Source organism: Paenibacillus sp. JT22N1 (assembly GCF_059692155.1).
The window spans coordinates 576,715-625,351 of sequence record NZ_JCAUAW010000002.1 but is presented as its reverse complement, the minus strand read 5'-3'; the positions used below and the strand labels follow the sequence as shown (position 1 = coordinate 625,351).

Annotated in this window: 51 protein-coding genes (1 of these 51 cut by a window edge); 42 read left to right on the top strand and 9 right to left on the bottom strand. The window is 43.5% G+C overall.

Translation table 11 applies throughout. The features are described from left to right. The first annotated feature begins 42 nt into the window (after positions 1–42). The 10 genes from AC58UU_RS06250 (at position 43) to AC58UU_RS06205 (ending at position 7,005) form a co-directional block, all read left to right on the top strand. Complete coding sequence (locus AC58UU_RS06250; protein ID WP_497313970.1) at positions 43–225, top strand: hypothetical protein; 183 nt, start codon at positions 43–45, stop codon at positions 223–225. Between the two features lie 53 nt (positions 226–278). Continuing rightward, positions 279–710 carry a hypothetical protein gene (locus AC58UU_RS06245; RefSeq protein WP_497313968.1) on the top strand — a complete coding sequence of 144 codons (432 nt, stop codon included), beginning with the start codon at positions 279–281 and terminating at the stop codon, positions 708–710. Between the two features lie 309 nt (positions 711–1,019). Then, positions 1,020–2,519 carry an ABC transporter substrate-binding protein/permease gene (locus AC58UU_RS06240; protein ID WP_497313966.1) on the top strand — a complete coding sequence of 500 codons (1,500 nt, stop codon included), beginning with the start codon at positions 1,020–1,022 and terminating at the stop codon, positions 2,517–2,519. After that, the gene (locus tag AC58UU_RS06235; RefSeq protein WP_497313964.1) at positions 2,512–3,234 is read left to right on the top strand and encodes an amino acid ABC transporter ATP-binding protein; all 723 of its coding nucleotides are present in this window, start codon (positions 2,512–2,514) and stop codon (positions 3,232–3,234) included. Before AC58UU_RS06240 ends, AC58UU_RS06235 begins: the two co-directional genes overlap by 8 nt. Before the next feature lie 463 nt (positions 3,235–3,697). Further along, the gene (locus AC58UU_RS06230; RefSeq protein ID WP_497313962.1) at positions 3,698–3,883 is read left to right on the top strand and encodes a hypothetical protein; all 186 of its coding nucleotides are present in this window, start codon (positions 3,698–3,700) and stop codon (positions 3,881–3,883) included. Positions 3,884–4,023: 140 nt separating this feature from the next. Then, positions 4,024–4,371 (top strand): class I SAM-dependent methyltransferase, encoded by a 348-nt coding sequence (locus AC58UU_RS06225; RefSeq protein ID WP_497313960.1) that lies wholly within the window; start codon positions 4,024–4,026, stop codon positions 4,369–4,371. Between the two features lie 160 nt (positions 4,372–4,531). Next, a complete protein-coding gene (locus AC58UU_RS06220) occupies positions 4,532–4,768 on the top strand; it encodes a hypothetical protein (RefSeq protein WP_497313958.1) in 237 nt (78 codons plus the stop codon). A 311-nt stretch (positions 4,769–5,079) separates the two neighbouring features. After that, on the top strand, positions 5,080–5,505 hold the full coding sequence (locus AC58UU_RS06215) for a MarR family winged helix-turn-helix transcriptional regulator (RefSeq protein WP_497313956.1): 426 nt from the start codon (positions 5,080–5,082) through the stop codon (positions 5,503–5,505). Between the two features lie 157 nt (positions 5,506–5,662). Next, a complete protein-coding gene (locus tag AC58UU_RS06210; protein ID WP_497313954.1) occupies positions 5,663–6,004 on the top strand; it encodes a DoxX family protein in 342 nt (113 codons plus the stop codon). Positions 6,005–6,447: 443 nt separating this feature from the next. Further along, entirely contained in the window at positions 6,448–7,005 is a 558-nt protein-coding gene (locus AC58UU_RS06205) for a histidine phosphatase family protein (RefSeq protein WP_497313952.1), read from the top strand. Positions 7,006–7,129: 124 nt separating this feature from the next. Here AC58UU_RS06205 and AC58UU_RS06200 read toward each other — a convergent pair whose 3' ends face one another. Then, positions 7,130–7,339, bottom strand: a complete 210-nt coding sequence (locus tag AC58UU_RS06200) for an alpha/beta-type small acid-soluble spore protein (protein WP_057307795.1) — start codon at positions 7,337–7,339, stop codon at positions 7,130–7,132. Positions 7,340–8,070: 731 nt separating this feature from the next. Between AC58UU_RS06200 and AC58UU_RS06195 the strand changes: the two genes are divergently transcribed. From AC58UU_RS06195 to AC58UU_RS06155, 9 genes are all read left to right on the top strand, one after another. After that, a complete protein-coding gene (locus tag AC58UU_RS06195; RefSeq protein WP_056623138.1) occupies positions 8,071–8,256 on the top strand; it encodes a hypothetical protein in 186 nt (61 codons plus the stop codon). 310 nt (positions 8,257–8,566) lie between these two features. Next, positions 8,567–8,992, top strand: a complete 426-nt coding sequence (locus AC58UU_RS06190) for a hypothetical protein (RefSeq protein WP_497313949.1) — start codon at positions 8,567–8,569, stop codon at positions 8,990–8,992. 265 nt (positions 8,993–9,257) lie between these two features. Then, entirely contained in the window at positions 9,258–9,737 is a 480-nt protein-coding gene (locus tag AC58UU_RS06185) for a hypothetical protein (protein WP_497313948.1), read from the top strand. Between the two features lie 666 nt (positions 9,738–10,403). Beyond that, entirely contained in the window at positions 10,404–11,669 is a 1,266-nt protein-coding gene (locus AC58UU_RS06180) for a hypothetical protein (protein ID WP_497313946.1), read from the top strand. Between the two features lie 47 nt (positions 11,670–11,716). After that, on the top strand, positions 11,717–12,463 hold the full coding sequence (locus tag AC58UU_RS06175) for a hypothetical protein (RefSeq protein WP_497313944.1): 747 nt from the start codon (positions 11,717–11,719) through the stop codon (positions 12,461–12,463). Positions 12,464–12,640: 177 nt separating this feature from the next. Then, complete coding sequence (locus AC58UU_RS06170; protein WP_497313943.1) at positions 12,641–12,919, top strand: hypothetical protein; 279 nt, start codon at positions 12,641–12,643, stop codon at positions 12,917–12,919. A gap of 266 nt (positions 12,920–13,185) precedes the next feature. Then, on the top strand, positions 13,186–13,482 hold the full coding sequence (locus AC58UU_RS06165) for a site-specific integrase (RefSeq protein ID WP_497313941.1): 297 nt from the start codon (positions 13,186–13,188) through the stop codon (positions 13,480–13,482). A 1-nt stretch (position 13,483) separates the two neighbouring features. Beyond that, entirely contained in the window at positions 13,484–14,029 is a 546-nt protein-coding gene (locus AC58UU_RS06160; protein ID WP_497313939.1) for a tyrosine-type recombinase/integrase, read from the top strand. A 170-nt stretch (positions 14,030–14,199) separates the two neighbouring features. Further along, complete coding sequence (locus tag AC58UU_RS06155) at positions 14,200–14,364, top strand: hypothetical protein (RefSeq protein ID WP_497313938.1); 165 nt, start codon at positions 14,200–14,202, stop codon at positions 14,362–14,364. A gap of 111 nt (positions 14,365–14,475) precedes the next feature. On the opposite strand, the gene AC58UU_RS06150 is transcribed toward AC58UU_RS06155, so the two are convergent. After that, positions 14,476–14,877 carry a DUF3888 domain-containing protein gene (locus AC58UU_RS06150; protein ID WP_497313936.1) on the bottom strand — a complete coding sequence of 134 codons (402 nt, stop codon included), beginning with the start codon at positions 14,875–14,877 and terminating at the stop codon, positions 14,476–14,478. 296 nt (positions 14,878–15,173) lie between these two features. Between AC58UU_RS06150 and AC58UU_RS06145 the strand changes: the two genes are divergently transcribed. Both AC58UU_RS06145 and AC58UU_RS06140 read left to right on the top strand, forming a co-directional pair. Beyond that, a complete protein-coding gene (locus AC58UU_RS06145) occupies positions 15,174–15,389 on the top strand; it encodes a hypothetical protein (RefSeq protein ID WP_497313935.1) in 216 nt (71 codons plus the stop codon). Positions 15,390–15,448: 59 nt separating this feature from the next. After that, positions 15,449–16,963, top strand: coding sequence for a PhoX family protein (locus AC58UU_RS06140; RefSeq protein WP_497313933.1), 1,515 nt, complete (start codon positions 15,449–15,451; stop codon positions 16,961–16,963). A gap of 463 nt (positions 16,964–17,426) precedes the next feature. Here the strand turns inward: AC58UU_RS06140 and AC58UU_RS06135 are convergent, their stop codons facing one another. After that, positions 17,427–18,782, bottom strand: coding sequence for a catalase (locus tag AC58UU_RS06135; protein WP_497313931.1), 1,356 nt, complete (start codon positions 18,780–18,782; stop codon positions 17,427–17,429). Positions 18,783–19,352: 570 nt separating this feature from the next. Continuing rightward, a complete protein-coding gene (locus tag AC58UU_RS06130) occupies positions 19,353–19,565 on the bottom strand; it encodes a hypothetical protein (protein ID WP_497313929.1) in 213 nt (70 codons plus the stop codon). 328 nt (positions 19,566–19,893) lie between these two features. Here AC58UU_RS06130 and AC58UU_RS06125 point away from each other — a divergent pair, with 328 nt between their 5' ends. Further along, positions 19,894–20,649, top strand: coding sequence for a YheC/YheD family protein (locus AC58UU_RS06125; protein ID WP_497313927.1), 756 nt, complete (start codon positions 19,894–19,896; stop codon positions 20,647–20,649). A 952-nt stretch (positions 20,650–21,601) separates the two neighbouring features. On the opposite strand, the gene AC58UU_RS06120 is transcribed toward AC58UU_RS06125, so the two are convergent. Further along, positions 21,602–22,087, bottom strand: coding sequence for a hypothetical protein (locus AC58UU_RS06120; protein WP_497313925.1), 486 nt, complete (start codon positions 22,085–22,087; stop codon positions 21,602–21,604). Positions 22,088–22,288: 201 nt separating this feature from the next. On the opposite strand from AC58UU_RS06120, the gene AC58UU_RS06115 reads away from it, so the two are divergent. Further along, on the top strand, positions 22,289–23,038 hold the full coding sequence (locus AC58UU_RS06115) for a C40 family peptidase (RefSeq protein ID WP_497313923.1): 750 nt from the start codon (positions 22,289–22,291) through the stop codon (positions 23,036–23,038). A 250-nt stretch (positions 23,039–23,288) separates the two neighbouring features. Here AC58UU_RS06115 and AC58UU_RS06110 read toward each other — a convergent pair whose 3' ends face one another. Continuing rightward, positions 23,289–23,744 (bottom strand): NAD(P)-binding domain-containing protein, encoded by a 456-nt coding sequence (locus AC58UU_RS06110; RefSeq protein ID WP_497313921.1) that lies wholly within the window; start codon positions 23,742–23,744, stop codon positions 23,289–23,291. 73 nt (positions 23,745–23,817) lie between these two features. Here AC58UU_RS06110 and AC58UU_RS06105 point away from each other — a divergent pair, with 73 nt between their 5' ends. The 3 genes from AC58UU_RS06105 to AC58UU_RS06095 all read left to right on the top strand — a co-directional run bounded on the left by AC58UU_RS06105 (position 23,818) and on the right by AC58UU_RS06095 (position 26,400). Then, positions 23,818–24,576, top strand: coding sequence for a glycoside hydrolase family 75 protein (locus AC58UU_RS06105; RefSeq protein WP_497313919.1), 759 nt, complete (start codon positions 23,818–23,820; stop codon positions 24,574–24,576). A 182-nt stretch (positions 24,577–24,758) separates the two neighbouring features. Next, positions 24,759–25,739: a CgeB family protein gene (locus AC58UU_RS06100; protein ID WP_497313918.1), complete on the top strand. Its 981-nt coding sequence runs from the start codon at positions 24,759–24,761 to the stop codon at positions 25,737–25,739. 25 nt (positions 25,740–25,764) lie between these two features. After that, positions 25,765–26,400, top strand: a complete 636-nt coding sequence (locus tag AC58UU_RS06095) for a polysaccharide deacetylase family protein (protein WP_497313916.1) — start codon at positions 25,765–25,767, stop codon at positions 26,398–26,400. A 15-nt stretch (positions 26,401–26,415) separates the two neighbouring features. Here the strand turns inward: AC58UU_RS06095 and AC58UU_RS06090 are convergent, their stop codons facing one another. After that, positions 26,416–27,018 carry a polysaccharide deacetylase family protein gene (locus tag AC58UU_RS06090; protein ID WP_497314018.1) on the bottom strand — a complete coding sequence of 201 codons (603 nt, stop codon included), beginning with the start codon at positions 27,016–27,018 and terminating at the stop codon, positions 26,416–26,418. A 105-nt stretch (positions 27,019–27,123) separates the two neighbouring features. Here AC58UU_RS06090 and AC58UU_RS06085 point away from each other — a divergent pair, with 105 nt between their 5' ends. From AC58UU_RS06085 to AC58UU_RS06060, 6 genes are all read left to right on the top strand, one after another. Beyond that, on the top strand, positions 27,124–28,104 hold the full coding sequence (locus AC58UU_RS06085; RefSeq protein ID WP_497313914.1) for a CgeB family protein: 981 nt from the start codon (positions 27,124–27,126) through the stop codon (positions 28,102–28,104). Positions 28,105–28,151: 47 nt separating this feature from the next. Continuing rightward, positions 28,152–28,718, top strand: coding sequence for a polysaccharide deacetylase family protein (locus AC58UU_RS06080; RefSeq protein WP_497313913.1), 567 nt, complete (start codon positions 28,152–28,154; stop codon positions 28,716–28,718). A gap of 411 nt (positions 28,719–29,129) precedes the next feature. Further along, the gene (locus AC58UU_RS06075; protein ID WP_497313911.1) at positions 29,130–29,609 is read left to right on the top strand and encodes a DUF2975 domain-containing protein; all 480 of its coding nucleotides are present in this window, start codon (positions 29,130–29,132) and stop codon (positions 29,607–29,609) included. A 10-nt stretch (positions 29,610–29,619) separates the two neighbouring features. Beyond that, complete coding sequence (locus tag AC58UU_RS06070) at positions 29,620–29,841, top strand: helix-turn-helix domain-containing protein (RefSeq protein WP_307547737.1); 222 nt, start codon at positions 29,620–29,622, stop codon at positions 29,839–29,841. 70 nt (positions 29,842–29,911) lie between these two features. Then, a complete protein-coding gene (locus AC58UU_RS06065) occupies positions 29,912–31,159 on the top strand; it encodes a DUF4153 domain-containing protein (protein WP_497313909.1) in 1,248 nt (415 codons plus the stop codon). Between the two features lie 264 nt (positions 31,160–31,423). Beyond that, a complete protein-coding gene (locus AC58UU_RS06060) occupies positions 31,424–33,163 on the top strand; it encodes an ABC transporter ATP-binding protein (protein ID WP_497313907.1) in 1,740 nt (579 codons plus the stop codon). A gap of 141 nt (positions 33,164–33,304) precedes the next feature. On the opposite strand, the gene AC58UU_RS06055 is transcribed toward AC58UU_RS06060, so the two are convergent. Further along, positions 33,305–34,108 (bottom strand): sugar phosphate isomerase/epimerase family protein, encoded by an 804-nt coding sequence (locus AC58UU_RS06055; protein WP_497313905.1) that lies wholly within the window; start codon positions 34,106–34,108, stop codon positions 33,305–33,307. A gap of 102 nt (positions 34,109–34,210) precedes the next feature. Beyond that, entirely contained in the window at positions 34,211–36,457 is a 2,247-nt protein-coding gene (locus AC58UU_RS06050) for a helix-turn-helix domain-containing protein (RefSeq protein ID WP_497313903.1), read from the bottom strand. A gap of 244 nt (positions 36,458–36,701) precedes the next feature. On the opposite strand from AC58UU_RS06050, the gene AC58UU_RS06045 reads away from it, so the two are divergent. From AC58UU_RS06045 to AC58UU_RS06000, 10 genes are all read left to right on the top strand, one after another. After that, the gene (locus AC58UU_RS06045) at positions 36,702–37,631 is read left to right on the top strand and encodes an ABC transporter permease (RefSeq protein WP_497314016.1); all 930 of its coding nucleotides are present in this window, start codon (positions 36,702–36,704) and stop codon (positions 37,629–37,631) included. 12 nt (positions 37,632–37,643) lie between these two features. Next, positions 37,644–38,528: a carbohydrate ABC transporter permease gene (locus tag AC58UU_RS06040; protein ID WP_497313901.1), complete on the top strand. Its 885-nt coding sequence runs from the start codon at positions 37,644–37,646 to the stop codon at positions 38,526–38,528. 103 nt (positions 38,529–38,631) lie between these two features. Further along, positions 38,632–40,260: a type 2 periplasmic-binding domain-containing protein gene (locus AC58UU_RS06035; protein ID WP_497313899.1), complete on the top strand. Its 1,629-nt coding sequence runs from the start codon at positions 38,632–38,634 to the stop codon at positions 40,258–40,260. A gap of 79 nt (positions 40,261–40,339) precedes the next feature. After that, positions 40,340–41,338, top strand: a complete 999-nt coding sequence (locus AC58UU_RS06030; protein WP_497313897.1) for a ComEC/Rec2 family competence protein — start codon at positions 40,340–40,342, stop codon at positions 41,336–41,338. After that, positions 41,338–43,170 (top strand): right-handed parallel beta-helix repeat-containing protein, encoded by a 1,833-nt coding sequence (locus AC58UU_RS06025; RefSeq protein WP_497313895.1) that lies wholly within the window; start codon positions 41,338–41,340, stop codon positions 43,168–43,170. Before AC58UU_RS06030 ends, AC58UU_RS06025 begins: the two co-directional genes overlap by 1 nt. A gap of 216 nt (positions 43,171–43,386) precedes the next feature. Beyond that, a complete protein-coding gene (locus tag AC58UU_RS06020; RefSeq protein WP_497313893.1) occupies positions 43,387–44,793 on the top strand; it encodes an MATE family efflux transporter in 1,407 nt (468 codons plus the stop codon). A gap of 284 nt (positions 44,794–45,077) precedes the next feature. After that, entirely contained in the window at positions 45,078–45,587 is a 510-nt protein-coding gene (locus tag AC58UU_RS06015) for a GyrI-like domain-containing protein (RefSeq protein ID WP_497313891.1), read from the top strand. A gap of 204 nt (positions 45,588–45,791) precedes the next feature. After that, positions 45,792–46,742 (top strand): ABC transporter permease, encoded by a 951-nt coding sequence (locus AC58UU_RS06010; protein WP_497313889.1) that lies wholly within the window; start codon positions 45,792–45,794, stop codon positions 46,740–46,742. Positions 46,743–46,759: 17 nt separating this feature from the next. Then, entirely contained in the window at positions 46,760–47,635 is an 876-nt protein-coding gene (locus tag AC58UU_RS06005; protein WP_497313887.1) for a carbohydrate ABC transporter permease, read from the top strand. 39 nt (positions 47,636–47,674) lie between these two features. After that, on the top strand, positions 47,675–48,637 hold the 5' portion of the coding sequence (locus tag AC58UU_RS06000; protein ID WP_497313885.1) for an extracellular solute-binding protein. The gene runs 672 nt beyond the window's last position; only the first 963 of its 1,635 coding nucleotides appear in the window; the start codon lies at positions 47,675–47,677; the stop codon falls past the right edge of the window.

Sequence of the window (48,637 nt, the reverse complement as noted above, 5' to 3'; positions counted from 1 at the left end):
CCATAGTTGATCGACCTTCCTCACCCAGCCGTAGTAGAAGTATTGACGGATTTTATCCATTTTCATCCTCTGTGGTGCAGCGCTGGTCTTGCGCTGCATGAACGGCTAACGAGCAGATTAGTTGAAGATGAAGTGCAGGGAACCGTACCACAAATGACGCAAATTTTCTGGTTAGGGGACGGGCGAATTGTTGTACAAAGCATGGATATTCTGGTGGATCCATGAAAATTATACGAGGCGTACAGAGCAATTCACCCCAGGAGGGTTATTCTTAGCTGGTGATCTCCCCAAAGAAAGCCTTATATTCTAAGTTAGTACCTGGCGTGCCTCGCCCTGCAGTGATAGTAAAGGTTGGCATTAATAAGCAGCATTTGAATGCAGAAGGTGCCGAAACTTTTGATATAGACTTCCATATGGCCCCAAAGCTAGAGGGGGGCCAGTTTGTTGATGTAATTGGTCAAATCGAGACGAAACCCGAAGAACTAAAGGAAGTTGTGAAGGATTTTTGGGAAGAGCACGAAGCAGAGGGACTTGAACCGGAGCAATGTGCGGATCAAATCATGAATGAAATGTTAGGGTCCCCTTGGCTGTTAAAGAATCAAGAAGTGATTCTATTCGGTTATCTTGCTGAGTTGTACGGTCGACATAAAGATGCAAATGACTCCTTTTATAAGTATCTTAAGGGCTTAGAGACCGCTGCTAGCAAGTAAAACGGGTACACGATTTACGAGTAAGACATTAACATTCCCTAGCAGCAAAGACCGTCCATTATTACTGGACGGTCTTTTTTAACCATTCAGAATTTATAAGATTCACTCTTATTCATTTCTGAATGGTCTTCGATAAAAACGACATCCTCTGTCCTAGAGGACGACGAAGTCGTTTTTACTGCGAACCGCGCCGCAGCCCAAATCAGGAAATTTTTCTCCCTTGAGGCACTAGTTGCTTTGGGGTATATTAGTACAGGTGCATATTTATGCACGATCCGACACCCAGATCAAACATAGAAAGAGGACATCATGAACAACCACTTTATGAGCACAACGGCACATTTTAAATCGTTCAAAAAGGCATACGCAACGCTCGCCTTCATCGCGATTCTAACGGTACTTGTCTTCGGTAGCTCCTTTTCTGGTCCGACGGCCTATGCTGCGTCCGGCGGGGATGCCGGCAAGACGATTAAGATGGGAACTAGTCCTGACTATCCGCCCTACGAGAACGTTGACGCGACGGGGAGCGGCGGCATCGTCGGACTCGATGTCGACATCGCGAAGTATATTGCGGATAAGCTTGGCTATAAGCTGACGATTGCTGGTTCGGACTTCGACGGCTTGATCGCCGCGTTGCAAACCCATCGGGTCGATTTCGTCATGTCGGGCATGTCGGTGACGGACGAACGGAAGAAAAGCGTCGATTTCTCTGACAGCTATTACATGGCTCGGAATACGATCGTCTCCATGAAAGATAAAAACTACGGCACGCTGGACGAGCTCAAAAACAAGCGAATCGGCGTACAGCTTGGTTCGACGCAGGAGCAAGTCGTTGCGGACATGAAGGACGCCCAAATCGTAAAGCTGAACAAAATTCCCGATCTGATCCAAGCGCTCGAAGCGAACCGGATCGATGCGGCGATCGTCGAAGACGCCGTCGCGGCGGGGTACGCCGGTTCGAACGCGGATTTGAAGTTCGCGATGATCCCCGCGGCCGGCAACGGGGAAGGTTATGCCGCCGCGTTCCCCCAAGGATCTCCACTAACCGCGGAATTTAACGGCGTCTTGAAGCAGATGAAAGACGACGGCACGTTGCAGACGATGATCGACAAATGGTTCGGGACCAAAACCGAGACGGCTAAGCCGAAGAGCGGTTTGGATTTCGGAAAGCTACGCCCCTACTACGGATATATCCTTCGCGGAGTGTACATCACTTTGCTGTTCACGATCGTATCCGCTCTGTTCGGATTCGTCTGGGGCGGCATCCTGTCATTGTTCAAGCTCTCGAAAATCGCGCCGCTTAGATGGTTTTCGACCGTGTACACGTCCGTATTCCGGGGGACGCCGCTGCTGCTGCAGCTGTTTTTGATTTATTACGCCACGCCGCAATTGTTCCATTACAACATTCCATCGCTGCTGGCGGCGGGTCTAGCTTTCGGATTGAACTCGGCGGCCTACTTGTCGGAGACGATTCGCGGGGGGATTCTGGCCGTCGACAAAGGCCAGCGCGAAGCGGCATTGGCGCTCGGCATTCCTTACGGGACGATGATGGGCAGCATCATCCTGCCGCAAGCGGTCAAGAACATCCTGCCGGCTCTCGTGAACGAATGCGTAGCTCTCGTCAAGGAATCGTCCCTCGTCTCGGTTATCGGGGTCGCGGATTTGATGAGACGGTCCAACGTCGTGCAAGCGAACACGTTCCTGGCGTTCGAGCCGTTGCTCGTCGTCGGGGCTATCTACTACGTGCTCGTGCTTGTTCTGACATCGTTTGCCCGGTTACTCGAAAGGAGGATGCGCCGCAGTGATTAACGTCGAAAATTTAACTAAAAGTTACGGCAAGCTCGAGGTGCTAAAAGACATCTCGACGACCGTGGAGCGCGGCGAAGTGGTAGCTTTGATCGGCCCATCGGGTTCCGGTAAGTCGACTCTTCTCCGTTGTCTCAACCTTCTGGAGATGCCGACGGGCGGGCGGATCCTCGTGGATGGAGCCGATTTGACCGACCGTAAAACCGACATCACCCGCGTCCGCCAACGGATCGGCATGGTGTTTCAGCATTTTCATCTCTTCCCGCACATGACGGTCATGGATAACCTGACTTTCGCCCCGATGCGCGTCAAAGGATTGTCCAAAGACGAGGCGCGCGCCAAAGGTCAGCAACTGCTCGACCGAGTCGGGCTTTCCGACAAGGCGAACGAGTTCCCTTCCAAGCTGTCCGGCGGACAGAAACAGCGCGTGGCGATCGCGCGCAGTCTCGCCATGGATCCGGAGATCATGCTGTTCGATGAACCGACTTCCGCGCTCGATCCGGAGATGGTGAAGGAAGTGTTGGCCGTCATCCGCGATCTTGCCTCTTCGGGCATGACGATGATGATCGTCACCCATGAGATGAATTTCGCCCGCGAAGCGGCGAATACGATTTACTTCCTTGAAGGCGGACGGCTGCTCGAACGCTCCGAGCCGGAGCGGTTTTTCACGAAGCCGCAAACCGAACGCGCGGCGCGGTTTCTGGAGAAAGTGCTGTAGCACAATAGGATATTTAGGCCGTGGTTCTGCTTAGGAGCGGAATCGCGGCCTTTTCGCGTTGATTTGCAGGGATCGTTTACGAAGATTTGTCGCAGTTGAAGCTCACTTTGAGCAATTTGTTACATTTCATGCAGGTAGTTTGTTTCAAAAGCACCGGATGGAAGGTCTCAAAGAGGTAGCCATATGTATCCTTGGGTGACAGTTCTAATAACTTTTCCAAGGAAAATAGACTTTCTTGTTGAATACTATACATCTGGAGTTCTTCCTTCCTTGTTTGGTAGCGGTACTTAACAATTCGAGATTTGAGGAGGCACTCCTATTTTCAACCATTCAGAATTTATAAGTTTCATGCTTATCCATTTCTGAATGGTCTCCGATAAAAACGACATTCTCTGTCCTTAGAGGACGACGAAGTCGTTTTTACTTGGTGTTCAGGCTTTTAAGGCAGATTGGAGAGGTAATAATGGGAAATACGGATAAGTTTGAAATGATCGCTAATATTTATGACACTTCAGAAAGAATTCAAATTGCAAAGGTATCATCTGATGCCATTCGTGAATATTTAGTTGACGCTAATAGTAAGAATGCTATTGATTTTGGGTGTACAACTGGTCTTGTCGGAATGCACTTGTTAAGCGATTTTAATTAAATGCTTTTTCTGGATACATCACAAAACATGATTAAACAAATAAAGCAATAAATTTCTGATTTTAATATTCAGAATGCCGTTACATTATGCATTGATTTTGAAAAAGAAGGTCTATCGGATTTACATGCTGACTATATTATTTGGCTCAGGTTCTACTCCATATTAATGATGTTGAATTAGTGTTATCAAGATTATTCGATGTTCTAAATGAAGGAGGACATTTGCTAATCGTAGATTTTAATAAAAATGAAAAAATAGTTTCAGATATCGTTCATAATGGATTTAATCAAGCAAAGCTAACTGACATTATGACTAAAATAGGATACAGGCATATTCAATCCAAAACTTTTTATAATGGAAGTAAAATATTCATGGGTCATGATGCATCTATGTTTAGCTCTCATGAAAATTCAATTACCTTTGGAGGGGAGCATATTATTCAAATGATTAAAGAGAACTGGAAGGATTGGAAAAAATACCTTTGGTGAAGGTAAGTTCAAGAAGTCAACAACTTCACGTAACATCGTATTCACGCTTCGATTCTTGGGACTGGTTTCAGCCAGTAGACAATTATTGAACTAATGGCGAACGATAGTTCAATCCACCATAAATGAGACTACAGGTACTTCTTAGAAAAGGAAAGATTGTATGAACAAAAAAAGCGTTGTTGCCGGAATCCTTTTGTCCTTGGCCGTACCGATGATCATGTATTTTGCGATGGTTGGCATTCCAAACGTGCTGAGTCCTCCGGAAGATTTCCAATATCACGATTCTTACTTCGTAGTGATACATATTGATCCATATGTGTTTCCCGTTCTGGCTGTGATTACTTTCACGGTTTATGCTGTAATTTTAGCCGTCGTGCGATACGTTAAGCGAAAGTGACGAAACATTAATGACGAAGCTGCCGGCACGATCGGCAGCTTCGTTACGCTAACGGGCAGGATAGTTATAACTCAAATTGCATGGTAAAATGTGGATTAAGGAGGGGTTTTATGGGTTCGCGGTTGATGCATTTAATAACCCTGCGGCAGTAGTCCACAGTCCAGTAATGCCGCTGGTTTTATCATTATTTTCCCAGTTCCAGCAGGCATTACTGAAATGTGAGTGAGCCGTCCCATTTGACAAACATGAGTTTTTAAGATATTTTATATGCTATAGCATGTATTGGTCTTACAGAGAGGAGAGCATATATTATGGAGTTAAATAATCTCACTGGTTTTCTTGTTCATCGAACAGATGTAAAAATGACTAATTTTTTCACGAAAATACTTAAACAATATGAAGTAACTCCTGAACAATGGGGGATTATCAATGTACTTGATGCGGAAAGAGCAAAGAGCCAGAAAGAGCTTGCTGAAGCCATTGATAGAGATCAAACCACTGTTGTGAGGATGATCTATTCACTTGAAAAAAAAGAAATAGTAAGAAGAATACAGAATGATTTTGATAAACGATCCCACAACTTGTTCCTTAGCGACAAAGGAATGAGTCTCAAAACAAAACTTTTGCCAATTGTAACGGCTGCTCACGATCATGTTACCAAAAATTTAAGTAAAGATGAACTTCAACAGTTACATGAGCTACTTAGCAAACTGTATTCAAGCGTAAAAGAAGAGTAGTGCCTAGGCATCTTGAAGTGCGTGTTGCAATTCGAGATGCAGACACAACGAATTGAAGAGACCCAACTCAAATATCCATGTACTCGTATGAGTCCACCATTTATATGCTATAGCATATAAATATCAAAATTAAAACTTGAAAGAGCGTGATTACGGTATGTTAGTTATTATTTTCCAAGTTATATTGGGCATTTTCTTCATGATAACAGGAACGAGAATAATCTCTGGTAAAATGGCAAATGAATTTAGTCGATTTGGTCTTCCGTCCATATTTAATTTCTTAACAGGGTTTATTGAAATAATATGCTCCATTGGAATGATAGTAGGGATATGGTATCCTATCGTAGCTTTGTTATCCGGATTACTTCTAGGAGCGACAATGCTGGTTGCAGTCTTTACTCTGCTTGTGATCGCACGTGATCCATTTAAAAAAGCGATCCCAGCAATATTACTGTGTCTGCTGTCTTTTATGATTGCCCTTTATCATTTAGATCTCTGAAATTGAAACGGGAGCTTGTACGGGAAACTATTGCTCAAACAGAACGAGACGAGGCTGCCAGTACAAACGGCAGCCTGTATCGATGAGAATTTTTGATAATCCAACAGATGACAATAAAGCAATTAGTAAATACGTTGATCAATATGTAAGCAGGTTGACTATATAAATTCTAATTTCAAAAAAACACCTCCAATAAAAGCCGGTGTGTTTTTTGATTTCGAAAAGTGCGCGCGGGAATGAGATAAAGTTCTTGTCACGACCAATTGACAAGAACTTTATCCCATTCCCGATTTTGACAAGAACATTATCTCATTCCCGACGGAGGTATTCTGAAAGTAAAATGAAAATCGCATAGTCCGTCATTAAGTTAACGGGCAGTTTAATGCAGGATTCCAATATTAATCGTCAAATATTAAAGCGTAGAGAGGCAGGTAAGTGTAGAAATGGATACAAATATTTATTTTGTTCGTCATGCGCATTCAGTCTATACACCTGATGAATTGGGTAGACCTCTTTCGGAACGAGGTATTCAAGACGCAGATAAAGTAACGAATTTACTTAAGACTGAGAATATTGAGGTTGTGTTGTCCAGTCCATATAAGCGTGCGTTCCAGACGGTTGAAGGAACGGCTGAACATATTGATGAGCCAATCAAGGTTGTTGAAGATTTTAAGGAAAGGGAGTTATCTTTAAAACCTGTTGACGATTTTGAAATTGCGATTACAAAGGTATGGGAAGATTTCGCTTTTGCATGGGAGGGTGTAGAATCAAATATACAGGCACAAATACGTGGGGTTAATGCCCTCAATCAAGTTTTAAAAGAATACACGGGTAAAAACATAGTCATTGGTACACATGGTAACCTCATGGTATTAACGATGAACCACTTTGATGCTGCGTTTGATTTTCGTTTCTGGAGACAGTTGGATATGCCTGATATTTATAAACTTAGTTTCAACGGCTTAAATCTTAAGGAAGTGACTAGGGTTTGGAAAAGATAACCCGAAGTTTTTACTTTAGTTTATTCCGCTAACGGGAAACGTTTGTTCAATGATAGCAATGTAAGGTTTGCTAGTTTGAACGAAAGGTGATCGTAGTCTTTTTTATTAGGCTTACATTATAGATTTAACGTTTAAATCCATTTAACTGCTGCTCAGCAATTTGTACAAGACGCTTTGTAATTGTTCCTCCGATAGAGCCTGCATCCCTTGTAAGGAGATTTCCATTGTAGCCATTTGGCTGAAGAGGGATGCCCAATTCTTGAGCTACTTCATACTTTAGTTGGTTAATTGCCGCTTTAGCCTGTGGTACGAGTAAAGTGCTGTTATTTGCCATGGGATAAAATCACTCCTTTTCTCAATGTGCTTTATTTTGTGGAGATTAAGGGAGGATTATGCAAGAATAATCTCATTTGAAAAGCTTTAGTTCCCAGTAAGAAATTATTGTTTAATTTCGCCGACCAACTAAGTGATTGGCACAATGTGTCTGCTTATATTACTTCTTAAGTGAGTACAATATATATGTTTCAAATTACTCAAAGGGGTGTGCTAAAGTTATGACTAATCAAAAGAAAAGCGTGAAATCCGAAAAGCAAAAAAACCAAAAACCAAATCAAAAGGGTAAAATTGATGAGGCAAATATTAATTAAGGTGGTTAGTTAACAAAATGGTTCACATATAAAGCCCTAAAAAAGCCTGAGGAAACTTTCCCACAGAACAGGCTAAATTTTTTAGCTTATTTCATCAAGATAGAAAGGAGGTAATCTCAATGTCCGATAAAACTAAAACTAAGATAACCAAATCTCAGCGTACCGTAGATAAGGAACTGCAATCTCGAACTCGAAAATCGCCTGACCAGTCTGCACAAAATAATACACACGATCAACCAGGTGATGCTTAAAAACATTTCAGCGAACCACTAAATTAACAGTAGCTGAATCTGTTGGTGTTGATTACACAATTGCATGAGGCGAAAACGAACCAATGAGGCTCTATGTGGAATAAGGGTGAAAAATAGCATCATAATTTAGTAGGGAGATCAACTTTCGAATTTGGAGGATAAATACAATGACATCCAGTAGAGGACATCAAGGAGCTCATGGCACAGGACAAATTGTTAAGCAACTGAACAATCAAGCCCAAGCCGCGGAGCAAATTCAAGGAAGTAATAAGGTCGATCAAGAAATTATTGCAGCCGCAAACGAACATAGTTCAGAACTGGATGAAATCATTGATACGGATGTCAGTTCCTAAGTTGAGCTTCGGCATGGAACGATCTAAAGTAATACGAGTTAGAGACCTGCGGCATGCTTCATGCTGCGGGTTTTTTCTTGTTCGGCGGCACAAACATAATAGTTGTTTACAGTAAGTAAAAAGTGCGTAACAGCGAACACCAGTTGAGGGGCTTGCCTCGCGGCAATTCCTTTTTTTCTTCATTCAACGAAAGGGCAGGATAGCGGAACATCAGGATATATCGAATTTCAAAAACCAAAATTACCCATAAAATGGTATAGTAGTAATCCAATCTAAATATGCTGAATTAATCCAGGTTAGGAGTGAAGAAATGAATTTCAACAGAAAGCTAATGATTTTAGTGAGGATTTGTTTATTCATGTTCACTTTTCTTCTTATAAGTGCATGTCGTCATACCGAGAAATATGAAACCATTGAAGTTTTTACAATAGAAACACTTGATGATAATCAAAATGATAAAGGAATCTTTGAACGAACGGGTTACAAAATAGTGAATGCAATAACCACTATTGAGGAGGGGAAAACCCATATGAAATCAGATATTAAATCTATTGAGGATTTTTATGATATGGAAGGTAATTATTTGCAAACAGAAATAATCCATTCCTATTCAAACAAATCTAAGCTGTTGCTTACTGAAGAAGGAAGTACACTTAAAGAAACAACTCAAGAACCATCCACAATCCTTATAACCCCTGATAATGCAAAGAATTTAAAATTAAACAATATGACCTAGGAAGAAAAAGCACAGGTGAAAGAACATTTGTTAGCTTTCATGGAAAAGCTGTAAGAAACGAATCTTTTATGGAATTCAGCCATTGTCGGTTGTGTCAAAGGTATGGCTAAATTCCCCTGTCATTACGCTAACGGGTAACGATAGTGAAGGAGCTTGCTCGCGGCAGCTCTTTTTTTGTCCATTCAAGTAATAACGGCAGAATAACGCAAAAAACGGAGCAACATCTTCCTGATTTTTACGTATGGAATAATGGGAGGTGCTGGTTATGTTTAAGAAATATATCGTAGTCTTGATTTTATTAGGCACCTGTTTATTACTTGCTGGATGTAACCCAAGCAAAAATGAAGTGGTTCAGAGTGCTATGTTGTATGATTTTAAAGAGCCATTCAGTTTTCCTTTTGAAGTCAATGAAGTTTACACTGAGGTGGAAATTGACAATCCTAATTACCTTCATCAATTTATTTTCCATTACAAAAACAAGCAATCTACACAGGAAGTAAGGTATATCTTAAGCAAAGTCATCGAAAAACAAGAAAAAATACCAAAAGGTTTGCAAGAATATAAACTTGATAATGGAAAGGCAGTCTATTACGAAGATTCATTAACCAGTCAATCACTTTGGTGGGAGCGTGAGGATAAATTTTTAGCTCGCTTTGTCTACTACATTAATGGCAACAAAGAGAACCTTGGTAATTACAAACTAAATGTATCTGAACTAATAAAATTAGCTATTCAGGTTCAATGATTAAGCTAACGCAGAACTATAGCTCCATGACAACAGGGTACCGAATTTATCGGTAGTCTGTTCAACTAAAGGGTAGTATAACGCGATCTCAGTAAGATCTGTCAGTCTATATTTTTCAACTAATCCGAAGCGCTTACTGTCGGTTTATAAACCGTATTAATAGCCAATATACGTTTGTTACATATGGAAAACCATATTACCTCCACTACAGGGGGTATTTTTAATGCGACAAATCAAAGGTAGTGGATATTTTCGAAACAAAGACAACCATTAAAACGTCTAAGCAGTATAATTGGAATAATAAGGAATCAAATTCGTTCTTTCTTAAGTACACAGTAGAAAAAGGATGTGTTCTGGGTGTCACGGATCTGGTTAATTTTAGTCCTCATATCGAGTATATCTGGAATACTGTTTGTCACAGGATGCAAAAATACTCCGAGCACAGCACCATCAGCAACTTATACACTTAATGGAATGACCACTCCTACCGTCTCCTCATCTGAGGTAATGAATCCATCAACGCCTGCTAGCATATCTAATACTTCTGAACCTCCCGTTAAAAATGAACAAAAGTTATCTTCGTTAGCTTCAAAAAACCTTGAAATAACATTGGCTAGCACAAAGGAATGATTTCGTATTGATCACGACGAAACATTTGGATTTTATGTGATGCAAACATTACCTACACCACGAGGTGATGCTGTTTTACATGTTGTCATAAGGATGGATCAGAGTACAGCGAATGACGCATGGTTTCGCAAAGACCTTGTACTTATTAAACCAGAAACGAAAGAAGTTCAAATCTACACCTTAATGAATGGATATACAACTGATTCATATTCTACAGATTCTATAACCCAAGTTCTCGGCTTTATTGATCAAGAACATATCATTTATGCCGCGATTCATGGAGATCAGGATACACAACCAACCTACAATATTGAAAAAATGAATGTATATAGCGGGGAAAAGGAAGTGCTTTTTAATAATCAGCCGGACAATGTGTCTCCTGACTTTTATATGCCGGGCTGGTTAAACGATAAAAAAGAAAAGCTTGTCATAAACAGCTTCAAGGAAGGAACTACATGGGTGTTCGATCTATTAAATCATAAGGTAACTAAACTAGAAGAGAAGTTTAATAATACTTGGCCTCAATTTGCAGTACTCCCATCACCGGACGGCAATTTATTCTGGTATCACGGAAAACTATACAACCTTCAAGGGCAATTGATCTATGCCCCGAATTCGTTGGGTAGAATTGAGCTTGGTTTATACTGGAGTCCCGATAGTCGCTATACAGTTCGTCATTTTGCAAACGATGATAAACCAGAAGATTTTTTATCTGGTGGAGAGAACGACATTTTAACACCGCAAAGCCTAACCATAAATGATCGGACCGGGAAAATAGTTCAGCAGCTTGAAACAAATGACCCTAAAGTTCATCTCGAGCTAGTAGGCTGGATTCCTGAACAACAAGCCGCAGTTATTCAATATTATGAAATTGATCGAAGCCGGCCAGAGGATGATCAAAAAACGAAGGTTAACTATAAATTAATGAACCTTGTAACGGGAGTTCAGAAGACACTGATGCCTACTAAGCTGGAGGATCTAACATCATCAACCAGAGCCAGAGTAAGAACTTATCCTTGCTGCACCGCTCCAGAAATTCCTTTTTTTGTGGATACTAACACTAGTACTTTTTGGCGTTCAGAAGATCGGTCGATCTATCTCGGGCAGTTCACTAGCGGAGAACATGTATGGAATGTGGTAGATCATCGCCGTGCTATTACGAAAATTTATTTTTTCTCGCCATTAACGAAAAAGATAAGAACCCTAGAAGATAAACAATCTATATCGGACATCAAATTATTTTTAAAAAGTTGGGCATTTGATACTGGGAATTTAACTTATCAAAAATTGGAAATGAAGTAAATCGAAAATAGTTCGAATGCGTCCAGCCGCTAAAGGAGACTATCGGAATGAAAAACGTTATCCCACTGGGGTTATTATTGCTCGTCCTTATGCTCATAGGATGTGGGGACAGGGGAAATGGTGCATATACGTCTGTATCGTCCCTTCCCCCAATGCCTGCAGCATCTGAGTCTCCTCCCAGCTCAACGCCAGTATCGTCACCGCTAGCTACAGAGGCAAACTTAGCGAAAGAAGATGACTCAATCAGAGCAATAGGTACGCATTCGGATGGGAGACTACTCGTCAAACCTGCGAACAAAGCGAGCGTTGCCCCTTTGGGGGCACCTAGCTGTTATGGGGTGGAGACTGATCTACGTTGGTTAGGAGACTATGAGGTGGTATGGGAATCCAAATCTGAGGGAATTGCAACCCAAATTAGTACATTTCCAATTGACTTCGAAATTGTACAGCAAAATGACTCACCAGTCATCATGCAGCCATTTACCCTTGAAGATATGGATATATTTGCTTATGTTCCTCGTTACACCGATTGTCATGGTCTCGAAACTTACCTTTTCGGAGTTAGTAATGGGAAGGCTTTTCCGATATCGCTTGAGATAAAACCTGGAGTGAATTGGGCTTCTATAAGCCAATTGCCGCAACATCCATTCAAAGTTGCCAACGGAGAATTTATCGTGACTGGCGGTTATGGGGCGGGACAGGATTTCATTAACGTCTATCACTTCAGATATGATCCAAAGAAAAAGTCAATGATTCTGAAAAGTACAAATCAAGTGAAGCCTAACGATATATAACTACTGCGGAGAAATCCTATTCCTGAGCTAACGGAAAACGATAGTAGAGGAGCTTGCAATGCAGCTCCTTTTTTCATTGAAGTAACGGGCAGGATAGTTGAAAAGTTGCAACATTCATGCGGGGGTTTACGTCTTATTTCAAATGGATTATTCTGTCAAAGGGGTGATGTTTACATAATGGTTAAAAAGATAATTATTTATCTAGCATTATGTAGTTTTATTTTGCTGATTGGTTGCGGTAAAGAACAAACCGAACAAGTTACGGTAAAGAACATTGAAAATAACTTGAATCTTCATCTTAGTAAACCTGAAGGTCAGAACTACACGGTTTATAAGAAGATTGAAGATAATGAAACGGTGAAAACGGTAATGGGTATTTTACTAAATGTGCAATGGGAAAACGCAAAAGTAGAAATGTCCCGTCAACCTGGTATAAAATTTTTACCTTCAACGTAGTCCCAACAATTTCTTATGAACCAGTAACTTATGCCGTTTGGCTATCTCCAAAGAAAGACTTATTAGAAGTAATTATTGAAGGTCAGTCCAAGTATGGGAAAGTTACTAACGAAGAGGTCAAAAAGCTACTTTCAATATTGGAAACGCCTTGAGATGCAAACTGGACATTCATTAAGCTAACGGGTAACGCTAGTTCAATACAAACAGATTAAAACCTCTCATTAGAAGAAAACCTAGACTTAATAGGACTAATGGGAGGTTTTATTATGAATATAAGTCAATTGTGGAAACTGTATGAAGCCGATAAGCGCATCCAGGGATTTAGTATAAACACTCTAAAAGCCTACGCCCTGCAGCTAAAAATACTGGTTAATGAACTTGGCGATATCCATATTTCAGATGTTACCCTACAGCTTTTAAAGGAATACTTAGCGAAACAATCTGATCGATTGAAGCCAAGTAGTTTAGGGCATCGTATCCGCTTTGTTAGATCTTTGTTTCGCTTTGCATTACGAAGAAACCTACCTAACATCAAACCCTTCTCTAAAATTAAGAGAACCTAAGATGGAAAAACGTATTCCGAAGTTTTTAATCGAGGAAGATGTGATCCATTTGAAGATCTCTTGTCTATCTATGCGGGAACGAGCTCTTCTAGAGTTCCTGTACACTACCGGGTGCCGAGTTGGAGAAGTGCAAAAGATAAACATTGAAGATTTGAACTGGGAGAATTGCTCTGCAATCGTTAATGGTAAGGGATCTAAGCAAAGAGAAGTTTATTTCACTACCGAGTGCAAGGTCTGGTTGAAAAAGTATCTGGCAAGTCGCAAGGACTCCTGTAAAGCCTTGTTTGTAACCGACACTCATCCTACTCGCAGAATGGCCATTCCAACGATCAGGTGGTCATTAAAACGGCTTGCAGATCGGGGAGAGGTCGAAACCAACGTGTACCCTCATCGTTTTCGCCATACTTACGCGTGCCAGTTGCTGGACAACGGAGCACCTTTGGATTTCATTCAAGGCATGCTGGGACATGAGAAGGCATCGACCACTCAAATATATGCACAGCTCCGCGGAGAGCGCAGAAGAGAACTTTATCGTAGATTCTTTTAGGCGTTCTCTGCCCTTAAGTAATGATGGTTTGGATCAGAATAATAGCACCTTTACTCCAGGTTGGCAGTCAGTTGAACTAAACCAACTAATAGGCTTCAATTAGGCGGTTATCATGCTGTTTGGGGAAACTAAGCAAGACATATAATATTGGCTGGTAAGGAGCTGCGTGCATGGAATACCAGGAGACAGAAGAGTTTCTCATAAAGAAGTTGCGCAAATACATAGAAGGGTATGTTTATGATGCTGATTTATCCAGTAGCGAGTGTTTGAAAGTGATTGTGGAGATAGTACGTACCTATCCCATCAGAGGGAAGGAAAATGTAAATGATAGTTGAAAAAACAAAGAGTAGATATATACCACAATAACTGCTCCTTTTTTTATTAAGCTAAAGGGCAGGATAATTTGGTGGGGGAAAGGCATACAGAAAAGAGATTTCTTTTTCTAACTAACGGTACAGGTCCTGTAAATGAGGCGGTAACTTATGATCCTCGACGTGCTTGTAGCTAACGGTCGTTACGTCCCCGCTCAAACCGACAAGAAATTTAATCTCGTCGACACCTACGGAAACGTGAGCACCGACAAATGGAGTTACTACGACGGTTACGGAGTAAGTTGTTTTGTTCGTTGAAGCTGTTTCACACGTTACTTGCGTACCAATAAAGGGTGCGTAAGTCGGCGGATGCACCAGTATCTTTCCATAATAATTATTTACTTCAGCCGTTATTTGCGGACTTAGCAGTCTTGCGATAACTGCATTACATAGAGCTTCGTCTTCGTTTGTTATTGCCGATACAGTAGTAGGTTGACTGAATAACAGTATACAGGCGGCAAAGATGAACTTTAACATTAGCCCTCCACGGAAAGTTTTGAGGGTATTCTTCCCATTTATCATTCGAATATTACTAAAAAGTGGGTGGGGGTATTGAACGGGCAGGATAGCGGAATAAAGTATGGAATAATACAGTGCTCCATGTGACTTTTCTTGAGAAAGAAGATTACATATGCTATGGGTGATACAATAAAGAAATGTTTTTTCTGAATTTTACCAAAACTTTACCTCTACAAAACATTTAAATAATGAAAGTCTTCTAAACTAGTATTTGTATCCATTTACTGAGGCACAAATATAAAGGAGTGAAGAGAGTGAAGAAATTCATCATACCTGTACTTGTAGCATCATTTGTACTTTCATCCGTCGGTTCTGTTTTGGCTGCACCTCATGACCAACAGAAAATCAAATCGGTAGATTTCATAGGAATGGATGCACCGAAAACGGATCAAGAGAAGAATAATCTGATGTATTCGAAAGCATCGGTAGAAGTTACATATGTGGATGGGAGCAAAAAAAACTTCCGCTAAGCTATGAAACATTGTTCAGACCTGGTGATGTGATTAATGGCAAAACAGCCGGTATCACAATGAATGCAAATGATGAGATAATGACTAAAGCAGACGGTACTCCCTATGTGTCGACTGCACCGGATATGAATAGTTTAATGAAAGTGCCTGGGTTGCAGGAAAACACCTATTATATGATCAGTCACTATGAATCGATGCCGAAGAATGAAAATGGGCTTGAAAACCCAGGAACAATGAGCTTAAGTACGGTAAAAATGGATCCGGCTAATGGTAAACTTACGGTTGTGGATATCAAACCCATCGACTTTTCAGCCGTACACGGTATTTGGAAGCCATGTGCTGGATTGTTAACTCCTTGGAATACACATCTTGGTTCCGAAGAGACAGATCCGGATGCTAGAGCTCATGAAGCGAATCCTTCTAAATCTTCTGTTACAAATTTTATGAAAAACTATTATAATGATCCGACTATGATCGGAAATCCTTATTATTATGGCCATGTACCTGAAGTTATGGTGAACGCGAATGGAGATACAAGTGTTGTCAAACATTACAGCATGGGTCGGATGGCATTTGAGCGTGTTAAGGTCATGCCTGATAACCGAACAGTGATTTATGGTGTTGACAGCAACCCGGGTGGATTCTTTATGTATGTAGCCGACAAAGCTCAAGATTTATCAGCAGGAACATTATATGCCGCAAAGTGGATTCAGACTAGTACAGACAATGAAGTTTCGGCAAATCTTGAATGGATCAAGCTTGGCCATGCAAGCGATGCAGAAATTCAGCAATTGGCGGAAACCAAGAAATTCAGTGACATTTTCGACGTGACGGATGACGCTGTTAAAGGGAAAGCTGAGGGATACACGCCAGTAAAAACACCAGCTAACGGTAAAAAAGTGGAATGGCTGAAAGTGAAGTCAGGAATGGAAAAAGCCGCTGCTTTCTTAGAAACACATCGGTATGCAGCTTACGTTGGTTCAACGGTAGAATTTAATAAAATGGAAGGTCTTGATTTCAACGAAAAAGATAATAAGGCATACTTAGCCATTTCCTATCAGGAAAACACGATGCTAGCTGAACCTACCGCACCTGCCGATGACATTCAATTGCCAAAAATTAGTGCGGGTGGAGTTTATGAGCTTTCCTTCCAACCAAACCGTAAAACCCAAGATGGCGAAAAGATTGATAGCCATTATGTTCCTGTAAGCATGGCTGGTCTTGTGATGGGTGAGGATCTGGCTACCCCTGATGCAGACGGTAATAAAGCGAACGTAGATAAAATTGCTAACCCAGACAACCTTGTCTATTCGCCAAAAATGAGAACCTTATTTATTGCTGAAGACTCTGATAATCATGAAAATTGTTATACATGGGCTTACAATGTGGATACTAAGAAGCTTTCTCGCATCCTTTCAGTTCCAGGTGGTGGGGAGTCTACTGGATTACAAATGATCGATAATCTAGATGGATTTACTTATCTCATGAACAGTTCACAAAACCCTGGATATGTAGGGTACTTTGCTGGGCTTACATCTTTAGATGGGGATATTAAAGCAAAAAAAGATAAATAAGTGTGTATTTTCTGGAGCAGTCTTGTGAGCAAGACTGCTTTTATAAATTTTTTTTATAATTGTACGTAGGAATAAAAAGGGAAAATCTCAGCGTTTATAAATCTATTCCAAGAATTTAAGATATTTTGGGATTAATTAAAGTAGAAATATTCCACTAACGGGGATCGTTTTCTCAATAAACATACCTTAAAAGGCTGCCGGGATAATCGGCAGCCTTTGTTCAACTAACGGAGAACGATAGCTACAGTTGGCTATGATGATCGGCTGCAGCTTCTGCGCTAACAGGTGGATAATGATTAACACAAGGAGAAGACAATTGAATAACCAGGGAGCAGATCGCCGCGGCCGGCAGCTGCTCCTTTTTTCGTTGAAGTAACGGGCAGGCTAACCGCTTTGACTTGCAATCATAACCTTATACAAAGAAAGAGCCGTATTTGTTGTCAAATACGGCTCTTTTTGGTTTTCAACCCCCGGTCATTCCCTGGATGGCCCGAGAGACCCGTTCTCCAAGCTCGGCAGAAGCCTTGTACAGGTAGCCGAGCACGATGTTTTGCGTTTCGCGCGAGACTTGAGCAAGATCGCCGGTTAGGTTCGCAACCAAATGCTCTTGCTGCAGCGGCGCAAGCGATCGGTAGAACTCACCCGCCTGCATGAAGTCATCCTGCTTCGGGATGTCCGTACGCTCGAGGCGGCCTTCCACGAATCTTCCGTTGCCGCTGGTCACTTGGGAGTCCGGCGACCAGTGCTGCTGATGATTGATCGGAATGCTGCGGAAATCCGGACCAAGCCGTCGCCGCTGCGAATCCCAGTAAATGTTAGAGCGCCCTTGCAGCAGTTTATCGTCCGACAGCTCTGCGCCTGTCAGCAGGTTCGCAGGGGAGAAGGCCAGCTTCTCGACCTGTTCGCTATAGTTATCCGGATTGCGGTTCAAGACCAGTCTGCCGACCGACTGCAGCGGATACTGCCGCTCATCCCATATTTTCGTATCGTCCAGCGGGTCGAAGGGGAGGGTGGTCTCGCCTTGAGGGTTCATCAGCTGCACGTAAAGGCCGTATTCCACCGCTTTGCCCGCCTGCAGGGTATCGAACAAATCCTTAGCGGCATAATCGGGATTCTCGCCTGACAGTCGGGAGGCTTCTCGCTGATCGATGTACTGAATGCCGGCAAGAGGCATCCAGTGATATTTGACGTAGGTGCGCACGCCTTGCGCGTTTTCCCAGACGTAGGTATTGACGCTGTGGCCCGGGATGTGGCGAAGGCTTTTAATCGTGCCGACGTCAGAGTACAGCCAAAGCACGAAGTTGGTGGCTTCCGGCGCCCGGGCGACGAAGCTCCAGAACCGCTCCGGCTCGGTTAGGTTATTGACGGGTGAAGGCAGGAGGGAGCGGATAAACTCCGGAAAGCGGATGGCGTCCCGGACGGCGAATACCGGGATGTGGTTGCAGACCAGATCGAATACGCCCTGGTCCGTGTAGAACTTGGTGGCGAAGCCGCGCACGTTGCGGGACGTATCCGGCGTACCCCGATTGCTGACTGCAAGCGAAAATCTGACGGTGACGGGGACTTGCTGGCCCGCATTTTGCAGGAAGCACAGCTGCGTGTAGGCCGTCATCGCGTTTACGGTCTGGAAGTAGCCGAAGGCGCCGCAGCCCTTGACATGTACGGGTCTCTCCAGCGGTTTCTCATGGATAAACGTCTCCAGTGTTTCGTGGAGCATGCTATCCTGCTCCAGCACGGGGCCGCGACTTCCAACCGTCTGCGAGTGTTCAACATCCGGGAGCTCCCCCGGGCAGAGGCGATTTCCTGTGTTCTCGTTCATCTCTTTACCTCCCAAGCCGCACTATAAATTGTATGGACATATTAAGGTATGAGGCGCTTGGCTATGAATATGATAGTGATCAAAGCATGAAAAAGGCACCCCGTGTGGGGTAACTTACGTTATTCCGCCAAAACATGAAAACGTCCAGTTGAATGTAATTTCCTAAATTGACGGCAAGTCTTTTTTAAAATGGATAAAAGGAAAGAAGCGGAAAATTTACTGTTATTATAAGGGGGGCATTATAATTGAAACAGTCCATTTCAAAGAACAATACGATTTCGAACCTAAACTTGTCTAAAACGACATTGCCAACGGCTAGCAGTTTTCGAATGATGAATACGAGTGCCATTATGCAATTGCAGCAAACAATTGGTAATCAGGCCGTTATGAGTATGTTACAACCGAAGAAACCCGCAAAACGGAGAAGGGAATTAAGACCAATAGGAAACGTTTCAAGATAGTGGCAAGGAAATAATGGGGTGTTAAGCTAACGGAAAACGATAGTTGAATAAAACACCGTCGCGGCGGATCCTTCTTACATCTGCACAAAATATTGGGCAGAATAACGAACTAATTTTGGTTAAAATGTTGGCGGGCACTGGAGTGAATCCGGTTGCGATTGCCTTCACGCTGCTTTTGATTCAATAGGACCGTAACGCCCATAATGACTATACATGCGGCAGAGCCTAATTCGTAACCTTGTTCTTTTGCTCCTAATAAACCTCCGATTACACCGCCTGCAATAATACATAAACCGCAAATCATACCTGCTTTTCCGATCATTCTGAACACTCCCTCTTTTTTTCTTATGTATTGATCTTACCAGAGCGCATCTTCACAGATCAGTGACCTTCTTCACGAAAATGATATGACAATTCTCACATTATTCGTGCCGGGACTGTGTGGATTGTCATCTTTCCAAATGAAGGGATTTTTCTTGCTCACTCCTACCATAACGGCGAAGGGGCGAAAGTTGCCGGCTTCCTTTTGTAAAGGGGCTTGGAGGAACGAGTCTCAGGTGGGAGTCCATGTCATTGGGAACGGCTTAGGCAGATGCTGTGACAAGCACCTATTTCCATGCGTATGTTGATAATAAGGGAGGTTGAGGCAGTTGAAATATGCAAGCATGTCTTTCAAGAGCAAATGGCAAAAGACCAAATGGCTGCTAAAGCATCGGAGATTGCGAAGGCATATCCCCCGAACTGTGCCGTTTAACAGAAAAAATTTACGGATGATGCTATCCGCTTATCCGACTGTCTATTTTAAGCCTACGGGAGGTACGGGTGGGTTTGGCATCATCCGTATCAAGAGAATGGCGAGAGGGTACCAAACAAAACTCAATACCGTCAAATCGCCAAGTCCGACACAAGGTCATTTATACAAGAAACTGTCCCGGTTCTCAGGAAGGGAATCGTATCTGCTTCAGCAGGGGATCCAACTTGCCAAAACGAAAGGTAAGCCGTTCGATATCCGAGTCATGGTTCAGAAGACGAATGAAGGAAAATGGATAAGCACGGCCATTTGTACCAAAATAGGCAAGCCGGACATGGTTGCCACGAATTATCACCAAGGAGGTAGGCTCGGCTATCTTCGCCAAACGCTGGTGGGAGCAGGGTACGAGCACGATTCGATCCTTCGTAAGGAAGCTGCATTGAAGCGGCTCGGCGTTGCTGTCGGAAAGAGCTTTGATCTTTATCGAAAAGGCTTTAGAGAACTGGGGCTGGATGTGGCTCTCGACACCGAGGGGAAGCTATGGATTCTGGAAGTGAATACGAGGCCGGCAATTTATCCATGGAAGCACTTGAAGGGCAAAATGCTGTATCGTCGCATCATGTCCGCTGCCAGGCAATACGGCAGAGTCACGTAGTTAGACAATAAGAAATACGGCGGTTGTCGAGGACAAGAACTTTCATTGTTATCCGTTCATGTTTTCTGAAACCTTCTGATCAAATCAAAGCTGTAGCCTAGGACACGAGTTTCCTGGTCCATAGCTACCGCTCTTTCATCCGCTCACGCAGGTATACGTGCTGTCAAGAACTTGATCCCATCGTACGACCGTAAGAAGTGGAATGTGATTAAACTAACGAGGAGCTATAGTTGAATCACAGTTACACGACGGCAGCCAGCACACGATCGGCCGCCGTTGTCCGTTGAAGTAATAGTCAGTATAATTTAGGGATTCAAGGTAGAAGGAGGTGAAAACCAATGGGTTTTGAAAAAAAAATATTCATTCAAGTTACAATTTTTGTTTTACTTTTAAGCTGTTTCTCAGTATTGATATCGTTCATACTATCATTTTTAATTGGTGCCGTTATATTTTCTGATAAATTTTCAGGCAATCCATATATTGGTGCGGTTCTTTATTACTTCTGATGTGCCCTCCCAATCGTTTTGATTATGCCTTCTGTATTTTACCAAAGATTAAAGGCAGGGAAGATTGGAAGGATATTCATAATATCCATTGTAAGTGGTACTCTGTTTTCATTTTTTTCGTTACTTGTAATTCATCTATACTTGGAGAATATGGATTATTTTCCATTAACCCAATCCTTTAGGGTCGGATATGCAGTTAAATTTGATGATTTAAGTTTATATTTTCTTGGAGTGTTATTTTCAGCTAGTATTCTCTTAATAGGATTATTTTCAAGATTCAAGTTTAGAATAGGTTGATCAGGGAGCTTTCCTGCACGGCATGTTTTATTTTTAACCTGGCGCAAGGCTAACGTATTAAAGCTGTTTCCAAGCGTTAACGACCTGGATCCGGTCAACGATTGAGTTGCAACTGCGGTTGTCTCAATTCTTCGAAGTTTATCCTATTGTTACACAATGGCATGAACTGTTATTTCACCAATATACCGCTCTAAGTCTGGCGTAGTATATCCAACTGACCCAGGTGTGGTTACTGTTGCATCTACTGTAATATTTACAGTATTACCGACTAATACACCAACACCGAGTAAGGCATCTGCCGTAGCAATTTCAACATTTTGTGGATTTCCACCATTTGAATCAGTAAATAACGGAATGCTCAGAACAACAATTCCTAAAATATTTACAACTTGTAGAGTAGCAGATACTGTGGCTGTCTCATTAGCTGCAAATGCATAGGTGACACTAATTGGTAAAGCTACATTAAGAATTGGAAGTATGCTTTCTAGTAATCTTTGATTGGACAAGTAGTAGAAAGCCGCCTCATCAAGATTTCGGATTTCATAGAGATAGAGCCCCCTGGCAAGCAGAAAAAAATTCACTAGAAGAGATAATAAGGTTACGCTACCGAAAAACGAGAGTTGAATTAATATCATCGAGGCTGCCGCGTATTAAACGGCAGTCTCGTTACGTTAACTGGCAGGATTGCGTGGTGGTTGAACTTTAGTCGTCAGCATCTGGTTAAAATTACCATATGTCTAAAGGCTTCTCTATGGACAATTCTGTGCATAAGATTCATCATGGGACAACCGCACAACGGTAAAAGCCCAAATACATGCACATGGAAGGAGTTCTCAATGAAGAAAACTTTGATCTTTTGGATCATGGTGTTGTCACTGTTGATAGGTACAAGTTCGGCTTACGCAGAAACATCCCAATTAACAACCATTGTCGAGAACGTGGAGGTCGGATACACCTATGAAGTCGGTGTGAACGTAAACGAAACGGGGATCAATTTTCGTTCAGGCCCGGGAACGCAATTCGATCGTATCCGTTATTTTGCTCCAGGAGAAGAATTTAGAGTCATAGAACGTGTAACCGGAACAACTTGGGCGAAGGTAAAAGATGCAGCTGGCATGGTTGGCTTTGTAACTACTCAACCACAATATACACTCTTTCGAACAGTAAAAGTCGTCCCCGCTTGGGAAGTAAAGGCGGAAGCGATCATTGCTACTGGAAAAGAATACCTCGGAGTTCCTTATAAATTTGGCGCTGAGTACGAGAATGATGGACTTTTTGATTGTTCATCCTTTTTGCAATACATTTTTGGTAAACACGGTATTGCGTTACCTCGGACTTCCAAATTGCAAAGCCAAATAGGAAAAACAGTTTCCTTTGAAAACGCTCGGAAAGGTGACCTGATTTTCTTTGATGTGGTTTCCAATCGGGAGGGTATAGACCATGTAGGGCTCTATATGGGCAAGGACGATCAGGGGCAGGAAATCATGATTCATTCAAACCCAAGCGGTAAAGGTGTGAATATCAAGGTTCTGGATCCATTGTGGAAGGGCCGTGTAGTCAAGGTGCAGCGATTAATTCAACCCTAAATGATGGGTTTTTGATGAATTATTCTAACGGGGTGAACTGCGGAACACCTATGAAGAGAAGGCAGTCGGAGGGACTTTTAAGAGGATTGGAAGCCGAAATACGTGGCACATGAACTGCGAAAAAGATGGCTATCGATTCCGGAATTTGGTTGCGAAGTTGTGCCAGGGTCTTCTCCAGCATGGAGGAGACCGCTTCTTTTACATAGGTGATTTTTAAACCAGACCATTATTATTTTTAATATCTGTCGGGTCACCTCCATACAAAATGAAGAAGCACCCGATGAGGGTGCTTTTTCATTTTGTATGGGTTTGACGATACCTTTTCCACATAGCTAGCGATGAACTTCTTGATCTCAGGAATGCCTCGCTTTTCGATGTAGGTTCCCAACTGAGAAAGCAGTTGTCGCAGATCATTTCCTGTGATGGCTGCTTTTTGATTGGTGTCGATCTGGTATGAACCAGGCTTAGCATGTTGCGCGATCCCGTAATCTGCCAGGTAGATCTCTTCCACATCGGACGGGTACCCAATCATAGTGATAATCACATCGGAAATCTGTGAGACTTTAGCTATCGTTTCATTCCAGACAGCGTCTTGCTTTAAAAACCGTCTCCGCTTGAGGTTTAATAAGCAAAGTCCGGCTGTCCACCCATTGTCCTTAGTTTGCAATCTGCCTGTTACGTTTGAGTTGTGGCTTCGTTGTCTCACAAGTTTGTCGGTTTGCAAACACCTTGTTTCTAAATAAAAATATAATGGGTAATGAACGTCCTTAACGGAAGGGGTGATCATTATTAGAAGAGAATCAAGTCTTAAGGCTGTAATCGGTTATTTTTCAACTAAGGTTCGGAAAATTGGTGTGATTTTTGATAAACGAGTGAATAAAAATGTTTTCGTTTATACGATTCCCGGGCATAAACCTCCTGCATTTTTTTATCGCAGCATCATGGCCATTGATGCGGATGGTTCTCCTCACGCCTACAATCCCCAAAATACTGGGCTTGACGATTTGAAATACGCTGGCAGACCAGGACATTGGATAGGGATTGTCACACACAACGATAAGCCTTGGGGTAGGCCGGTCATACAAAAAAGTACCGATCCAGCCCCTGGCTTTTTCGTTTCCAAAACATCACTTAGTGATTTTAGCAAGCGATTTACCGATCCGAACGCTTACGTGAATGCGGAGAAAATCCCCTATATTGTTTTGCCTAAAAAAGGAAATTTTGGTGCGGTTTTAGGAGACTTTGCCGTAGTTTATAACATTAAAAATGGAAGATTGGCTTATGCTGTTTACGCGGATATTGACGTTGGTATTGGCGAAGGATCTATTGCATTAGCTAAAGTACTAGGCATTAACCCCGATCCGAGAACTGGCGGAACATGGAGCCATGCAAATGTCATCTATTTAGTTTTCCAAAAGTCAGGAGGGGGGAATGGCTACATACCTTCCCGAATGGAAATTACGCGAAAAGCACGGAGGCTTTTCAGGCAATGGGGAGGCATTCCTCTTTTAAATAAGGTCAAAACATCGTTGCTTTAAAATAGTTGACGTAAAGCCGGGCCCTCTGAGGGTTCCGGTCTATTTTGTTGCTGTCGGATTTGGGCATCGCCTGCAGCGAACGGACAACTTTCCTGCGTAGTCTGTACGCATAAGATATTTTGTGATCGCAGCTTTTGGATAGGCGCAATGATCAAGAAAAAACAAGAGCAGGGGGTAACTACTTGAGGGTACTTTTTCTAGAAAGCCATCCCATGTGGATTTATGGCCTTCCTAATGGTTTCCGGGATGCGGGGCATCAGGTGAAAATATCGGGTCCTCTCACGAGAAAAAAGCTTCCCCGCTTGATAGCCGATTTTCGGCCGCATTTAATTATTACCCTGGGCTGGACGGAAGAGCATACTCCCATTAAAAGGGGATGGATTCGACAATATGTCGGCCGATCTGGCATTCCGCACGTTTATTGGGCAACAGAAGATCCTACGCACCATGAATCTTTTTCGCTCCCTTATGTGAGCTCTACCAAACCGGATTTTGTATTTACCATTTGCCGTGACATGGTCAAGAAGTACGAGAAAATGGGCATACCCGCCGCACATTCAGATTTTGGCCACCATCGGAAAGTTCATATTAACGGTAAGGGAAACGCAGAGTTTCGCAGCAATGTCGCTGTCGTGGCCAATGGTTATTCCCAAATACTCAAGAAATATCCCCATCATTATCGCATCAAGTCCTTGCACAACCTGATTAAGCCGCTGGTAAAAAGGAAAATCAGGGTCGATTTTTGGGGAAGACAATGGAATGAAATAAAGCCTGTGATGGGCGTTAGGATTCCCGACAAATGGATTCACGGTTATCTGCCCTACCAGGATGCCTACAAGGTTTACAACTCTGCAAAAATTATCATTGGTCCTCAAAATCAATTAAAACAATTAACGCAAAGAACTTATGAAATCCTCGGATCAGGAGGGTTCTTACTTACAAGCGATACGCCGGAAATACGCCGGCTCTTTAAGCCTGGAAAGCATCTTGTTGTCTCACGGTCTCCGGAAGAAACGGTGCGGCTTGTCCAATATTATCTTAAACATCCGTGCAAAAGGGATCGAATTCGTAAAGCCGGCAAGCTGGCCGTGGCGAAGCATAACTACAAGCATCGCGCCATTCAGATGATACATGAGTTAAAGAAACGAAACATTCTGAAATGACACGAAAGAAAGAGAAGGAACACCTATGGAGATAGATCGCGTTATTTATAATGTGCCGACTCGCAGGCGAATCCTGACCTTAACCTTCGACATTGCTCACGGTAATTATGTCCCTGTCCAATTACTTTCATTATTGAAAAAAAAGGGTGTAAAAAAAGCGACATTTTTTCTCACTGGGAAATGGGTGCAGCGCAATCCGGGCATTGCCAAGCGAATTCAAAAGATGGGTTATGAAATTGCTTCGCACGGCCATCGTCATGAGGATTATACGGCTCATTCGAACATTTGGATTGAGCGGGAAGTAAAAGCTGCGAAGCGGGCTATTTTGGACGCAACCGGAATCAAGACCAATATGATTCGTACGCCAAGCGGTGACCTTGATTCGCGAGTGATCAAGAAGCTGCTGAGTATGAAGCAAACGATTGTCCAATGGGATACGGATTCATTAGACTGGAAATACACGAGTGTGAAAAAAATCGTTCGGAGAGTGATTCCTCATATACACCCAGGGGCAATCGTATTGCTCCACGGATGCGATCCATGGACGCAGACGCTGAAAGCTTTGCCCATCATTCTTGACGGTATAAAAAAGAAGGGCTACACCTTGGTAACCGTAAGTGAACTGTTATCCAATAGCCGCCCTAAAGCTAACCGGAAATAATCATTTAATGTTGGATTAACCTGGTCGCCCGGTTATTAGTGCCGAAACCGTGACGAACTGAAACCCTTTCGCTCTTAGTCCGTCAATAATCAGCGGCAGGGCCTTCGCAGTTTGAGCTGAGGAATCACTTGCATGCATAAGAATGATATCCCCAGCCTTAGTCTGGGAAAGCACCCGCTTAGCGATTGCATTAATCCCCGGATTGGTCCAGTCCAGTGAATCTACGCTCCAGTGGATCGTCCGATAACCTAGTGTTCTGAGTTTTTTTACAACCCTGGCATTGAGATCGCCGTTAGGCGTCCGAATTAAACGGGTCCGGACTCCCGTCACTTTCCGTATGATACTTTCCGCTTTTTTCACTTGGACTCGAATCCAATTTCCGCTGTGATGGGTATAGTTTTCGTGCAGATAACCGTGCGAACCGATTTCATACCCTAAGGAATGGATTCTGCGCGCCAATCCGGGATATTTAGCCGCCCAAGGTGCCGATAGAAAGAAAGTTGCTCTTTTTACGTTTTTTTGTTGTAACACCCGAAGTACGGGGCCGGGCACCTGCTCCCCCCATCCGATATCGAATGTGAGCGCTATACATCGCTTATTTGTCGGTAACCTGTAAATAGCATCACTGTCGGCCAGATCGATCGCCTCCTAACGGTTATTCATACACATTTTATTCCGGGTGGGAAAGCCTGACCGTGCGGCTGCCCGCGAAGAGGAGTTAACATGAAAATTCTTTTTTTGGAAAGTGGCCCCATCTGGTCGAAGGGGCTGCCTGATGGACTGCGTGATTTGGGGCATAACGTCAAGATTTCGGGTCCTTTGACCAAGAAAAAAATAGCTGCATTGATTTCCTCATTCAAGCCGCAACTGCTTGTAACGGTAGGCTGGGGCCCCGAACAAACAAAGGAAAAGCAGCAGTGGATGCGCCAATATGCCAGCATTTCGAATGTTCCGTTGATCTATTGGTCAACAGAGGATCCCAATTTCACCCAAGAATTTACACTTCCGCTGATCCGAAGAATGAAACCGGACTTTGTATTCACCATTTCCGCCCAAACCGCAGCCTATTATCGGAAGCTCGGTATCCGTGCGGCCCATCTCGATTTTGGTTTTCATCCGAGCATACATCGTAAAGTAAAGCCGTTAAAAAAGTATAGACACAGCATTGCTGTCGTAGCGAACGCCTATCCTGAAGTCTTAAGGAGATATCCGCAGCATTTTCGGCTAAAGGCATTGGAACTGCTGATACGTCCGCTTCTTCTTGCAGGGATTCGGGTGGATTTCTATGGGACGGATTGGGAAAAGATGAAGCCTATTTTGGGGCGAAGAATTCCGCGGGGCTGGTTACACGGGAAGCTGCCCTACCAGAAGGCTAATCAAGTTTATAGTTCAGCCAAAATCATGTTGGGGCTGCAAAATTATAGGAATATGGTGACCCAACGAACTTATGAAATTTTAGGTTCAGGGGGGTTCCTTCTTACCATCGACACACCTGGCGTAAGACGAGTTGGCAAACCCGGACGGGATTTTGTAGTGTCCACCTCGCCTGATGATACCGTGCGGCTTGTTAATCATTATCTAAATCATTCTTCTACTCGAGAACGAATCCGCAAACAGGGAAGCCGCATGGTTTATAAGCATAATTACACGAATCGGGCAAAGAACATGTTTTCGATTCTTAGGAGGGCGGGATTATTAAAATAGCATATCTGACTTTTGATGATGGTCCTGCGCGCTACACGAAAGCGATCTTGGATCATCTGCGGGATTATCGGGTAAAGGCAACTTTTTTTGTCCTCGGCAACCCTACTTTTGATGGAATACGCATGTATAAAAGAATCGTACGGGAAGGCCATGCCATCGGCAACCACACGTTTTCTCATAATTACCCGGTCATTTACAGCTCCATACCATCGTTCCTAAAGGATTTCCGCAAGTTGGAATCTCTGTTGCAGCGATCCGTACATGTAAAACCGAAGATCTTTCGATTTCCCGGGGGTTCCCAAAACGCGGTGAGCCAGAAGTATGGGAATAAAGGCTCGATGCGCAAGGTTACCCAAGTAATGACAGGAAGAGGATACCGGTACTTTGATTGGAATGTCGAGTCCGGTGACTCTAAAATCCCCCGTCCCTCTAAGGAAGCTATGATCCGCAACGTTCTGACCGGCGCCAAAAACAAAAGCAGAATCATCGTGCTTTTCCATGATTTCAATCCAAATACTCCTGAGTGCTTGCCAGCTGTAATCAAGGGGCTAAGACGGCAAGGCTTTATATTCCGAGCGCTGTCTAAAAATTCTTTTACTGTTCGTTTTCGTTAAAATAAAAGACCTGTGGGAAAAAGCTAGAAAGCGAATCGGAAATAATAGAGTTGCGCAGCAGTAGGGGGCGATGAGGTGCGTAGTCAAGTACGTATCGCTCACCGCAATTGACAAAAACTTTTTCCCTTTCCCGATTTTGACAAGAACATTATCTCATTCCTGACGTATGTACACTATAAATTAAAAATGAATTCCTTAGTCGGTTATTCAACTGGCAGGATAGTGGAACGAGTTATAAAGTAAAAGATATAGAGCATTTCTTGGTAATGAGGAATGCTTTTTTTCTTTGTCTAAAATTAAAGAGATATTTATATAACAACAATAATATAATTATAATCGGTAATTATATATTGCAAAACGATAAATCGTGCATTAAAATCAAATTGACAATAACTAAGTGAGGTGCATTTTATGAAACGAGAAACACTCTTTTTAAAGGTAGTTGTTTTTCTTATTGGAATTCCGATTCTTGCTTTGTGTATATTTTGGTTGCCTTGGATAGCTAATGAAGCAGCAGAACATTATCCAGAGTTGGCTTATTTGAAATATCCCGTTTTAATAGGGGTGTATGTAACAGCGATAGCGTATTTCGGTGCATTGTATCAGGCGTTAAGACTTTTAAGCTATATTGACAAGAACAAAGCTTTCTCGGAATTATCCGTAAAGGCTTTAAAGAATATAAAATACTGTGCAATCACAATCAGTATCTTATATGCGGCAGGCATGCCACTCATATTCCATATGGCGCAGGAAGACGACGCCCCAGGTCTCGTAGTATTCGGATTGGTCATTACTTGTGCTCCAATTGTGATTGCAGTCTTTGCTGCTGTTCTTCAAAAGCTATTAAAAAATGCCATAGATATAAAATCTGAAAATGATCTAACGGTCTGAGGTGAATAACATGGCGATTATAATCAATATTGACGTGATGCTAGCTAAAAGGAAAATGAGCGTTACAGAACTTTCGGAGAGGGTTGGAATAACGATGGCTAATCTTTCCATTTTGAAAAATGGGAAGGCAAAAGCGATTCGATTATCAACATTAGAGGCGATTTGTAAGGCTTTAGAATGTCAGCCTGGAGATATTTTAGAATACAGAAGTGACGAAGACACTCAAGCATAATAAAGTTTGTTAATAAACTTTGTGGAGGAAAGTAGATCTTAATATGACAATTATTAGGGGAGGTATAACCATGGACATTAACAATCTGATTATTGAAAATATGGCTAACCCTCATGAGCTGGAGAGAATGTTTAGAAAAGAACCTGAAGCTTTTAAAAAGTCATTCTCATACGCCTGGGAACAATACCCTGATTCGCAGGTTCTTGCCGTTTGGTTTGAAAGGTTGCATTTCAAGGAGAAGGTACATACTGAAAAAGCTTCCTTGTTTCAGAAAGATTTCTTATCCATGGGCATTTTAGCAATTCTAGCCGGGATTAGTACAAGGATCCTTTTTCATTTTGTCGGACAGGAAGCTATAGCCCCTATTAATCTTGCATTTGGTATACTTCCCTTAATTGCCATCTATTTTGTATGCAATAATTTCCCCAAAAAAAAGGTTCTTTACACCCTAGCATCGTCATTCCTAATCTCCGGTTTTTTTCTGAATATGCTGCCACTCGAGCAAACAGACAGTATTATCCTGGCTTATATACACCTTCCCATATTCTTATGGGTAGTAGTAGGGCTTGCATTTACAGGAAATGACTATGGCAGAGGCAGCACAAGATTAGCTTATCTTAAATTTAATGGGGAACTTTGCATACTCTACGCCAGCATGGCAATTAGCGGAATGCTGCTAACAGGTTTAACCATGCAGTTATTTAGATTTGTCGGCATGGATATATCTGAATTCTATTTTGAAAATGTCGTTTCATTTGGTGCTGCCGCGCTCGCAATTGTGGCTACATACCTCGTATCTAGGAATCTTAAACTTGCAAAAAATATCGCACCCTATATAGCCAAGATTTTTAGTCCTCTTGTACTGGTAACCTTACTGGTCTATCTAATAACAGTTATTTGGGTCGGAAAAAATCCATTCTTGGACCGTGATTTTCTCCTATCCTTCAACGGCATACTCCTTAGTGTATTGGCCGTTACCATATTCTCCATTACCGAAAGCGGCACAGAAGAGAAAAAGAACATTTCGGATTATATAAATTTTGCCCTAATTGTTCTTGCTCTTATCATTGACAGTGTGGCTTTATCCGCCATCGTATTCAGGCTTTCTTCTTATGGGATTACGCCCAACAGACTTGCTGTTTTAGGCGTAAACATACTGATCTGGGCCAATCTCATTTGGATTATGCTCTCCTATATGCGTTTTCTTCAAAACAAAACCGGACCGTTGGCCATCCAAGATGCCGTCACTAAGTATTTGCCGGTTTACGGACTTTGGGCAGCTTTCGTTACATTTACTTTTCCTTTAATTTTTCATTAGAAAAGCTAAAATTCCGCAGATTAGTTTAATATTTTCGCAAAAAATGAAATAAGTAATAAATGTATATAACTAAAATATACTGGTCTGTTCCTGTAAGATGTCAATTATAATGAAAGCATTAACGAACAAAGGAGGCAATTTACATGGAAAACTTAACGAATCACACCACCGTACCAACATATAAGGGTGGAACACTTACTTAAATTGTTAACGGTGTAGGCCCTTATATGTGTTATTTAAATAACACGAAAAAGGGGTAAAACCATGCGTTTTCCAGTGAAAAAGTTTTTTTCCTATTACAAACCGTATTTATCGTTGTTTCTTAGGGTATTGGCCTGTGCCTTTATCGTTTCTGCTGTGACATTGGTGTTTCCGTTACTCGTTCAGCATATTACGAAAGATGTTCTGAAAGGAGACTTATCCGCAGCGCTAAGTAGCGTATATGGAATTGGCGGGCTGATGCTTGTCTTAGTCGCGGTCCAGAATATCGGGAACTACTTTGTGGACTACAAAGGTCATGAAGTTGGCGCTCGTATGGAAAGCGATTTGCGCAGCGAGCTGTTCGCGCACATGCAGACTCTTTCCTTTAGTTTTTACGATAAGGAAAAGACAGGTCGGCTCATGTCTCGAATAACGAACGACCTGCTGTTGCTTTCCGAGCTATACCATCACGGTCCAGAAGACTACGTCAAATATCTCGTCCGCTTTATTGGAGCATTTTTCATTTTGTTCTCGATTAACGCACACTTAACCATTGCCGTATTCTGTTTCTTTCCGATCTTAGGTGCCTTTTCATTGTATTTCAATAAGATGTTGAACAAGGCATTAAGAAGAAACAAAGAACGAATCGGGGACGTAAACGCTCAAGTAGAGGATAGTCTATCTGGAATCCGCGTAGTCAAATCGTTTGCCAACGAGTATGTCGAAATCGAGAAGTTTAACCGGGCAAATAATCGTTTCCTCGATAGCCGAAAGAAAACGTACAAGGCAGAAGCGTATTTTTTCAATGCTGTCGAAACGATTATCCAACTGATTACGATAACGGTGATCATCTTTGGCAGTACCAGTATCGTCGGCAACACACTCAATTTAGCGGATTTGATAACTTTCTTACTGTATATCAGCTTTATGATTGAACCCATTCAACGACTGACGCATATGAGCGCTCAGTTGCAAGAAGGAATAACGGGCTTCCAGCGTTTTTTGGAAATCATGAATTTGAAGCCGACGATAGAAAACAAACCGAATGCCTTGATCCTTCCGGAGGTACATGGAGAAATTGAGTTCAAGCAAGTTTCCTTCCGTTATGAAGCCCATTTGGACAATGTATTGGTAAACCTGTCGCTTCGTGTGCAACCAGGAGAATACGTTGCGTTAGTGGGGCCGTCTGGTGTGGGAAAAACTACATTATGCTCACTCATCCCTCGCTTTTATGAAGTAACCAATGGGGACGTATTACTAGATGGGATCAGCGTCCGGGATCTCGATTTGAGGTCATTAAGAAATAACATCGGGATCGTACAGCAAGATATCTACCTTTTCGCGGGAACGGTAATGGAAAATATCGGCTACGGAAATCCAGCTGCGAGCGAAGAAGCAATTATCGCGGCCGCCAAATACGCCAATGCCCATGGCTTTATTATGAACTTGTCGAACGGCTACCACACCGAGATTGGGCAACGAGGTGTCAAACTGTCTGGTGGTCAAAAACAGCGGCTAAGTATCGCTCGCGTATTCTTAAAGAACCCACCCGTTCTCATTTTAGATGAGGCAACGAGCGCACTTGATAACGAGAGTGAGAGCATTGTCAAGGAATCACTAGAATCATTAGCAAAAGGGCGTACAACGATTGTCATTGCCCATCGACTTTCCACGATCCGCAATGCCGAACGAATTATTGTATTGACAGAGGACGGTATTGTGGAACAAGGTACGCACGAAGCGTTGCTGGCACGCGATGGCGTGTATGCACACCTGTATTCCAAGCAGTTTGAATTTAGGTGAATGATTAACTAACGGGAAACTATAGCTCAATAAAACAGAGGCAGTCTAGGACTTTTAAGTCCCAAGCTGCCGCTGTATTTTTATGTTGCTTAGTACTTTTCTTCACACCTCTCTCATATCGGGAGGCTTATTTGTCAGCGCTTATTCTTCATGGCTATCTAGATGCTCTAGAAGAAGAGCTGTATCAGAACGAAGTCTGGAAAGCTCCGTTCCAGGTGCGTATTCAAGAATCAACTGGCAATCGCGCGCTGAACGCAGCACCTTATAAATGGGTTCCCATTCTATTGAGCCTTCTCCGATGGGAAGATGCTCGTCGGAACTCCCAAAATTATCATGAAGATGAACGGAACCAAGCCTAGGGGCTACCTTCTGGAGCAAGGCTGGAATATTCCAGCCATTAAGGTGGGCATGCCCAGTGTCTACCAAATAGACAGCCGCAGATTCCAGCTGCTGGACGAACTGCACATACTCATCCTCCGTAAATAGCGAATGACCGTTATATCCAACATTCTCGATAGCTAATTGAATCCCGAGAGGAGAAGCTATCCGGCATAGCCTATTTACTGCCTCCTCAGCTTGAGCGATTGCGTTTTGTTTATTGAAAGCCGGTGAAAAGCAAAACCCCGGATGAATCACGACATGCTTGGCCCCTATACGGTGGGCAAATAAGATCGATTTGCGGTATTCATCGAATGAAGCATCACGTATTGCTTTATTTTCACTGGTTAGATTCGTATCCCAAGCAGGAGGATGCACGCTATAAGAAACGCCGGCATGCAGGAGGTAGGGGACAGTTCTGTCCATGGTTCCTTCTATATCGTTCCACGCCCCTCCATCAAGCAGAAGCTCAATATGCTTCGCCCCTTCTCTAATCAGCGCTTCCACATTTTCTTCCACTGGCTTCCCTAGTAACAACAAATCGGAATAACTGATCGTCCACTCCATTGAAACGCCCCCCATTCTTTGATTGTGACAACGAGATTGTCTACAACAAGATTATCCTACTTCCGAACGGGTCAGCTGGCAATTGACGATTTTTTAGATGGTTTACATTCGTTTTGATTTCCGATACTCACCGGGCGGAATGCCGGTTATTTTCTTAAACATTCGTATAAAAGAAGTGACGTTCTGATAACCGATCTGAAGCCCGATTTCCTGTACACTAAGAGTATGCTCGGTAAGCAACTCCTTCGCTTTGCGAATTCGGATAGCATTTAAGTGCTCACTGAAGTTGGTGCCCGTTTTCTCTTTAATGTACACCGACAAGTAGGCAACGGATAAATTCAGTTTATCTGCAAGCAGTTCAAGTGACAGATCCTCCGCATACCGATTCTCTACATAGTCCAAGATGAACGAGATGGTTGGATCTTGTTCATCTTTGATGGATAAGATGATTGTGGCGGATGTGAGAAAAAGATGCTCATAGAACTGTTTGAACTGGTCCAACGTATAGCATTCTTTCATAAGTGCCATATGGCGCTGCTGCATGGAGGATTCTGCATCGACTCCATAGGGTGCTAATATTTTCACAACCCTTGCTATTATTCCTGCGGCCAGTTGCTTCAGCTGCTGGATGCTTGCTTCCTTTCGATCGAATTGTTCGAGCATCCGATTCAAGAATGAAATACAAAACTCATGGTTGCCTGCCTGCAGGTTTGCGTACAGCTCTTGCTCTTGCTGAACGGTGAATACCAGTTGAGGCGGTACATGGCGACGTTCCCGAATGACTTGACTTTCATCTACGGGCCTGGCTCGCTGAGCCATCTCCTGAACTTCGAGATAGGCATCATTAAACTGGCTGGAATGCTCGTAAACCGAGCTGATTGCAATAGTGGCAAGAAAATAATCTTTATCCCGGTCGAGTATCATTTTCAACATCCCCAGTCCTTGCTCCAACTCTTCCCCCACATCTTTACCTCTAATTAGAGATAAAATTTGATTATTTTCGATTTGAAAGGTATGGGAGGAGGGGACAGCTTCGGACATGACCACATTAATATATTCCTGAATATAGTAAGCCATACGATCGGTTTTCATCTGACTGTTCTCAACCGATAGCATCTTAAAGTGGAGCTGATACAATACGATGAAGAACGGTTCGTTCATTTCGGCGATATCCTTCCAGTCGTTAATGTCGGACATAATAGCTTTCAATTTATTGATATAACCAAAGCTAGTCAGAAGAGATCGTTTGTCGATTAGATCCTTGAGGGTAGCCTCCTTCTCCAGCATCAAATCCCGGATGTTCTGATGGATCAAGTCAAACTCGTGAATGGTGCTTTTCAACTTGCCCGAATCCCTGCGTAAAAGCAAAGTTACCATATCTTTGACAGGTCGATTAATTTTGCGGCTGAAGAACACGGAAGCAACGAGGCCGATGATGATCGCAGCGCCAGAGATCAAGATCAGTGTAAGTGTGGTAGTCCTGACTCTTGTCGCGATATTGGAATAAGGAACAGCTGTTACATAGGTGAGACTAGAGTCGGCAGGCGTTTCTCTAAAAAAGTAATAATCGCTGGATAAGATGTAATCTTCAGTTTCATTAAACTTGGGTATATCGGTTGCCGCCAGCCGACCAGAGGTGCTGTATAGAAGTGATCCATCCTTCTCTAAGATCATGAACTGCCGGTTGTCCTCCTCGCCATAATAGGCTTCTCGCATCAGATTGGCATCAAGCAAGGCAATCACCTGATAATTGGAGGCCGGCACCCGAAACGAAAATGGAATAAGCTGTAGATTTAATGCGGAATTCAGGGTAGACACCGTAAATGTCTCTTCGGCGTGCAGCCTGTAATTGCGGGAATCACGCAAATTATTTTCCCAGAATGAGAGCGGGTAATCTTCGCTCACGTAGAATTTCGAGAAAAGCATGTCCGCTTCGACGCTGCCTTCCTTTTCAAAAACGATCGATGGCGTGTTGAAATGAATCAACACATTATGGAGATAGAGCATCGGATTATACGCCTGGGCCCGCAGTGGCTTCATAAATTCCGTCGCAGAGGAAAACTCGATATCTAACGGACTCTTCCTAAGAAGTTGACGGTTGAAAGCAACCACATATTCATCTGAATAAAGATCAAACAGTATAGTCTTCATTCGCTCAAAATGAGTTTGATACCGCTCTGCGGTATTCTTAAGCATCAAGCGGTTGTACTGAATAATCTCTTTCTGTACGCCTTTACCGAATAAATGGACGGACAGCAGGTTAAATGAGGAAAACAGTAAAATAATGACAAGAAAGCTAATGAATATTTTAAAAACGAGCATTTGTCGGTTAAAGATAGGCCATTTCAATGAGAGTGCTCCTTTTCAAGTGAGGTTCTATCTTTATTTGGTTGTATTTATTCTACATGAATATGGTCTTGTAAATAAGATACTTTTTTTTATGTAGTTATCATTATTTTGGGTGGGCCATGATTTAGCCAAGGAACATAAGAACTGTATATACCTATTTCCTCAGAGCCATGCTACGATCTGAATTGAAAAAACGAAAGCGGGTGAGAATTTGTCGAACCAATCTTCTATGTCAACAGCAGAAATGAATGTAAGTACCCGAAAAAAAAGTTCGGCAACGGTGAGGCGAATCAAAAAAAACTGGGATTTGTACTTACTTATTTTACCTGTCATGGCCTTCTTTATTATATTCGAGTATGTGCCGATGTACGGTGTGCAGATTGCATTCAAAGACTTTATCGCAACCAAGGGGATAACGGGAAGCCAATGGGTCGGTTTCAAACACTTTGAGCGCTTTTTTGAAAGCTACTATTTTTGGCGATTACTCAAAAATACGCTCGGCATCGGAGTGTACCAGTTACTAATTGGCTTCCCGGTACCGATCGCGCTTGCGCTCTTAATCAACGAGCTGCGATCTAAGAGGATTAGCCGTTTCGTACAAACCGTTACCTATGCACCTCACTTTTTGTCCACGGTCGTTATGGTAGGAATGATCTTCATTTTCCTCTCGCCTCAAACGGGAATCGTGAATGGACTGATCACCTGGTTTAGGGGAGCACCCATCGATTTTCTGACGGAGCCGGCGTGGTTTAAAAGTATATATGTTAGCTCGGGTGTATGGCAGCAAATGGGCTGGAGCTCCATCATCTATCTGGCTGCTTTAACCGGTATCGATCCACAGCTTCACGAAGCGGCAAGGGTGGACGGAGCGAGCCGCTGGCAGCGCATCTGGCATGTCAATTTACCAGGCATTATACCTACGATCATCATTTTGCTCATCCTGAATATGGGTTCCTTGCTCAGTGTTGGCTTCGAGAAGGTGTACCTGATGCAGAATTCGCTCAATATGTCTTCATCTGACATTATCTCGACCCATGTATACCGCAAAGGGATCATCGATGGGCAATACAGTTATTCCGCAGCCGTCGGTCTGTTCAATTCAATCGTCAATTTCACTTTACTTGTAATTGTCAATCGAATGGCCCGTAAAGTAAACGGCACAAGCTTATGGTAGGAGGTCAGGAAGATGCAGCAGCAATTCAACAGTGAGAAATTATTCGACTGGTTCGTCCATGCATTATTGGCGCTTATATGCGTCGTTGTGTTATATCCGTTAGTGTTCGTTCTGGCGGCATCCATTAGCAGTCCTGACACGGTCATGCGAGGTGAGGTTTGGCTTTGGCCGAAACAAATTACGTTAATTGGATATTATAGAGTTTTTCAAAACAGTGAAATTTTAACTGGTTATACGAACACGATTATTTATACCATAGTCGGGACCGCCATAAATCTGGTTATGTCGATCGCAGCAGCTTTTCCTCTTTCACGAAGAGATTTTTACGGACGTAATCTTTTTGCTGCTTTGATGGTATTTACGATGTTTTTCAGCGGGGGCATGATTCCGTCCTATCTATTGGTCAAAGATTTGGGGATGCTGAACTCGATGTGGGCGCTTATTATTCCGGGAGCCGTATCCGTTTATAATATTTTAATCATGCAAACTTTTTTTCAAAACGGTATTCCGCAAGAGATGCAAGAAGCCGCTTCGATTGATGGTTGTTCGAATATAGGCACGCTTGTGAAAATTGTGCTGCCGCTATCGATGCCAATTATAGCGGTCATGATCCTATTTTACAGTGTAGGACATTGGAATTCCTATTTCAGCGCCCTCATTTATTTGACCGATCGTGATCAATACCCATTGCAGCTGTTCTTGCGCGAAATTCTGATTCAGGGACAAATGCAGGAGATGCTGGGAGTTGGCGACGATACGAATGCTAATGTCGTAATGGAAAGTGAAGCCATCAAGTATGCACTGGTCATCGTTGCTAATTTGCCAATATTTCTGTTGTACCCATTTCTTCAAAAATATTTTGCCAAGGGCGTTATGATCGGTGCGATCAAAGGATAAGGGCTCTTGTAAGAGCTTGCATGCTGCGCTTTATAAGTTTAGCTATTAAGGTAATACCTTTTAGCCATAGATGTAAAGGAAAATAAGGGAGGTAGAAAAATTAATGAAAAGTAAGAGTTGGTTATCGTTAACTATAGTAGCTGTCATGACCGGAAGCCTATTGTCGGCTTGTAGTGAAGAGAAAGGTACAGCGGAAAGTTCGACCAGTCCAACTGCCAATACGAAGGACGTTGCCAACTTCAACAAAACAGGCATGCCGATCGTAAAAGAGCCAATTTCACTGACCTTTTTCACGGGCAAAGCTCCTACCAATGGCAATAACTTTGAAGAAACACTCGTATGGAAAGAATATGCGAAAATGACGAATGTTAACGTCAAATTCCAGCTCGTTCCTTTTGAAAATTTAAACGAAAAACGTAACCTTGTGTTAGCTGGCGGTGATTATCCAGACGCTTTTTATTCCTCAAGAGTATCTTCTGCAGATTTAGCGAAATATGGCGCTCAGGGGACCTTTGTCAAATTGAACGGCCTGATTGACAATTATGCACCTAACTTCAAGAAACTGATGGAGAAATACCCAGACTTGAAAAAAGGGCTGACTATGCCTGATGGCGGTATCTATTCATTCCCTTCCTTTTATAGTCCTGACTTCCTTCCGATGCTCATCGGAACCCCGCTTTGGGTCAAGCAGGAATGGCTAGAGAAGCTCAAAATGAAGGAACCAACGACAACCGAGGAGTTTTATCAATATTTGAAGGCAGTCAAAAATACCGATTTGAATGGGAATGGTCAGGCGGACGAAGTTCCTTACGCTGGAGAGGGCATCAATCCGCTTATTGAACAAATAAGAGGTGCATGGGACTTCGGTAACCGTGGATTGGGCCACAAATTCGTAGATGTCGATTCTAAATCGAATGAACTGCGCTTCTTCCGAACAGATCCGAAATACAAAGAGGTCATCGAGTACGTGCGCAAGCTATATGCAGAAGGCCTAATCGATAAGGAAATCTTCACGGTTAAACCGGCTGCCTTGTACGCTAAAGGCGGGAAGGGAGTCTTTGGCTCAACGATCAATCCTAATCCGATGACCCAGATGAGCCAGCCGGGCTATTATGGGCTTGGCGCATTAAAGGGGCCGCACGGCGATCAATTGTTTACTCAAATTAAGGTGCCTATCGTATGGCCTGGATCATTTGTTGTCACAGACAAAAATAAGAACCCTGAAGCCACGATCCGCTGGATCGACCATTTATACGGCGAAGAAGGAGCAACGTTTTATTTCATGGGCATTGAAGGACAAACCTATAAAAAGGCTGCGGATGGCAAGCTGGAATTCGTAGAAGAAATTACGAAAAATCCGAACGGATTGACCATGGATCAGGCATTAGCGAAATATATTACTTGGCTCGGAGGAAGCTACCCAGGCTATGTGCAGGAAAAATATTTCAAAGGCTCCGAGACATTGCCAGAATCGATGGCTGTAGGGAAGAAAGCGGAACAACACAAAGTCAAAGAGCTATGGAATGCATTCAACTTTACACAGGAAGAAACCGAGTTCAGATCGACCGTTGGAAACGATATCCAAAATTATATCAGTGAGATGGAAGCGAAGTTTATTTCCGGTTCCGCACCGATGTCAGAGTGGGATAAATACGTTTCTACCGTTGATAAAATGGGTGTTGGTGAATATATGAAAATCTACAAGCAAGCGTACGATCGTTACAAGAAGTAAATTAGCGATGCTAGCAGATTCTAGGGAGGGCGCTAGTCGCCCTCCTGCTTATCCTTCAGAATGGGAAGGGGATGAGATCATGTTCTTGAAGCACTGGACCGCTGTTGCAAAGCTAGTGTGCATTGCGGTCATTTCCTTGCTTTTTACAGCCTGCACGGATACCAAGCCCCAGGCGACTCCAGTCGCCTTGACAATTCAGAGCCCGCAGACAGTGCCAAGTGTACGAACGGAGCAAATATTTGATAAGGAAGCTGGTAAAGGACAACTGACCATCCGTTATTTTTATTTGGATGGAGATAATTTGATGGGTGACAGCTTTTTGATTGTTTCTCCGGATGGCAAGACGATGCTGGTAGACGCTGGACTGCCGGAAGTCGGACCGCAAGTGGTGAATTATTTAAATAAGCTTGGAATTGATTCACTAGACATCGCACTGAACACCCACCCGCATATTGATCATATCGGGGGATTTGCCACCGTGGCGAAGGAGAAGCCAATCAAGTCTTTTTATATGGTGAATTTGCCGTATACCAAATCGTCCGCCTACAACAATGCCATGGCCCCTCTTGAAGCAAAGCAAGTTCCTATAAAAACGCTTGAGGAGGGCGATGTATTCCAACTGGGTGAGCATGTGCGATTCGAGGTGCTCAGTCCACCCAAGGGAACGTTGCCCGAAGCGGTGAAGACATTTTCTGCTCCGGAAATTAACGATTATTCCATGGTGCTTAAGATGACTTATGGTGAACGTACTTTTTTGTTTACCGCTGATATCTACAAGCACCGGGAAATTGAGCTTACCTCTTCCCCCTGGAAAGAGAAGCTGAAGTCAGACATGATGGATATTCCTCATCACGGCAGCGAATCAACCTCCTCGTCGGAGGCATTCCTGCAGGCCGTTTCCCCGCAGATCGTCATCATGAGTCAAAACCTGTTCCAAAGCCCGAACCTGCTGGAGCGCTTGGAGAAAAAAGGCGCGAAGGTCTACTCCACCGGGATGCACGGCAATATTATGCTTCGTTCCGATGGTAAGACGATGAACGTAACGACGGAAAAAGATTGGTTAAGGAGGAATCATTGATGTCAAAACAGGAACAGGAACATGTGGAACAACCAACACGCCAAATTAGCAGAAGAAAATTACTTGCCTCGTTGGGATTGACAAGTATGGCCCTTGCGACCGGTACTAGCTTATTCCAATCTACTTCCGGTGTTTCTGCCACATCGGTAACTGAAGAGGTCTACGGTCGGAAAAGCCATCCTATCTTTACGACGGAAACAGTTTCAATGAAAAATGTTCGTGATTACGGTGCTGTCGGGGACGGCTCAACCGATGATACTGCCGCAATTCAGAACGCATTGAATCAAGCGCTTCAAGGGACGGGCTCGCATGTTCACATTCCTAAAGGGACCTACAAAGTCACGGACACACTGCGGATCTACCGTCATACACGTCTGACATTAGATGCAGATGCCAAAATTCTACGCTGCCATGATCATTCATTTTTAGTAAATGGAGATAACGGCCCTGGCTTCCAAGGCTACGAAGGGAATGGAGATTTATGGATAGAAGGCGGTATTTGGGAAGGGAACATCCTCCAGTATCCTGATACCTATAATGGGTTTGGCCTGGCAAGAGGCAGGAACATCATAATCCGCAACATCGAAATGCGAGATGTCGTTACCGCTCACGGTGTCGATATGAACGCTTGCGAAAACGTCGTAATTGAGAATTGTCGGTTCCTTGGATATCGGGATAGTACGCCAGATCATTCCAGAGATTATGCGGAAGCGATTCAATTAGCCAATCATACGCAGGAAGGTTTTAGCCAAATGGGAGCCTTCGACGGAACCCCATGCCGCAACATTACTGTCCGAAGCTGCTATTTCGGGGCAAGCGGCACACCAGGGACACAAGCATGGCCTGCGGGTGTAGGTAATCATTACGCCGTTTATGACCTTTATAACTCGAATATCAAAGTAGTTGACAATACCTTCGAAGGTATGACTTTTGCTGGGGTACGCAGCTTCAAGTTCGCTGAGCTGTTTATCTCGAACAACTTGTTCCTCAATTGCAACAGGGGCGTTATGCTGTCTAATCCGGCGGGAAATACCAATTCGTCCAAAGATGCTGCTGGTAACCAAACCGGTCTACCGCAATCCAGTAAAAATATTGTAATTTCCGGTAATATATTTAAGGGGACGCAGCTCGAAACGATTTATTGCGTAGGGTGGCCCAAAACGGCTTTAATACATGCCAAAGTGGAGTCGGTTATCATCGAGGGCAATGTGTTCGCGCAGGGATCGTCCAGCAAGAATTGCATCAACCTGCGATGGGTGCATCATGTGAGCATTACCGGCAACTTGTTCCGCAACCAATATCGTGGAATCTGGATATCTTACGTAACCAAAGCAAGTATCAGTCATAACGTCTTTCAGGACATCAATACGGAGGCTATATTCTCCGAAGAACCAGACGCAGATTACAAAAACCGCGGACTCACGGCCGACATTCAGGTACTTCATAATCAGATCGATCGCTGCGGCAGGACCGGTATTTATATTCAAAGCATGGAGAAGTTCCAAATTATTGGAAATATCATTAATTCCCCGGCAACTGAAACTAACAATACGCGAAGTGGCATCCTTGTTGCGAATTCAGCTAAAAAAGGGAAGGTCGCAGGTAACCATATTACTAAAGCTTTGACCGGCAACCAAAACCAATATGGCATAAGCGTTACCGCTACTTGCAGCGATGTGCAGGTCGCTGACAACATGGCCGAAGGCATGACGGCCGCTGTGTCTGTTCAAGGTTCCACGAACTTTGACGGAATGTATTTACATAGTCCGAACGGAATGCGGTATAAGATGACCATTGGTAACGATGGCGTTATGATGGTTAGCCCCGCATAAGCAATCTTATTTTCATGTGGCATTAATGAATCAAGCTTATAATAAAAGTCGACCCCCTTTAAAATATAAAACTTAGACCCTCAGCCCGTTGCTGTGGGTCCTTTTTTTGCTATTCAGCTACGAACGGGCAGGATAGCGGGGTTAACTGTTGAATATTGTTGGTATGATTTCCGCTGCGGCGACTTCGGAAGTTTTCGGATGGGAAGTGAACCTAATATGATTCCGTTTCGTTATAAGGCTCGATGCCATGCCATTTTGAATAAATATCTTTCAGGGGAATCTATTGATTACCGACAGGTCATATCGCTGCTTCTCCCGATCCTCATCGACCAGGCCTTCCTCGTCGGCTTAAGCTTGGTGAACACCGCGATGATCAGTTCGTCGGGGGTGGCGGCGATCAGTGCAGTAAGTATGGTCGATTCGCTCAATCTCTTCCTGGTTAATATCTTTGTCGCTTTGGCGACAGGAGGCACGGTGGTGGTGGCGCAGTACAAGGGCAGCGGGAATGATAAGATGTTATCCAAGGCTGCGGCGGCTTCGATTTCCGCGGTGACTCTGGTTGCGGTGACGCTCAGCCTGGTCGTCCTCCTATTTTATCATCCAATCCTGAGGTTACTCTTTGGTACGGCGGATCCGGAGGTGTTTGACTATGCCGGTACTTACCTTGTGGGAAGCGCTTTATCTTATCTCGGGATCGCGTTCAAGGAAGCGGTCAGCGGAGCGCTGAGGGGGATCGGTAGGACTAGAGTGACATTGGGGTTGTCCCTAATCCTGAACCTTTCTTACGTATTGCTGAACGTCTTGTTCGTCCATTTTATGGAAATGGGAGTTCTAGGTTTGAGCGTGGCCGTGAATATTTCCCGTTATTTGGCAGCGGCATGCGCATTGTTCTACCTGCTCCGTATGGATGACAGCCTGCGAATTCACATTAAGGAATTGATGAACTGGAACTTTTCCATGTTTAAGAAAATCATGTTCATCGGGCTGCCGTTCGCTGCGGAGCAGCTGTTCTTTAACGGGGGGAAAATGTTAACCCAAATCTACATCGTCAGTCTAGGCACTTACGCGATTGCAACTAACGCCATCAGTTCCGTACTCGCTATGCTTTTACAAATTCCCGCCATCGCATTGTCTACAGCACTAGTCACTGTGGTAGGGCAATGCATAGGGAGGGGTAATATTCAGGATGCCCGCAAATTTACGAGGTCGTTTCTGTGGCTGGCGTCTGGCTCCCTTCTGGTGACGGGGCTTATATTGATCCCGTTCTTTAAGCCTCTGGTTAGTCTGTTCCGCCCACCAGCCGAAATCATGGATGATCTGTATCTCATCATGCTGGTCAATATGTTAGCCCAAATCCCTCTATGGTCGATCAGTTTTTTGCTGCCGGGCGCGTTGCGAGCAGCGGGGGATTCTCGGTTCACCTCCATCGCTTCGATGCTGACCATGTGGTTGTTTCGGGTTGTGCTCGGTTATGTGTTTGGTATCACGCTAAACTACGGTGTGTTCGGGGTGTGGGCGGCTATGCAATTGGAGTGGGGAGTGCGCGGTGCGATCTTCTTGTGGCGTTATCGCGGGGAGCGGTGGTACAGGCACCGCCTGGTAGAGCCCACGAGCGGGAAGTAATATGGGAATATAGACCATTAAACCTGAGAAGCACCGATGTCCTTAAAAAAAAGCACAAATATCATTTACAAGAGGCTACCGACAAGATCGGTAGCCTTTTAACCTAGCGGGCAGATTAACTCAAGAGCTTATTGGAATATGGTGGATAATACTTTGTGCGTATTGGATACATAAAAAAGCGTTTACAAGGGAACGTATGTACTCTATAATTTTTATATGGATAAAAATTCCATGAAGAACAAGCAAGTGCCAACCCCACACCAAAATAAGGAGAATAACCACTCATGATTATCGAAACTAAAATCATCGAAAAACCTGCCTTCAGCGTTGTTGGCATTACCGAATCGATTCATTTTGATATGTCTGTGCCACCGTCCGAGAACGCCATTGCCAAGCTGTGGGGCGAATTCAGTAAGCGCATTCCAGAAGTTCCTAGCCAGCTCGGCTGGCGAAGCTTCGGACTCATGTTGCAAAATCCTGACAACGCGCCCGGGGAGCCGTTCAATTATACAGCCGCTGTGCAAATCTCTCAGGACGGTGACATACCCGAGGGCATGACGCGCATCGAAGTACCGGCTGCGCGTTATATTGTGCTGACGCATCGGGGTCCTCTTGATGGTATTGGTGATGCCTTTGGGCATTTTTGGGGACATTGGCTACCGAACAGTCCTTACGAATACGACGGTGGTTTCCGCACTGGTAAATATGAATTCGAGTTTTATGATCAGCGTTATACGCAGCCGGATGATCCAAACTCCGAGATAGACTTGTATTTCCCTATTCGTACGAAATAAACCGAGACCACCTTAACCTTTGAAGCTACTGAAGTATATCTCTGCCACATAGGCAGAGATATGCTTTTTTTCGATATATAAGACTTTTCCCCTGTATTATTGTCCTTCACTCCTGTTTTCGTACCCAGCGATTTCCGATAAGCTAAATCATGGAAGCACTTTCTTAGTCGGGTGCAGCCAGAGGCATGATAGGAGGATAAAGAGATGGAGATGGTGACCGCTAAGATCACCGAAACAAAAGAAAAGCCACTGCTGAAGCATACAAGGAGGTTATGGAAATATAGGCTGTTATATGTTCTACTGCTGCCCGCTGTTGGTTGGGTTCTCATTTTTGACTATCTCCCGCTCTATGGCATCAGCATTGCGTTTATGGATTACAACGCTATTCAGGGATTCTCCGGCAGCGAATGGGTCGGATTCAAATATTTCCGGATGTTATTTGAATCAGAAATGTTCCTTAATGCATTCAAGAATACACTGCTTATTAGCTTGTACAAAATGATCAGCGGTTTTCTTTGCCCGATCCTGTTAGCGCTTGCATTAAATGAAGTTAGAGTTGCATGGTTCAAAAAGTCACTTCAAACGGCCGTCTACCTGCCGAGATTCGTGTCTTGGGTCGTCTACGGGGGGATCATCACACTGCTCCTTTCACCAGAAACAGGAGTCATTAATAAAATCATCGAATTCTTCGGTGGCGATCCTGCTTATCTGCTCGTCGAACCTGCTTATTTCCGAACGATTCTTGTCGTTACGGATGCCATGAAAGAGATGGGCTGGGCAGCGATCATCTACATTGCCGCCATCGCTGGGCTTAATCCGGAAGTGTACGAAGCGGCTATTATGGATGGGGCCTCACGCTTTGGGCGAATTATTCACATTACTTTGCCAGGAATTATGGGAACCATCATCGTTATCTTCATCCTGAGGGTCGGTTATATCATGAGCGCTGGGTTGGACCAGGTGATCAACTTGTACAATCCGATGGTCTTTGAGGTCGGAGATATTCTGGATACGTACATTTACCGTGTAGGCATCGAGCAGTTCAGTCTCAGTCTTGCCGCTGCGGCTGACGTCATCAAGGGCGCAATCGGACTTGTGATGATGCTGGTTGCCAATCAGTTCGCCAAACGAATCAATGATTCCGGCATTTTCTGAGAAAGGGAAGAGAACCGATGAAGCTTACAACAGGCGAGAAGGCCTTTGTCTCCACCAACTATGTCGTTCTAACCATATTGACGATTATCATTGTCATTCCATTCTGGTATGTTATTTCCGTATCCATTACACCGTACCATATTTTCAGCGAGAAAAATGGATTGATTCTGTTTCCGAGTTCCTTCAGTTTGGAGTATTATAAATACTTGCTGCAGGAAGGCTCGCTTATTTACTCTGCGTACGGCAATACGATTCGCAATACAGCGGGTGGGGTCTTGCTTGCACTGTTCCTTACGATAACAGCGTCTTATTCGCTCGCTGAGAAAAAGCTGCCCGGTCGGCGGATGATTATGCTCTTCTTTGTGTTCACAATGCTGTTTAAGGGTGGAATGATTCCAACTTATATCACCATGAAACAGTTGGGACTACTAGACACAAATTATGTGCTGATTTTGGTGATGGCCTTCAGTGCTTTTAACATGATCATTATGAAATCATTTTTCGAAGGCATCCCCGACAGCTTGCGGGAATCTGCTTCGATCGATGGAGCATCCGAGTTCAGGGTCCTCTGGCAGATTGTTCTGCCCTTATCCAAACCGGTTATTGCGACAATCGGACTCCTTTATCTAGTCGTCTATTGGAATGATTTCTTCAACGCGATGCTCTATGTAACCGATTGGCACAAAGCACCTGTGCAGCTCGTACTCCGCACGATTATTGCCAGTTCCAGCCTCCCACCGGAGCTGCTTGAAGCGGCAGGCTCAACGCCTCCGCCTACGATAGGCATTCAAATGGCTGCTATTATCATTGTCGCCCTGCCGATGCTCATTATTTACCCGTTCATTCAAAAGCATTTTGAGCAAGGCATGTTGATCGGCTCGGTGAAAGGTTAGAGTGAACATATAAAAGATAAATCAAGGAGGTCTATTTTCATGTCAAATCAAGTGAAAGTTTGGTCGAACGGCGTGCTTGCCGCTATATTAGTCGGGACAGTAACGGTTGCGGGGTGCAGTAAATCCAGCGACTTACCTGCAGCTTCTTCTTCGCCTTCAGGAAGTGCGGTATCGGCATCGCCGAAAACGGAGGAGCCCTATGAACTGAAATTGTTAAAAGCCCAGGACATATCCAAACCTTACGATCCATCGAAAGATGTGGTCAAGCAAACCGTTGAGAAGAAGCTGAACATTAAGATCATTCCCGAAATGGTTGACGTTCAACAGTATAAAACGAAGTTGAATCTGAAGATGTCGAGCGGTGAAATTCCTGATGTTGTACGAATTGATTTTGCCGACGATTTCCAAAAATATTCGCAGCAAGGTGCCTTTGCCGATCTTACGACCCTGATCAATGAAAAAGATACACCGAATATTCTCAAGGAAGTGCCGAAGGAAGTTTTTGAACAGGCGAAAGTAAACGGAAAGATTTACGGTATTCCTTATCAAGGCGGCCCGGGCGCAGGATATCGCTGGAATCTTGTGCTGCGTAAGGATTTTGTGGAGGGTATGGGGGCAAAGGTTCCGAAAACCCTTGATGAATACTACAATTTGTTGAAAAAAAGCAAAGCAGAGAAACCGGACGTGATCCCGCTAGGAGGCTATACGGCACAAATAGGTCAGCAGAAATACGCGAATAATTCTTTTGACCATATTTTCGGTGCGTTTGGTGTGACACCTGGCTTTTTTACCGAGAAGGATGGCAAATTCAGTAATTACGATATCGATCCCAAGATGAGAGAAGCCCTTCAGTATTTGCAAAAAATGTATGCAGAAGGACTTATCGACAAAGAATTCGCAACGATTAAGGAAGAGCAGCTGAGAGCGAAGCTGTATAGCGGTAAGCTGTTCTCTTGGATGGGCTGGTGGTCCACGCCGAACGATTACGATACCCAAGTTGAA

Coding starts and splice junctions, on each gene's coding strand:
- AC58UU_RS06240 (WP_497313966.1), top strand. CDS start 1,020: ATGAACAACCACTTTATGAGCACAACGGCACATTTTAAATCGTTCAAA.
- AC58UU_RS06230 (WP_497313962.1), top strand. CDS start 3,698: ATGGGAAATACGGATAAGTTTGAAATGATCGCTAATATTTATGACACT.
- AC58UU_RS06220 (WP_497313958.1), top strand. CDS start 4,532: ATGAACAAAAAAAGCGTTGTTGCCGGAATCCTTTTGTCCTTGGCCGTA.
- AC58UU_RS06215 (WP_497313956.1), top strand. CDS start 5,080: ATGGAGTTAAATAATCTCACTGGTTTTCTTGTTCATCGAACAGATGTA.
- AC58UU_RS06210 (WP_497313954.1), top strand. CDS start 5,663: ATGTTAGTTATTATTTTCCAAGTTATATTGGGCATTTTCTTCATGATA.
- AC58UU_RS06205 (WP_497313952.1), top strand. CDS start 6,448: ATGGATACAAATATTTATTTTGTTCGTCATGCGCATTCAGTCTATACA.
- AC58UU_RS06200 (WP_057307795.1), bottom strand. CDS start 7,339: ATGGCAAATAACAGCACTTTACTCGTACCACAGGCTAAAGCGGCAATT.
- AC58UU_RS06195 (WP_056623138.1), top strand. CDS start 8,071: ATGACATCCAGTAGAGGACATCAAGGAGCTCATGGCACAGGACAAATT.
- AC58UU_RS06190 (WP_497313949.1), top strand. CDS start 8,567: ATGAATTTCAACAGAAAGCTAATGATTTTAGTGAGGATTTGTTTATTC.
- AC58UU_RS06185 (WP_497313948.1), top strand. CDS start 9,258: ATGTTTAAGAAATATATCGTAGTCTTGATTTTATTAGGCACCTGTTTA.
- AC58UU_RS06175 (WP_497313944.1), top strand. CDS start 11,717: ATGAAAAACGTTATCCCACTGGGGTTATTATTGCTCGTCCTTATGCTC.
- AC58UU_RS06170 (WP_497313943.1), top strand. CDS start 12,641: ATGGTTAAAAAGATAATTATTTATCTAGCATTATGTAGTTTTATTTTG.
- AC58UU_RS06165 (WP_497313941.1), top strand. CDS start 13,186: ATGAATATAAGTCAATTGTGGAAACTGTATGAAGCCGATAAGCGCATC.
- AC58UU_RS06160 (WP_497313939.1), top strand. CDS start 13,484: ATGGAAAAACGTATTCCGAAGTTTTTAATCGAGGAAGATGTGATCCAT.
- AC58UU_RS06155 (WP_497313938.1), top strand. CDS start 14,200: ATGGAATACCAGGAGACAGAAGAGTTTCTCATAAAGAAGTTGCGCAAA.
- AC58UU_RS06150 (WP_497313936.1), bottom strand. CDS start 14,877: ATGTTAAAGTTCATCTTTGCCGCCTGTATACTGTTATTCAGTCAACCT.
- AC58UU_RS06140 (WP_497313933.1), top strand. CDS start 15,449: ATGAATGCAAATGATGAGATAATGACTAAAGCAGACGGTACTCCCTAT.
- AC58UU_RS06135 (WP_497313931.1), bottom strand. CDS start 18,782: ATGAACGAGAACACAGGAAATCGCCTCTGCCCGGGGGAGCTCCCGGAT.
- AC58UU_RS06130 (WP_497313929.1), bottom strand. CDS start 19,565: ATGATCGGAAAAGCAGGTATGATTTGCGGTTTATGTATTATTGCAGGC.
- AC58UU_RS06120 (WP_497313925.1), bottom strand. CDS start 22,087: ATGATATTAATTCAACTCTCGTTTTTCGGTAGCGTAACCTTATTATCT.
- AC58UU_RS06115 (WP_497313923.1), top strand. CDS start 22,289: ATGAAGAAAACTTTGATCTTTTGGATCATGGTGTTGTCACTGTTGATA.
- AC58UU_RS06095 (WP_497313916.1), top strand. CDS start 25,765: ATGGAGATAGATCGCGTTATTTATAATGTGCCGACTCGCAGGCGAATC.
- AC58UU_RS06085 (WP_497313914.1), top strand. CDS start 27,124: ATGAAAATTCTTTTTTTGGAAAGTGGCCCCATCTGGTCGAAGGGGCTG.
- AC58UU_RS06075 (WP_497313911.1), top strand. CDS start 29,130: ATGAAACGAGAAACACTCTTTTTAAAGGTAGTTGTTTTTCTTATTGGA.
- AC58UU_RS06070 (WP_307547737.1), top strand. CDS start 29,620: ATGGCGATTATAATCAATATTGACGTGATGCTAGCTAAAAGGAAAATG.
- AC58UU_RS06065 (WP_497313909.1), top strand. CDS start 29,912: ATGGACATTAACAATCTGATTATTGAAAATATGGCTAACCCTCATGAG.
- AC58UU_RS06060 (WP_497313907.1), top strand. CDS start 31,424: ATGCGTTTTCCAGTGAAAAAGTTTTTTTCCTATTACAAACCGTATTTA.
- AC58UU_RS06055 (WP_497313905.1), bottom strand. CDS start 34,108: ATGGAGTGGACGATCAGTTATTCCGATTTGTTGTTACTAGGGAAGCCA.
- AC58UU_RS06045 (WP_497314016.1), top strand. CDS start 36,702: ATGAATGTAAGTACCCGAAAAAAAAGTTCGGCAACGGTGAGGCGAATC.
- AC58UU_RS06040 (WP_497313901.1), top strand. CDS start 37,644: ATGCAGCAGCAATTCAACAGTGAGAAATTATTCGACTGGTTCGTCCAT.
- AC58UU_RS06035 (WP_497313899.1), top strand. CDS start 38,632: ATGAAAAGTAAGAGTTGGTTATCGTTAACTATAGTAGCTGTCATGACC.
- AC58UU_RS06030 (WP_497313897.1), top strand. CDS start 40,340: ATGTTCTTGAAGCACTGGACCGCTGTTGCAAAGCTAGTGTGCATTGCG.
- AC58UU_RS06025 (WP_497313895.1), top strand. CDS start 41,338: ATGTCAAAACAGGAACAGGAACATGTGGAACAACCAACACGCCAAATT.
- AC58UU_RS06020 (WP_497313893.1), top strand. CDS start 43,387: ATGATTCCGTTTCGTTATAAGGCTCGATGCCATGCCATTTTGAATAAA.
- AC58UU_RS06015 (WP_497313891.1), top strand. CDS start 45,078: ATGATTATCGAAACTAAAATCATCGAAAAACCTGCCTTCAGCGTTGTT.
- AC58UU_RS06010 (WP_497313889.1), top strand. CDS start 45,792: ATGGAGATGGTGACCGCTAAGATCACCGAAACAAAAGAAAAGCCACTG.
- AC58UU_RS06005 (WP_497313887.1), top strand. CDS start 46,760: ATGAAGCTTACAACAGGCGAGAAGGCCTTTGTCTCCACCAACTATGTC.